Source organism: Promicromonospora xylanilytica (assembly GCF_054782895.1).
Genome location: NZ_BAAGRP010000011.1, coordinates 56,599 through 111,884, shown reverse-complemented (window position 1 = coordinate 111,884; position 55,286 = coordinate 56,599). Strand labels below are relative to the sequence as shown.

The following is a 55,286-nucleotide window of genomic DNA, read 5'->3' as shown; positions in this document are numbered from 1 at the left end:
CAGGAGATCGTGCGACCCGTCCGGATCACACCGACCCGCGCGGTCGTCCGCGTCACCGTCCCGGCCACCACACTCCTCGGCCTCGACGACGCCCCCGCCCACCTGACCGGCTACGGACCCATCCCCGCCGACACCGCACGGACCATCGCGACCGACGCGACCTGGCAGCGCCTCCTCACAGACCCGAGCACCGGAGTCCTCACGGACTACTCCACCACCACCTACGCACCCGGAAAAGTGCTCCGCGCTGCCGCCGAGACGAGAGACCAGACCTGCACCTTCCTGTGGGGCTGCGATGCCCCCGCGGAACGCTGCGACCTCGACCACATCGTCCCGTTCGATCACGACCTCGACCCGGCAGCCCTGCCACCCGATGCCCCAGGGCAGACCCGGGCAGCCAACCTGCAGCCCCTGTGCCGCCGACACCACCTGCTCAAGACCCACGCGGGCTGGAGTGTCGTGCGTGACCCCGACACCGGGATCACCACCTGGACCACGCCCACCGGACGCCGGTACGAACGGGCGCCCACCGCTCTGGACACCCACGTCGACCTCGACCAGATCGACCCCGACACCAGCCACGACCTGACCCTCCGCGCCCTGACCGGCCAACCACTGCCGAGCGGCTACCGGCCCACCGGGTCGGACACTCACCCGAACGATCCGGCAGGTCCGGACGACCCCGGTGAGCCACCGTTCTAGGGCCGACGCAGGCGGGCCATCTCGTACGCGGCGGGTCCGGACGACATGATGTGCACCATGTTCACCAGCACAGAGGCCGCGATGGACCAGCGGGTCGCGGCGTACGCGCTCATCACCGACGACCAGGGCCGCATGCTGCTGCCGCACTGGAACGAAGGCACGCGCAGCGGATGGACCATGCCGGGCGGCGGGATCGACCCGGGCGAGCACCCGGCCGACGCCGCCGTCCGCGAGGTCTTCGAGGAGACCGGCTACCGCGTGGAGCTCGACGGGCTGCTCGGTGTGGACAGTTTCGTCATCCCCGGGCCGGAGCGTGTCGTCCCGTCGGACCGCCCGGTCCACGCGCTGCGCATCGTGTACCGGGCGCACGTCACCGGTGGCGAGCTGCGCGTCGAGGAGAACGGGTCCACCGACGGCGTCGCCTGGCACACCTACCAGGAGGTCGACGCACTGGACCGGGTGCCCCTGGTGGACCTGTCCCGCCGCTGGGCGGGCCTGATCGGCTAGCGCCGGCCAGGGCGCGCTACGGGCGGGTGGCCGGCGGGAAGCCCGTCCAGCGCAGGTCCCGCGGCAGGTGGCCCATGTCGTTGAACAGCACGACCGTCGGCGGCAGCCCGTCGCGGTACTCGAGCACCGTGAGTGCGGTGTTGCCGCTGTTCAGGCCGAGCCACCGGGCGGGTGGCGCGGCCAGGGCGTGCCGCAGGAGCCATGCGACCTGGAACGCGTGGGTCACCAGCACCTCGTGGGTCTCGGTCTCCGCCGGCCGTGCGAACCGGTCCACCAGCGCTGCGGCGAGCCGTTCGCCCGGCGCCCGCTCGGCGTCGTCGTAGCCGTCGAAGAACCCGGCCCACGCCGAGGGGAGGTCCGCTGCCGCCGGTACGTGCGGCACATGGTCGACCAGCTCGTCGGCCTCCGCGACGGGTACGCCCGGCAGGTGCTCACCGATCACGTGCGCGCTGGCCGCCGCACGGGGCAGCGGCGAGTGCCAGACGGCGTCGACCGGCAGCCCGCTGAGCCGCTCGCCCAGCAGGCTCGCCTGCCGGCGTCCGACGTCGGTCAGCTCGCCGAACGCGTCCGCCTCGCCGTGCCGTGCCAGGTACAGGTGTCTGGTCGCCATCCGAAGAACCTACTGGGCGCGGGAAGCGGCTACGCGTCGCGCCGGAGGCCGAGGGTCGAGAGGAGATCTTCGTGCAGCTCCATCCAGACCACGTGGCACGACCCTATGCCGGTGCCCGCCACCCACTCGCCCCGGCCGGAGCGCGCGTGCCCGAGCGCCGTGGAGAACCGGGTGTCGTACCCCTCGAACCGCGCGAGCGCGGCGCTCAGCTCCGCGACCAGCGGGGCCAGCTCACCGTCCAGCGCCTGGAGCTCCCCCAGAACCTGCGCGTCCCACGTCGCGTCGGTATGGGTGTTCGGGGTGAGGCGGTCGTCGTCCGCAGGGCGCAGCTGCCAGTCCGTGCAGGCCTGCAGCAGGCGTGCGTTGAGCGGCCGGAACGACTCGTGGACCCGCTCGACGACGGGCCGGGCGCCCGTGTCGTCCAGCTCGGCGGCCAACCGCCGGTCGTCCTCGGCACGCCCCCGGTCGGTCAGGGACCAGCCGGCGGTCCCGGCGAACTCCGCGTACGTGACCCAGCCGTACGCCTCGTCGTCGAGCAGGATCTCGCGGGTGTCCGCCACGTCGAGGCCGAACCGCGCGGCGACCGCCTCGTCGTCGGCCATCCCCTGGATCCGGACGGAGTGGAGCACGAGCAGCTCGGGCTGCGACGATCGGCCGAGGGCCGGGTTATGCGTCATGATTCGCACGGTGCATCGTTCGATGACCGGTGTCAACGCAGGTAGATACGCTCAGGGAGGAAGTCATGGCGAACAGCTCCGACGTCTCGCGCGCCACCGGCACACCGGGGAGCCCGGGGCGCGCGTCCGGGCCGGCCCGCGTGGTGCACGGCCCCGACGACTTCGCCAGGGTGCTACCCGGTGACGTGCTCGTGTGCCGGTTCACGGAGCCGGCGTGGACGGCGTTGTTCGGCGTCGTGGCCGCCGTCGTCACCGAGACCGGCGGCGTGCTGTCGCATGCCGCGATCGTGGCACGGGAGCACGGGATCCCCGCGGTGCTCGCGGTGCGCGGGGCCATGACGACGCTGCGCGACGGCGAGCCGCTGACCGTCGACGGCGACGCCGGAATGGTCAGTACCCAGCGGACCCGCTGACGCCCGCCGGACCGGCGCCGCCTCCTATCCTGGGACGCACCACTACCGGAAGGCACGACATGAGCTTCAGCCACCCCACCGGCACGCGTGGCGCCCGGCAGCCCGGCCGCATGTTCCGCTGGATGAACCGGCTGATCATGGGGCGTGCTCGCCGCACCGGCGCCAGGACCATGGGGATGAACCTCCTGGTACTGACCACCGTCGGGCGCAAGAGCGGGCAGCCCCGCGAGACGCCGCTCGCGTGGTTCGCCGGCCCGGACGGCGGCTGGCTGGTCGTCGCCTCCGCCGGTGGTGCGGCGGCGAACCCCGCCTGGTACCTCAACCTCGCCGCCCACCCGGACCGGGTCACCGTCGAGCAGGGTGGGCGCAAGATCGCCGTGACGGCCGAAGAGCTGCACGGCACCGAACGCGAGCAGGCCTGGCAGCGGATCACCGCCGAGGCGGAGAACTTCAGCAGGTACGAGCAGACGACCGACCGGACGCTCCCCGTCATCCGGCTGATGCCTCGCTGAGCGCTGCGCCGGCCCACCCGGGAGCCCGGGTGAGTGTCGGTGCCCGTGGGTAGTGTCGTGGGCATGACGCACGCCGCGACCACCTCCCCCGCCACCACAGCTCTCCGGACCGCGGACTGGCGGCGGCGCGTCTTCGCGCTGTACGCCGGCGTCCGTGTCCGTGCGGCCGAGGACCCGGCCGGTGCCCACGCCTACTGGGTCGCGACCCGTGACGAGCTCTTCGCGACCCACCCGGCGTCGCCGATCCTGCCCGAGGACAAGCCCGGCTTCACCGGCCTTGCCGTCGCCCCGTACGACCCCGCCTGGCGCTTCACCGCCCCCGTCGCACCCGCGGAGCCGGGACCCGACGGCGCGCCGCGCCGCCTCGACGTCCCCACCGGCACCGACGGTGTCGTGCCGTTCGAGCTGCTCGGCGCGGTGGTCCTGCCCGGCCTCGGCTCGCTCGACGTCTGGCGTCTCGCCTCCTACGGCGGCGGCTTGTTCGTGCCGATCAAGGACGCGCTCGCCGGTACCCCCGGCGGCACGTACGGCGGCGGTCGCTACCTCCTGGACACCATCAAGGGCTCCTGGCTGGGCCACGCGGGCAGCACCGACGGCCACGCGGGCGGGTACGACGACGGCGTCGGCGAGCTGGTGCTCGACCTCAACTTCGCGTACAACCCGTCGTGCGCCTACGACCCCGCGTGGACGTGCCCGCTCGCCCAGCCGGGCAACACGCTCGACGCCGAGGTGCCGGTGGGAGAGCACACGCCGGCGAAGGGGGCATAGCCCGGTGACCTCACGTTCCGACCAGGGTTCGAGCCGCCCCGTCGTCGGGCACGCCGACGAGCCGCACACCGAGGGCCTCGCCGAACGGCTGAACTGGCTGCGCGCGGGAGTCCTCGGCGCCAACGACGGCATCGTGTCCGTCGCCGCCGTCGCCGTCGGCGTGGCGGCCGCGACCACGCGGACCGGCCCCATCCTCACCGCCGGCCTCGCCGCCCTGGTGGGTGGCGCGATCTCGATGGCGCTCGGCGAGTACGTGTCGGTCTCCAGCCAGTCCGACAGCCAGAAGGCGCTCATCGCCAAGGAGCGGGCCGAGCTCGCCGAGATGCCCGAGGAGGAGCTCGCCGAGCTGGCAGAGCTCTACGAGGCCAAGGGCCTCTCCCCCGGCACCGCGCGCCAGGTCGCCGTCGAGCTCACCGAGCACGACGCCCTCTCCGCGCACCTGGACGCGGAGCTCGGTATCGACGAGGACGAGGTGGTCAGCCCCTGGAACGCGGCGGTCGCGTCCGCGGTGGCGTTCACCCTCGGCGCCGTGCTGCCGCTCGCGGCGGTGCTCCTGATCCCCGAGCCCTGGCGGGTCGCGGTCACCTTCGTCGTCGTGCTGGCGGCGCTCGCCGGGACCGGCTGGACCGCCGCCTGGATCGGTGGCGCACCACGCGTGCGGGCGACGGCCCGGGTGGTGGTCGGCGGAGCCCTCGCGCTGGGTGCGACCTTCGCCGTCGGCTCCCTGCTCGGCACGACGGCGATGGGGTGAGTACCGTTAGCGCCCGATGAACACCATCGACATCACACCGCCCCCTGCCGACGCACCCTCGTCGGCCTATGGCGTGCACTCCGAGGTCGGCCGTCTGCGCAAGGTCCTGGTCTGCGCGCCGGGCCTGGCGCACCAGCGACTCACCCCGTCCAACTCGGCCGACCTGCTGTTCGACGACGTCCTGTGGGTCGAGCGCGCCCAGCAGGACCACGCCGACTTCGTGGCCGAGCTACGCAGCCGCGACGTCGACGTCGTCGAGCTGCACGCCCTGCTCGCGGAGACGCTCCGCGTGGCCGGCGCCCGCGACTGGCTGCTGGACCGCAAGATCGTCCCGGAGATCGTGGGCAACGGGCTGGTCGACGCGACGCGCGAGTACCTCGAGTCCCTGCCGGAGCACGAGCTGGCCCGGTACCTGATCGGCGGCCTCGCGGTCGCCGACGTGCCGGAGCTGCCGCCCGGGTTCCGCGCCCTGGCGGACATGAGCCCCGACGCGCGCGAGTACCTCATGCCGCCGCTGCCGAACACACTCTTCACGCGGGACACCACCTGCTGGATCTACGGCGGCCTCACCCTGAACCCGCTGTACTGGCAGGCGCGCCGCGACGAGACGCTGCTGATGAAGGCGGTGTACGCGTTCCACCCGGACTTCGTGGGCAGCCGCGTGTGGTGGGGCGACCCCGAGGCCAGCCACGGCGAGGCCACGTTCGAGGGCGGCGACATCATGCCGATCGGCAACGGCACCGTGCTGATGGGCATGAGCGAGCGCACCTCCCGCCAGGCGATCACACAGGTGGCGGCGTCCCTGTTCGAGCAGGGCGCGGCCGAGCAGATCGTGGTGGCGGGCATGCCCCGGCTGCGGGCTGCCATGCACCTGGACACGATCATGACGTTCGTCGACGTCGACACCGTCACGGTCTACCCCCGCATCGTGGACCGGGTGCACCCGTTCGTGCTCCGCCCGGACTCCGGCCCGCTCGGCGTCTCCGTGACCGACGCCGGCGGGTCGTCCTTCCTCGACGTGGTGGGGCAGGCCTCCGGTCTGGGCGAGCTGCGCGTCATCGAGACCGGCGGCGACGTCTACGAGTCGGAGCGCCAGCAGTGGGACAGCGGCAACAACTCGGTCGCCGTCGAGCCGGGCGTGGTGTTCACCTACGACCGCAACACCACGACGAACGACCTGCTGCGCAAGGCCGGTGTCGACGTGATCGAGATCGCCGGCGGCGAGCTGGGCCGCGGCCGAGGCGGCGGGCACTGCATGACGTGCCCGATCATCCGCGAGCCCGTCAGCTGGTAGGCCCGCTCAGGTTCGTACGACGGCTACCCTGCATCCCGGACAAAACCCCTGAAAGGAGTCCGGATGTCGGTCGGTGGCGGGACGGTTCGCGAGCGCTTGCGGAGGCTGGTCGAGCATCACCGGTTCCAGCAGGTGGTGCTCGGCCTCATCATCGCCAACGCCGTGATCCTGGGGCTGGAGACGTCGATCGTCTCGGGGCCACCGGACGAGGTGCTGCAGGCCCTCGACGACGCGCTGCTCTGGCTCTTCGTCACCGAGATCACCCTGCGCCTGGTCGCGCACGGGCCGCGGTTCTTCCGTGACCCCTGGAGCGTGTTCGACCTGCTCGTCGTCGCGATCGCCCTGATCCCCGCGACCGGGCCGATGTCCGTGCTGCGCGCCCTGCGGATCCTGCGGGTGCTGCGCCTGGCCGACTCGGTGCCGTCGATGAAGCGCGTCGTCAACGGCCTGGTCGCCGCCGTCCCGGGGATGGGCTCGGTGGGGGCGCTGCTGGTGCTGGTCATGTACGTGTCCGTGGTGATCGCCACCAACCTGTACGGGACGATCGCCGAGGAGCACTTCGGCGACCTCGGGACCACGGCGTTCACCCTCTTCCAGGTCATGACCGGCGAGGCGTGGCCGGACATCGCCGCCGACGTCATGCAGGAGGAGCCCACCGCCTGGATCTTCTTCGTCGTGTTCATCCTGGTGGTCTCGTTCGCCGTGCTGAACCTCTTCATCGCGGTGGTCGTGAGCGGCATGGAGAGCATCGAGGACCTCGCCGAGCACGAGGAGCGGTCCGACGCCGAGGTCATGGACGAGCTGCGCGCCATCCGTGCCCAGCTCGCCACGCTGCAGGCGGAGCTCGCCGCGTCCCGGACCGACCCAGCGGCCCCACCACCGGCGCCGGAGCCGGCCGCGGTCCCCTGAGCGCTCGCGTGCGGCCAGCTCGCCGCGACACGCCGTGCAGGCGCGCCACGCCGGCAACTTGATGCATCCTTGGGTTGCAGTTCCGGAAAAGCCATAGACGCTACCAAGTCTCCGTTGTACCTTTCTTCACACACGGACACGCGCCGTGGCGGCTGGTGGTGTGTCCGCACCCCCAGCCGAAGCCAGATCCGAACAAGACGGAAGGACGAGATCCACGATGGTTCGCACCAGCGTCGCACTCCAGGCGTCAAGCCCGTGCCATGTCAGTGCCGCCACCGCTTCGTTCTTCCCGACCACCGCGCAGCACCTGCGAGACGGCCGCGAGGCCATACGAGGCGCCATACGCCGCTGATCCGGTTCTGCCGGACCAGCGAACGTGAGCCGCCTCGGGACATCTGTTCCCGGGCGGCTCTTGTCGTCTCGGACCCGTACAGCACGACGAAGAACCAAGAAGGACAAGCTCACCGGAAGGAGCAGGCCCGTGGCCGACGTCCTCGTCCTCAATGCCGGCTACGAGCCGCTGCACCGGGTATCGGTCCGGCATGCCATCCACATGCTCGTGCGCGAGGTCGCGGTCGTCGAGGAGGCGGTCGACGGCCGCTCCTTCGGGCCGTTTCCGTTACCGCGCGTGCTGCGGCTGGTCCGATACGTCACGATGCGGTGGCTCTACAAGTCGGGCGGTGCGCCCGCGTGCACCAAGCAGGGCGTCAAGCGGCGTGACGGCTTGTGCGCGTACTGCGGCGGCCCCGCCGAGACCGTGGACCACATCCTGCCGCGTTCCCGCGGGGGCCCGTCGACGTGGATGAACCTCGTGGCGGCCTGCTACCCGTGCAACTCGCACAAGGCGGACCGCACGCCCGCGGAGGCCGGCATGGTGCTCCACGTGACGCCGCACGTCCCACGCGCCGAGTACGCTCGCGCCATCCGGCACCGGGCGGCGCGAGCGGCCTAGGCGCGGGGCTACAGCGCGCCCGCCAGCAGCTCCAGGGTCTGCGTGCGGCCGGGGGTCGCGTCCATCGGCTCTCCCTCGCGCGAGCCGGCGACCGGCACGAGCATGACCTCCTCGACGCCGTGCCGCTCGGCCAGCCCACGCACCTCCGCGGCCACCTCGGCGCCGTCGCCGATCAGCCAGCGGGCGCGCATCGCCTCGATGGACTGGGCGAGCGCGCCGTCGGCCGGCACGGCCGCCGTGGCGCGCACCGCCTCCTCGACCGTCTCGAGCGGGCCCAGCCTCTGGCCGGAACGCAGCCTGGCCATCTGCCGCAGCTGCGGCAGGGCTCGTTCGTACGCCTCGTCCGACGTCGGCGCGACCGACGCGTTGACCGTGATGAACGTACGCGGCTCCGGATGCTCCTCGGACGGCCGGTAGCCGTCGCGGTACAGGGCGAGGATCTGGTCCATGCCCTGGCCGGAGAAGTGGTTGGCGAACACGTAGGGCAGGCCCAGCTCCGCGGCGAGACGTGCCGAGTAGTCGCTGGAACCGAGCAGCCAGACGGTCGGGACGCCCGCCGCGGCGGGCGTGGCCCGCACGTCGTAGATGTCACCGGAGGTGAGACGCAGGCGGGCGCCGTCGGGCCCCATGAGGCTGAGGATGTCGGTGACGTGCTGCGGGAACCGGTCCACGTCCGCCGTCGGACCCGTGGCCCGCAGCAGCGACGTGATCACCGGGTCGCTCCCCGGCGCGCGGCCGATACCGAGGTCGATGCGGCCCGGGGCGACGGCCTCCAGCGCCGCGAACTGCTCCGCCACCACGAGCGGGGCGTGGTTCGGCAGCATCACGCCACCCGAACCGACCCGGATGCGCGAGGTCCGCGCTGCCGCGGCGGCGATCATGACCGGCGGGGACGAGGCGGCGACGGCCGCCATGTTGTGGTGCTCCGCGAACCAGTAGCGCTCGAAGCCGAGGCGGTCGGCGAGCGCCGCCAGCTCGAGCGAGGCCGCCAGGGCCTGGGCGCTGGTCTGGCCCGAACGGACGGGCACGAGGTCAAGGACGGACAAGCGTGGCGTGGTGTTCATCGCCTCTGACAACCGTCCTGAGGTCCGGCGTGTTCCGGGCCGGCCGCTCCTGGGTCAGCCCTGTATCACTCCCCGGAGTGCCCCGGTATCTCGTGAGGTCATGGCGCCCACCCCTGTTGGCCTGACATGATCGCGAGGTGTCTGTTGATGTGCGCGCCGCGACCGACGACGACGTCGATGCCGTGGTCGACCTTTTCCGTCAGTACCTCAGGTTCTACGACCAGGAGGTGCCTGACGCCGAAGCGCGCGCCTTTCTGACCGCCCGCCGCTCGGCCGATGACAGCGTGCTGCTGGTCGCGGTGCTGGACCCGGACGGCAGCGAGCCCGAGGCGTCGGCCGCCGGTGTGGTCGGCTTCGCGCAGAGCTACCCCACCTGGTCGTCCGTGAGCCTGAGCCAGTCGTGGGTGCTGAACGACCTGTTCGTCTCACCCGCCGCGCGCGGGACCGGCGCGGGGCGCGCCCTGGTGCAGGACACGTGCCGGCGCGCCAAGGAGGCCGGCGCGATCCGCGTGTCCCTGGCCACCGCGTGGGACAACGTCGCGGCACAGGGGCTGTACGAGTCCGAGGGCTTCGTGCGCGAGGAGCACTTCCACCGCTACGCCTACGTGACGGGCGCCTGAGCCACCTCTCCCCGACTGAGCGGGAAGGTGCGTTCGGCCTGCTCAGACCGCTGGGCGCGCCGTCGACGCCGGTGTCGGCGGCCCACGCTAGGGTTTCCTCCGGCCGGGGACGAACCCGGTCGGACGACCCATGCCTGACACGTCGGGGAGACCCGGGAACTGGAGCGCACACCACCATGATGGGAGGCAACCACGCCGCGACGGGAGCCGCGGCCTGGGTAGCAGTCACCGCGTCGACGCCGATCGCCTTCGGCTGGTACCCGGGGGTGACGGACACGGGCGTGATCGCGGGCGCCCTCGTCTGTGCCGGGGCCGCGCTGCTGCCCGACGCCGACCATCATTCCGGCACCATCGCGAACTCGCTGTCGCCCGTCTCGGACGTGGTGGTCAAGGGGATCGAGGCCGTGTCGGGCGGGCACCGCAAGGGCACGCACTCGATCCTCGGCATCGCGGTGTTCACGGCGATCGCCTGGGCGCTCAGCCTGCTGAGCATCGACACCGGCAACGAACAGCTCGGGACCATCCTCATCGGTCCGGGCATCATGTGCGTGCTGCTCGTGGCGTTCGCGCTCAAGGCGCTCAAGATCACGCGGGACACGAAGGTGCTGCCGTGGACCACGTCCATCACCCTCGCGGTGCTCATCGCGATCTTCGCGCCCGAGGAGTGGTACTGGATGCCGTTCAGCGTGGCGCTCGGCTGCACCGTGCACATCATCGGCGACATGATCACGACCGCCGGCGTGCCCCTGCTGTGGCCGCTGAAGTTCCGCTCCCCGTACTGGATGCGCAACAAGCGCGGCATCGAGCTCGACATGTTCTGGCGGTCGGGCGGGAACATCGCCATCCCGATCCTCGGCAACGCCGGCTCGGTGCGCGAGTGGATCTTCCTGGTGCCCGTCTCCCTCTACGCGATCGTCGGCATCCTGTGGGCGCTGCTGAACGAGATGGGTTACGACACCATGGCGGTCTGGAACCAGATCGTGGCGCTCTTCCCCGCCTGACCCTCCAGCCCGGTTGAGTGCGGGATCTTCGCCCCTGCCCGGGCAGATTCGGGGCGAAGATCCCGCACTCAACGGCTCCGGTGGGTCAGAGGCCGCCGGCCACCGCGGCGCCCGCCGCGAGCCAGGCCCTGCGGGTGTCCGTGCGGAGGGCGCCGTAGCGCAGGTGGCCGTCGACCATCGCGGGGTCGAACGGGACGGTGACCACCTCGCGGGCCAGCGACCGGTACCCGTCGGCCACCTTCTCCAGCTCGCTCGCCGGCTCCTTCTGGTCGGCCTGGCTCACCACCACCACTGCCTGCTGCGCCAGGTAGGCGGACCGTCCGTCGCGGGTCGCGAGCGCCTCCAGCAGCAGGGCGCCGGCCTCGGCGTGGTCGTCGCGCGTGGTGGTGGCCACCACGAGCTGGTCGGTGAGATCGATCATTCGCTGCCACATCGGGTCGGACTCGTCGTTGCCGGAGTCGATGAGGATCATCCGGTAGTACTTCGAGAGCACGGAGTGGATGGCGTCCACGTCCTGCGGCTCGATCCGCTGCTCGTTCGCCATGGCTATGGGCTTGGACCGGAGCACGTCGAAGCGGTCGCGCGTCTGGTGGTGCACGTACCGCGCGAGGTCGGCGGCCTGTGCCGACGGCCCGAGGAGGCGGTCGGTCTGCGGCAGCAGGTCCAGCAGCGTGGACTCGTGCGGTCCCTGCTCGGTGCGCCAGCCCAGCGTGCCGCGGGTCTGGTTGTTGTCCCACGTCACCACACCCGCTCCGCCGAACTGCGCGAAGACGGCGGCGAGCAGCACGGTCGACGGCGTCTTGCCCGCGCCGCCCTTGCCGTTCACCACCGAGATGGTGCGCGGCCCGGGCCAGTGCTGGCTGACGGCGCGCTCGTCGGCGCGCTCGGCCCGCTCCGACTCGCTCGGGCCCACCCGGATGCCGATGCGGGTGAGCATCCCGCGCACGCCCCGCGTGGCCGGGTCCTCGTCCTGCTGGTGCGTGAGGAACGACTCGCGCACCTCGCGCCGGGAGCGCGGCGCGTCGCCGTCGGTCACCGGCGTCGGCTCCGACGGCGGCTCGGACAGGCTGCCGCCCATGCTCCCGGCGGCCGGCACCGCGTCCACCGGCCCGGGCATGGGGCTCAGCACGCTGCCGGTCGTGCTGCCGGTGCCGCCGGTCGTGGCTCCCGGCGTGCTGTCCGGCGTGCTGTCCCCCGTGGCGGCCTCACGGACCCAGTCCGCCACGCCGGAACCGTTCCCGGCGTCCGCGCCACCGCCGTCGGGCGCGAACGAGGTCGACGCGGGCGGCGGCGTGGTGCGCGGCGGCTCCGGCGTCCGCTGGACGCGGCGCACCGTGTCCTCCTGGTCGGTCTCGGCCGTCTCGGCCGTACCCGAGACCCGCGTGGCGTCGGGGTCGGCGGGCAGGCCCACGGCGGGTGCCCCCTCGAACACGGGGCCCGGCGTCGGGTCCTGCGACACCTGCGGCGTCGGGGACGACGGCGGTGCCTGCGGAGTCGGGGACGACGGCGGCGCGAGCTCGTCCTCCTCCGGCACCACCGTGCCGTCCGGGTGCACGATGAGGTTCCAGAGCCCCTCCGGACCGGTCGCGGACGCCCGGACGGGCCGGCCGACCTTCGCGGCGTTCTCCGTCACCCGGCGCAGCACCTCCACCCGCGCCTCTTCCAGGCTGCCGGTGGTGATCGGGTGGAACGTCCCGTCGATCGTCACCTCACCGGAGCCGTCCTCCCGGACGATCGCGTCGATCCGGGGCCAGCGGGGCACGGTGTCAGAGCTCATGCGTTTCCTCCGAAGTTCCTGGGTAGGCGGCTCGCGTGGTTCGCCCCCGATGCAAGGGTCGGACATGTTCGTCCGCCTGGCCACCCCAACGGGGCATTCACCCCACCTGGTAGGTTCTCGCGCAAACAGGTGTCGAAACCGGGACCACTACCGAGGAGCCTCCGCGTGTCTGACGAGCCCACCCGCCGAATTCCCCCGGCGGATGACCCTACGCAGATCCAGCGGCCACCCGCTCGTCCTGGCCACCCGGTCGCGCAGCCCGAAGCCCCGTCATCGTATGCCGCGACCCAGCGGATGGACATGGCCCGCGGCGGACAGGCTCCTGGCCAGGCCGGACAGGGCGCATGGCCCGCCCAGGCCGGCGGCGACCACACGCAGGTCATGCCGCCGTCGGGGATGCCGGCGTCGGGAGCACCCCAGGGAGCAGCCGGCTACGGCGACCAGACCCAGGTGATCCCGCCGTCGGGGATGCCCCAGGGAGCCGACCAGGGACGTGACTACCGCGCCGCGACCCCGCCGCCCGCTCGGCCCTACCGTCCGTACGAGACCGTGCAGCCCACCCAGGCGGCGCAGCCCACGCAGGCCTATGCGCCCGGCGCCTTTCCGGGCGAGCCGGGCCCGAGCCAGGCCGGCTACGGCCAGCAGCCGGGCCAGGGTCCGTTCCCCGGACGGGCGCCGCAGGCCTATGACCAGGGTTACGACCCGCACGCGCCCCAGCCGACTCCCCCTGCGCCTCGGCGGGACAGGGACCGGGACCAGGGCGACGGCGGCGGTTCGATGGCGGGCGCCGTCCTCGCATGGATCCCGCGGATCCTGCTCGCGCTGAGCGTCTACCAGCTCGTCCGCCTGATCCCCGGGTTCGACGTCATGCCGGACACGTCGCAGTTCCCGCTGTTCCGCGGGATCGGCGACGGGGTGCTGGGCATGCTCAACCTCAACCCCGAGTGGTCCGACCAGGCCGCCAACCTGACGATCCCGGTGCTCGGGATCGCGCTCGCCGGGCTGTTCAACACGATCCGGTCCCTGAACACGTCGCTGGCCATCTGGCCGTACGGGCTCACGATCGTGGCGTGGATCGTGGTCTTCGCGGTCGGCGGCATCGTCGGCTACGCGAAGGACGCGACCGCCGGCGTCCAGGAGAACGTCCAGCAGTCCGTGGACGACGGCATCGAGGACGCCAAGGAGGACGCCAGGAAGTCCGTCGAGGACCAGGTCCAGCAGGGCGTGGAGGATGCCACGCAGAACGCGACCGAGAACCTCGAGGACGCCCTGCCGGGCGGGAACGGTTAGCAGGTCACAGGTAGGGGACATCGCTGAGCGGCAGGGCGGGACGCTGATAGATTTCATCTGGTCCAGCCGGTAGTCCCGGTGCGCTGCTGAGGAGTCCTTCGCTTGTCCGACCAGACCATCCGTACGACGGCCGCACGGATCGGGCCGCCGCCTACCGCGGCGACCGAGATCGTCCAGCCCTCCGGGGCCACCCCGGGGCAGGCCGCACGGCAAGCGGCCGCGGGCGGCGCCACCGCGCAGCGGATCCCGGCCACGGGCGAGACCCTCGGCCCGTACCAGCTGCACGGCTCCCTCGGGCACGGCGGGTTCGCCCACGTGTACCGCGCCGTCGGGCAGGGCGGTGAGGTCGCGCTCAAGGTGCTGACCAACGCGGAGCACGACTCGCTGGACCGCTTCGTCGGCGAGGCCGCGCTGCTGGAGCGCCTGGCGGGTCGCGGGTTCCCGCAACTCATCACGGCCGACCTGCGGTCCGCCACGCCGTGGTTCGCCATGGAGCTCGTGCCGGGGCCCACCCTGGCCCAGCGGGTGGCCGCAGAGGGGCCGATGCCACCCCACGAGGTGCTGCGCGTGGCCGACGACGTGCTGGACGCCCTCGCGGTGCTCCAGGAGGAGCGCTTCCTGCACCGGGACGTGAAGCCCGCGAACATCATCGCGGCGCCCGACCGGTACGTGCTCATCGACCTCGGCATCGCCAAGGGGCACGGCACCAGCACCTCGACCCACGCCGCCGGCACCATCTCGTACATGGCGCCCGAGCTGTTCGTGCGCAAGCCGCACGCGCGCTCCGACGTGTACAGCCTCGGCCTGCTGCTGATCTTCCTCGCCACGGGCGAGCTGCCGAACGACCTCAACTTCGCGGGACGGGACCTGACGGCGGCCGACGTCGGGCCGGTCGACCAGCGGCTGCTGCCGCTCGTCCTGGCGATGACCAGGCACCGGCCGGAGGACCGCCCGCCGCTGCACAACCTCATCGGCACCGTGGCGCAGCTCGCGTCCGACAGCGCCCGGATCGACCCGACGCTGCTCGCCGCCGCCGACGTCACCACCGTCGAGCGCGGCCTCGTCACCGAGGTGCTGACCGCGGGCGGGGCGGCGGCCGCCGTCGTCGCGCCCACCAGCGTGCTGGCGAGCAACCCGGTGCGGCAGGGCGAACCGATCACCAACCTGGTCTACGACCAGCAGCTCATGGGCCGTCTGCACCAGGTGCACGGCGACGGGTTCGACGGCGCGGCGGAGGAGGTCATCTCCGTGTACCTGTCGGCCGTGGGGCCGCAGCGGGCCGGGGGCCGCGCGCCCGCCGAGATCAAGGACTACCTGTGGGCCGCGATGCGCTGGGCCCCCGCCTTCACGCCAGAGGGCTACGCGGACAACTACGACGGCTGGGTCGCCTACCGGCAGCGTCACGGCCTCGCCCTCCCCGGCGTCCCGACGTCGACGACGCCCCGGCGGCAGACCAGCGGCCCGGCCACGCGCCGAGCGCCGGTCACGAACCAGCAGGCCACGCAGGTGGCACCCGCGTACCGTCCCGGACCGGTGCCGGCCGCCCGTCCGGCGCCCGCCCCGGCCCCCGCGGAGCGGCCCACCGCGACGCAGCCGGTGGCCCCGGTGCAGCCGACGCAGCCTCCGGTGCAGCCGGCCCCGCCCACGCCGCGCCGCGAGGACCAGGACGCCCGAGGTGCCCGGGACAACAAGCGCAAGGACTCCGGCGGCGGCCTCGGGGCGATCGCGACGATCCTCGGCTGGGTGCCGCGCATCCTGCTCGCCCTCGCGGTCTACCAGCTGGTGCGCCTCGTCCCCGGCTTCGACGCGATGCCAAGCGCGGCCGGGCTGCCGCTGTTCGCGGGTCTCGGTGACCTCGCGGTGGTGATGCTGAACCTCGACTCGGCATGGGCGCCCCGCATGGCGGAGCTGTCCATCCCGCTGCTCGGCATCGTGACGTCCGCCGTCGTCAACCTCTTCCGAGCGGTGCGCACGCGCCGCGGCGGGCGGACGTGGCCGTTCTGGCTGGTCGTCGTCGTGTGGGTGATCGTGATCGCGGTGCAGGGTGTGGTCAGCTACGCGCAGCAGGCCACCCAGGACGCGCGCGAGTCCTTCGAGCAGCAGCGCGAGCAGCTCCAGGACGGCATCGAGCAGGGCGTCCAGGAGACCACGGAGGACGTGCGGGACTCGGTCTGGGAGTCGGTCGAGAACGCTCTGCCCTGGAACTGACGGGCCGGGGCTGCGGCCGGCAGTGAACCGCGTCGGATATTCAGGTGCGCGTCGTCGGGTGCGGGTGGCATGCTCGTCGCACGGTCACCGGGCCAGCCCCTGAGGCACTCGATGACCGGCCAGCAACCACAGGGAAGGAGGCGGTCATGGACGACGTCGTTCGCGCGGCTGCCTCAGCGGCAGCAGACGCCACTGTCACCAGGAGCACCCGGGGCTGACCCGGCCGTGCTCCGGCATCAAGGAGCACTGTCTTGCCTTCCCGTTTTCCCGAAGCACCGAAGCATTCCCTCGTGCGCGCCGAGCGCAGGTCCTCGCGGGCCGGCCGCGAGGACCTGGAGGGTCCGCACCCGAGCACCCTCCGGGCGGACCCGGCCGGCACCGAGTACGACACCGACCTCGCCCAGCCCGGGCCCGGTCAGCGCTGGTCCACCTGGCGGTCCGTCGCCAAGGGCCAGCGCGGACCCGAACCCCGGCCCGACTGGCTGGTCACCCGTGACGCCGCTCTCGACACCGAGCTCGGCATCCTCAAGACCGGAAAGGAGGCGGACGCCTTCCTGCTGGAGCGTGCCGTCCCGCACGCCGGCGGGGCCGAGCGCTGCCTCCTGGTGGCGAAGCGCTACCGCAGCCTGGAGCACGGCCAGTTCCACCGCGGCACCGAGTACACCGAGGGCCGCCGGCTGCGCCGCACGCGCGACCAGCGTGCCATGGAGGACCGCAAGTCCTCCTGGGGCCGCGCGGTGTCGGCCACCCAGTGGGCCGACGCCGAGTTCGTGGCCCTGCGTGACCTGTGGTCGGCGGGCGCCCCGGTGCCGTACCCGGTGCAGATCGACGGCACAGAGGTGCTCATGGAGTTCGTGGGTACCGAGACGACCGACGAGGACGGCCGCACCCAGGCCGTCGCGGCACCCCGGCTCACCAGGGAACGCCCCTCGGACGACCGGCTGGAGTCGTACTGGGAGCAGCTCACGCACGGCATGACCGTGCTGGCCCGGCTCGGGTTCGCGCACGGCGACCTGTCGCCGTACAACATCCTGGCCGACGGCGACCGGCTGGTCATCATCGACCTGCCGCAGGTCGTGGACCTCGCGTCCAACCCGTTCGCGAGCGACGTGCTGCTGCGGGACTGCCGCACGGTGTGCGCCTGGTTCACGGCCCGTGGCCTGGACGTCGACGCGGACACCCTGTTCGCCGACCTGCTGGCGCAGGCCTTCTGACGGGACCGGCCCGGTCAGTCCGCCGGGGTGACCGGGCCGCAGGTCCAGGAGGAGAATACCAGGTCGGTCTGCACGCGTCCCACCTCGCCGCGCGCCGTGAGGTCGAGGACCAGGCGCTGCAGCTCGTCGGTGTCGGCGCAGGCCACGTTGATCAGGAAGTCGTCGGGACCGGAGACGTGGTGCACGGCTCGCGCCTGCGGGAGCCGCCGTACCCACTCGACGAACGGCCCCAGCAGGGGGCGGGAGTGCGTGGTGAGCCGCACCCTCAGCATGGCCTGCAGCCCACGCCCGACGGCCGCCGGATCGATCTCGGCGAGGTACCCGCGGATCACCCCGGCGTTCTGCAGCCGCTGGGTGCGGGCCAGGCAGGTCGACGGCGCCACGCCGACCCGCTGCGCGAGCACCTTGTTGGAGAGCCGGCCGTCCTTCTGCAGCTCGTCGATGAGCGCGCGGTCGACCGAATCGAGGATCACGTTCTGGGCCATGCTCCGAATTATTAGCACGTCAGGCCCTCATCGACGGTGGAGAGTGCCGATAGTCCCCCATGACCATGCATTCAGGGAGCACGCACTCCTGGGACACGCGCGCCGTGCACGCCGGCAAGGACGACCTGGCCGCCCTGGGACTCCACACCCCGCCGATCGACCTGTCCACCACGTACCCGTCGCACGACGTCGTCGGCGAGGCCGCGCGCCTGGACGACTTCGCCGCCGGCAACGACGACGGCGGCCCGCCCGTCTACGGCCGCGTCGCCAACCCGACGGTGCGCCGCTTCGAGCAGGCCCTGGCCGAGCTCGAGGGCGCCGAGACCGCCGTCGCGTTCGCGAGCGGCATGGCCGCGCTGTCCGCCTGCCTGCTGGCCCAGGTCGCGGCGGGCAAGCCGGAGATCATCGGGGTGCGGCCCCTGTACGGCACCACCGACCACCTGCTCGGCTCGGGCCTGCTGGGCACCTCGGTGACGTGGGTGTCGCCGGAGGAGGCCGCGTCCGCCGTCACGGACAGGACCGGGCTGGTCGTCGTCGAGAGCCCGGCGAACCCCACCCTCACCGAGGTGGACCTGCGAGCGCTGGCCGACGCCTGCGCCCCGGTGCCCGTGCTGGTGGACAACACCTTCGCCACACCCGTGCTGCAGCGTCCGTTGACCCTCGGGGCGAGCATGGTGCTGCACAGCGCCACGAAGTACCTGGGCGGGCACGGCGACGTGATGGGCGGCGTCGTCGCGTGCTCCGAGGAGCTCGCCCGGCCGCTGCGGCAGATCCGGTTCGTCACCGGCGGCATGCTGCACCCGATCGCGGGCTACGAGCTGCTGCGCGGGCTGGCGACGCTCCCGGTGCGCGTCCGGGCGGCGTCGGCCACTGCGGCCGAGCTGGCACGCCGGCTCGCCGAGCACCCCGGTGTGACCACGGTGCACTACCCGCGGCTCGGCGGGGCGATGGTCTCGTTCGAGACGTCGGCCGATCCGGTGGCCCTGGTCTCCGCCGTGCGGCTGATGACCCCGGCGGTGAGCCTGGGCAGCGTGGACAGCCTCATCCAGCACCCCGCCTCGCTGACCCACCGGATCATGGACGAGGTGTCCCGCAAGGACGCGGGCATCTCGCCGGACCTGGTGCGCCTGTCGGTGGGCCTGGAGGACGTGGAAGACCTCTGGAGAGACCTGGCCCAGGCCCTCTCCCACGCCCGTCGTTGAGTGCTGGACATTCGCCCTCTCGACTGCGCTGGGTGGGCGAACGTCCAGCACTCAACGGGGAGTCGGCCTACCGTGAGGGGATGTCCAGCACTCCGTATGACCAGGACGACCTGCTCGCCTTCCTCGTCGACTACGGCGTCGCGCTCGGCTCGGGCGACCTGGAGACCGTGACGAACAGCCTCGCCTACCCGTCGGTGGTGGTGGAGGCCGAACGGTCCCTCGTCGTGCCCGACGCCGAGGCGGCCCGCGACGCCCTCGGCTCCATGCTGACCGCCTACCGGGAGCAGGGGCTGGTCGCCGCCGTGCCCGACGTGCGCGCCGTCGAGCAGGTCGGTGACGCCCTGCTGTGGGTCGACGTGCGCTGGAGCTACAAGGACGAGAACGCGTCGGAGGAGACGGCGGAGCGGGTGCGCTACCTGCTGAGGCGTGGGCGGGACACGTTCGAGCTGTGCGTGGTCGTCCCGGTCGAGGAGTAACCCGGGCGGCGGTCAGGCCGACGTGACGGCACGCCGTACGTGCCAGCGGATCAGGCGTCCGCTCGTGGCGTCCGTCGGCGCCAGCCGGTCGAAGCCCGCGCGCTCGAACATGCCGACCGTGCCCACGAACGCGGCACTCACGGGGACCCTGCGGCCGGGCTCCGGCTCGACGGGAAACGCGTCGAGCGCCGTGGCCCCGTGGGCCGCCGCGTAGCCCACCCCGGCGTCGAGCAGCGCCTGGGCGACGCCCTGCCTGCGAAAGCCCGGGCGCACCGTCACGCACATGAACACCCAGGTGCTGGGCCAGGACTCCGGCTCCCCCACCGGCAGCACCCTGGACCGCTGCAGCGAGCGGGCGGCCGACCGGCGCGAGAAACCGAGCCAGCCCGCCACCTCCGCCTCCGCGCCGAGGTAGGCGAGCATCCCGGGCGCCGGCTCCTGCTCGGTCAGCTCGCGCAGACGGGCGGCGCGCGTGGTGACGTCCTCCTTGGCGGGCGCACGCCAGTGCATGCACCAGCACGCCTGCTCGCGCCCGTTCGGGTTGAGGACGCGCGCGATGTCACCGAACCGCTCGGCGGTCGCGGGGAGCACGGTGATCTGGGCCATGTCGTGAAACTACTCCGGCTCACCGACACCGGCGGCGCGGCGACGCGCTTGGCACACTTTTATTCGCGGCCGCGACTGACGGTTGCAACACCGCCCGCGAACGGATCGGGCCGTCCGCTTGCCGGCGCGAACCTCCCTGTGGGATAACATAAGTATCCACTTATAGAAGGAGACGTCATGACCAGCACGATCGATCCCGTCACCACGGCCGGCCTCATGACCCGCGAGGTCCGCGACGGTGCCCGCGACGGCGCGCCGACCAAGATCGCCGTCGCGCGCCGCACCTACGCCGCCGACCGCGCCGACCTGTGGGACGCGCTCACGTCCGCCGAACGCCTCCCCCGGTGGTTCCTCCCGGTCAGCGGAGACCTCTCGGTGGGCGGGCACTATCAGTTCGAGGGCAACGCGGGCGGCGTCGTCGAGCGCTGCGCCGCGCCCGACGACTTCGCCGTCACCTGGGAGTTCGGCGGCAACGTCTCCTGGCTCGCCGTCTCGCTCACCCCGGCCGACGGCGGCACCACCCTCGAGCTGGTGCACGAGTCCCCCGTGGACCCGGACTTCGCGGCGCAGTACGGCCCGGGCGCCGTCGGCGTCGGCTGGGACCTCGCGCTCGTCGGGCTGGGCCTGCACCTCGCCACCGGCTCCGACAACGACGCCGCCGAGTTCCAGGAGTGGACCCTCTCCCCCGTCGGCATCGAGTTCGTCCGGCTGGCGAGCACCGGCTGGGCCGACGCCGCCATCGCCTCGGGCGACGACGCCGCCCAGGCGCGCGCCGCCGCCGAGCGCACGCTGGCGTTCTACACCGTCCCGCCGGAGTCCTGAGTGCCCGCCGCTCGGGCGGACGGCCGCGCGGAGGACGGGGTCGGCGCGCCCGACTCCGCGCCGGCAGGGGTGTTCGAGGCCCTCGGCGACCCGGTACGGCGCCGGCTGCTGGAACTCCTGGTCCCGGGCGAGCAGCCGGCCGGAGCCCTCGTCACCGCGCTGCAGGCCCGGGTGCGCCTCACCCAGCCGGCCGTCTCGCAGCACCTCAAGGTGCTGCGCGAGGCCGGCCTGGTGAGGGTGCGCGCCGAGGGCACGCGCCGCCTCTACGCCGTGGACGACGCCGGGACGGCTGCGGCGCGCGCCTGGCTCGCCCGTTTCGAGGACACGTTCGCCCAGCCGCTCGACGCCCTGGCGACCGAGCTGGTCCGGGGACGCAGGGAGCGCCGTCGGGCAGCGCCGCAGGCTGAACCTGCGCCGCGCGTGGTCGGCAGGACGTCAGGAGGTCGGTAACCCGAGCTGCCGACCTCCTGACGTTCTGCCGACCAGCCGTACACCTGCCGGCCGGCCAGCCCGCCTCAGTAGCGCTTCGGGAGCTTCAGGTGGCGTTCCGCCATGATCGTGCGCAGCAGGTCGGGGCGGTCGGTGATGAGCCCGTCCACACCGAGGTCCATCAGCGACTCGATGGTGGCGCGGTCGTCGATGGTCCACGGGATCACGGCCAGACCGGCGTCGTGCGCGGCGTCGACGAGCTCCTGCGTCGTGAAGGGCACGTAGCCCGGATCGTCCACGCCGCCGCCCTGGGGGTCGCCGTGCACGGGCGAGACGGCGTCGGCGCCGAACGAGGCGGAGGCGGCGACGAACTTCTCCTGGATCGAGCCGGGGAAGTCGTCGATGTCCAGCCCGCCGAGCCACGGCGACGCACCGTCCTGGCCCACCTGCAGGAACTGCTGGCCGTTCGTCAGCGCCACGAGCGGGAAGCGGGGCTCCACCTCGCTCATCCGCATCAGGGAGCCCCAGTCGAAGCTCTGGATCGTCACCTGGTCCACGAGCCCGGCCGCGCGGACCTCGCGGGCCACGACCTGCACGAACTGCTCGCGGGGCGCCGTCTGCTCGGGGGCACCGGCCTCGACCTTGGTCTCGATGTTGAGGGTGACCTGGCGCGCGCGGTGGCGGTTGACCAGGCTCAGCACCTCGGACAGCAGCGGCATGCGCTCGCCCGGGTGCAGCTCCTGCCCGGGGAACTGGGGCTGGCGCAGCGAGCCGCAGTCGATGGTGCGCACCTGCGCGAGCGTGAGGTCCTTGATGTACGTCTCGTCGGGGACGTACGGGAACTCGGGGTCACCCGGGAACGCGGGCTCCGTGTCGACGCACTTGGCCGGGTTCGGGTCGCGGTCGTGGGTCACCACGGCGTAGCCGTCCTGCGTGATCTGCACGTCGAGCTCGAGCGTGCTGACACCGAGCGCGAGCGCGTTGTCGAAGGCCGGCAGGGTGTTCTCGACGGTGAGCGCGACGCCGCCGCGGTGGGCCTGGAGGTCGAACGCCCGGTGGTGCCCCTCGGGCAGGGCCGACGCCGGCGCGGCGCCCAGGGCCAGCGTGCCCGCGAGGGCCGCGGCGAGTGCTGTCGTGGTGGTCTTCATGCGCCCGAGCCTGGCCATATGCGGTGGCCGCGGCGTGGCGCCACGCCGTCCCTCGGGCGACGCCGACGTGAACGGGCGGCGATCAGCGCACGGTGCAAAGCGTCACGAACCGCCCTGCGGGGGTACGGTTCTCGGGTGGCTCATCTGGACTGGGAGATCAAGGCAAGCCTGCTGATGTACGTGATGGGGGCGCCGGGCGGCCGCATCGTGCAGGACGACGCCGTGGGCGGCAGCGGCGCCTCGTTCCACTTCCCGCTCGACCCGGAACGCGGCCCCGCCCCCTCCCCCGACGCCACGCTGTTCGCGTTCACGGGATCCGTGGTCTTCATCGGGCACTTCGGCTCGTTCGTCGGCGAGATCGCCGACATCGAGGTCACCGCACCCTCCGACGGCGGCCCCGACTGGAGCATGTCCATCCGGGACCGCGAGTCGGACGTACGCACGGTCGCCTTTCGCCTGGCCGGACCTCCCGAGCGGTCCGACGACGGCGCGCGGCTCACCTGGCGCCAGGTCGAGCTCACGGACGACGGCGCGAAGCTCTGGGGTGGCAACTACCCGGTGGGCACGCCGTTCGAGCCGGTGGCGATCGACCTGTCCTGACGGGTTGGTCGCGCTACGGTTCGGTGATGCTGCCGCTCGGACTGTCCATGCTGTGGGAACCGGTGGTCCCGGAGGCCGCACTCAGGGAACGTTTCGGGTTCGACGACCTCGCCGCCGCCCACGGGTGGGTCGCCAAGGCGCTCGACGCGGCCTGGGCCATCACCGTCGACGCGTGCCCACGCATGGTGATCAGCGACCAGAACGCGATCGTCTGGGCACGGAGCGACCGCGGCGACCTGGTGGTCAAGTGGTCGCGGGCCCGTGAGCGCTTCGAGAGCCTCGACGCCTCCACCCGGCTGCTGCGCGGGCTCGCCGACCGCGGCATCCCGGTGGCCGCGCCGCTCGCGACGACGGCCGGGCTCGACCGCGTTCTCCTGGACGGCCCGTCGGGCGAGCTGTCCGTCACGGTGCTGCCGGAGCTGTCGGGAGACTGGCTGGACGTGACCGACCGCGCGGCGGTGCGATCGGCCGGGGCCTGCCTGGCGGAGCTGCACCTGGCGCTGGGATCGCTCGGGGCCGACGGCGCGTTCGAGGCCGGCCCGCGCGAGCCGGCACCGGCAGGCGACTCGACGGCACCGGAGGCCGGGAGGCTCAGGCAGACGATCAGCGACTGGCTCACGACTCGCGACCACCGGCTCGCGCCAGAGGCGTCCCGTCGGCTCCGCGACCTGCTGTCCGAGGCCCCGGAGCTCGACGACGAACCTCAGCTGGTGCACAACGACTTCCGGGCCGCCAACATCCTGACCCGGGACTCGACGGTCGTCGGGGTGCTCGACCTCGACGAGGTGCGGGTGGAGCACCGGGTCCACGACCTGGCCAAGGCCGGCGTGTACCTCGGCACCCGGTTCACGGACTGGCGCCCGACGTCGGGTGGCGTGCGCCAGGCGCTGCGCGCCGGGTACGAGTCCGTACGGCCGCTCAGCCCCGCCGAGGCGCGGTGGTTCGAGATCCTCGTGGTGTGGCAGGGCCTCCACGCCATCCCCGGCAAGGACGACCCCGCCGGGTGGGCGTCAGCCGTGTAGCTCCACGGCGTCTCGTACCGCCTGCGCCGTCCCGGCCGGCAGCGCGAACCACCGTGCACGACGCCATTGTGCCTGGTCAGCACCTCCAGGATCGGTACTCAGGCCGTGGGCGGGGTGCCGTCCACCGCACTCATCCGCTCCACCAGCTCGGCCGGGAGCTCCAGCGCCATGGCGGCGACGGCGGCGTCGAGCTGGTGCACCTTGCTGCCGCCCAGCATGGGCCGGATCCCGCGTGCCGCGAGCCAGGCGAGCACCACCTGGCCGCGCGTCGCGCCGACCTCGGCCGCGACGTCGTCCAGGACGGCGAGCCGCCGGGCGGTGCCCGGGTGGTCGAACACCTCGGGGACGGGCTTGGCCGGGTTGTCGTACGCCCCGGCCAGGAGCGGCGTGTAGGCCCAGACCTCCAGGTCGTCGACGGCGGCGAGGTCGAGCAGCTCGTCGTCCAGCCAGCCGAAGCGGTGGTTCCCCGTGAGCGCGCCCGGCCGGGGCTGGAGATAGCTGTAGGCATGCTGCACCGCGCTGAACGGCTCCTCGCCCTGCCCGACGGCGTGCCGGCGGGCCCGCTCGACGCGCCACGCCGGGTGGTTGGAGAGGCCGATGCGCCGGGCGACGCCGTCGGAGACGAGGGCCGCGCAGGCGTCGGCGGTCTGCTCGACCGCGACCGAGCGGTCCTCCATGTGCCCCCAGGCGAGGTCGACGTGGTCGGTGCCGAGGCGGCGCAGGCTGCCGGTGATCTGTTCGTGGATCGCGGCGGGCGACAGGCCGGTGCGGGAGGCGGGCCAGTCGGCGGCGTCGCGCGGCTCGGCGCCGAACTTGGTGGCGAGCAGGATGCGGTCGCGGACGCCGGGGCGCGCGGCGAACCAGCGGCCGAGCAGCTCCTCGCTCTGCCCGCCGTACCCGGACTCGCTCGCCCAGAAGGCGTAGCAGTCGGCGGTGTCGATCCACCGGCCGCCCGCGTCGACGAACCGGTCGAGCACGGCGAACGACGTGGCCTCGTCCACCGCGGTGCCGAACATCATGGCGCCGAGCACGAGGCGTTCGGCGGGCGGGGTGGCGTGGGTGGTGACGGGTTGTGGGGTGGTCTGCGATGTGGTCATGGGACGAGCGAAAACCCTGGAGCGCGCTCCAGGTCAAGGGCAGGATCAGAACATGGCCACCTATTCGCCCGCGCAGGCCGCCGAGGTCTCCGGTTTCAGCATCGACACGCTGCGGTACTACGAGCGTGAGGGCATCCTGCGTCCCATCGCGCGCACGTCGGGTGGGCACCGCGCCTACACCGACGACGACCTGGGCTGGCTGGACCTCGTGCACTGCCTGCGCGACACCGGCATGCCGATCGCCGACCTCAAGCGGTACGCGGAGCTGTCGCTCGACGAGGCGACGCTGGCCGCGCGGGTCGCGCTGCTCGAGGAGCACGACCGCCGGGTGCAGGAGTCGATCGACGGGCTGCGTCAACAGCAGGAGAAGCTGCGGGAGAAGATCGCCTGGTACCGGGAGCAGGGCGTATGAGCACAGCAGTTGCTGCCAGGACTGAGCCGCTCTGGGAGCAACTGCTGTGCTCAACGGCGCGCGGGTTCGCGGGCGACAGCAGTAACGTTCAAGTTCAGGTAGAGGTCCAGGTTCAAGTCCTGGTTGAAGGTTGAGCGACCCGCCACGACGTGACCTGGGACTTTTCTGGGGCCGGCACGAGCCCGCTGGTAGGTTTCCGCTATGACGTCACCAGCGCCAGGCGTCGGCGAGGTCGCGCCTGCGGCCGTCGGCCCCGGTCCGGTCCCGTTGCCCGATCCTGAGCCCCCAGCCGAGGCGGCCCCAGCCCTCGTACCGGACGCGGAGCCCGAGGCGTCCGCGACCCCGGAGCCCGAGGCGGCAACGATCTCGGAGCCTGAGGCGGCGTCAGCTCCAGAGCCCGGAGAAGTGCCGGTCCCGGGACCCCCGGCCCCCGAGGCGAACTCCCCGGTCCCAGACACCCCCGAGCCCGAGCCAGCCCCCGCACCCGCTCCCCCCGCCGCCGCGCTCCCCGTCCGCCGCATCCGGCGGATCCCCGCCAGCGGCGAGCGCCTCGGCCGGTTCACGCTCGCGGAGTCGCTGGGGCACGGCGGTTTCGCGCACGTCTACCGGGCGCTGGACGACGACGGCGTCGAGGTCGCCCTCAAGGTTCTGACGGGTCTGCCCGAGGACGCCCGCGAGCGCTTCACCCAGGAGGCCGATCTCCTGGAGCGTCTGGGCGGCCGTGGCTTCCCGCGTTTCGTGGAGGCCGGCCTGGACGCGGACCAGCCGTGGTTCGCGATGGAGCTCGTGCCCGGCACCACGCTGCGCGACCGGGTGCGTGAGGAGGGGCCGCTGTCGGGGCCGGAGGCGCTGCGCCTGGCGCAGCAGCTGGTCGACGCGCTGCTCGTGCTGCAGGAGGAGCGCTGCCTGCACCGCGACCTCAAGCCGGCGAACATCATGGTCGACGGCGACCGGGCGGTGCTCATCGACCTGGGCATCGCGAAGGTCTTCGACGCCGCGACGTCGACGCAGCCGGCCGGGACGGTCTCCTACATGGCGCCGGAGCTGTTCGGGCGCCGGGTGCACCCGCGCTCCGACGTGTACAGCCTGGGTCTGCTGCTCGTGTACGCGAGCACGGGCGCTCTGCCGCTGGACCTGAACTTCCTGGGCCGGGACCTGACGGCCACCGATCTCGTGGACGAGCTGCCGGCCGGCCGCGCGGCCGGTGACGAGGCTCCGCCCGAGCCGCCCGCGATCGACCGGCACGTCGAGTCGCTTGTCCTCGCCATGACCCGCTACCAGCCGAACCACCGGCCGCCGCTGGAGAACATCGCGAGCGTGGTGCGTGCCCGCCTGGCGAGCGCGACGCCTGACCCGACGCTGATGCTGACGTCGCAGCTCCTCAGCGACGGCGTGACGGCGGCCGAGGTGGCCGCGCTCCCCGTGACGGACGTGCTGCCCGGCCGGGGGCACACCAGGCTTTTCCCCCAGGCTCTCGACGTGTCGGACGACGCGACGCCCAACACTCGCACGCCGGAACCGTGGCACGCGCTGGTGTACGACCGGGCGTTGATGAGTGTCCTGGCCGAGGTCCACGCGGACGGTTTCGACGGCGCCGCAGAGCAGGTCGTGGCCGACCATGTCGCGGAGATCGGGGCGCACGTCGCCGACGGCCGCACGCCGGCCGAGATCAAGGACTGGATCTGGCAGGCGATGCGCTGGCAGGTCGCGTCGCCCCCTGACGGTCACGCCGACACGCTGCGGGGCTGGCGTGCGTTCCGCAGCCCGGAGCCTGCCCCGGCGCGCGAACGGGTCGCGGTCAGCGGCAGGCCGGACCCGTCGCCGCCGTCCGTGCTGCCCGCACCTGTTGCGCCTCTGTCCGCCGCGGCGACCCAGGTCGTCCGCAAGCTGACCCCGCAGCCGCAGTCGTTCGAGCCGCGCAAGAGTCCGGTCAAGCACCTCGGCCCGGCTCCCCAGCCGGCCGGGCCTGCTCCGTCGGCGCACGCCACCCGCCCGATGCCCACCGTCCGTCCTGCGCCCACCGTCCGCCCTGCGCCCACCGTGCAGGCTCCTCCCACCGCGGCACCGGCCCCGACCTCGGCCCGCAAGAGGCCCTGGCCGCTGCGCCTGTTCGGTGCCCTGCTGCGCTGGGTTCCCCGGCTGCTGCTCCTGTGTGCCGTGTACGTGCTCGCCGTCCAGGACACCCAGGCGGGCGACCCGTTTCTCGCCGCGCCGGCGCTGGCCGTCGCCGCGTTCGGGACGGCCGTGCTCCTGCGTGTCGTCGGGCACCGCATGCGGATCTGGTTCTACGTGGTCGCGGCGGTGCTCGTCGGTGCGGGCTCCGCGGCGCTGTGGGCGTTCAACACCGGCCAGCTCTACCTGGGCTGATCGCGCGTGTCCTCGAGGTAGCGGTTCATCGACCTGGCGTCCGTCGAGGTGCTGGTGACCGAGGAGACGACGGTGATCTGACGCCGGCTGGCTAGGGTTTCCCCGTGGCCACCCGCAGATTCGAGCTCACCACGTCCGTCCCTGTCGGCCCGCGCGCGACGATCGACTTCCTCGTGGACCTCACCCGGCATCGCGGCCTGCACCCCTACCTGGTGTCCGCCGACGTCGTCGCGAGCGGGCTCGGCCCCGACGGCGCCTGGCAGGACTGGCACGTCGTGGAACGGCCACGGCTCGGACCGCTGCGGTACACGATCCGGTTCCCGGCCCGGGTGGTGCGCATCGCGGACGACGCCATGCGCACCGCGGTACGTGCCGCGCCCGGCTGCACGCTGGTGACGGTCACCCGGGCGACACCGGCCACGGGCGGCGCCCTGCTCACGGAGACGACGGAGGTCACCGCCCCGTGGCCCGTCACCGGGTACATGACCGGCCAAGCCCGGTCGTCCCACGAACGAACGTTCGCGGCGCTGCCCGGGGAGCTGCACCGGGGACGGTGAGCACACGAGAGGCACAATGGGGCACATCATGCGCAACAGGTACCTCACCGCTCTCGTCACGTTCGTCGTCGCCGCGCTGACGACGGCCACCTGGTGGACGCTCGGCCGGGACACGACCCGCGACGTCGATCCAGCCACCGGAGCCGTCACCGGTCCGTACGAGGCGCCGCAGGTGATCGCGTGCGTCGTCGTGCTCGTCGCCCTGGTGGTGGTCGGCGCCCTGCTGCTCCCGGCGTGGCTGGCGGTGCTCGCGGTGAGCCTGCCCTTCACCGCGGCCTGGACGGTCCAGGCCGCGTCGACCGACGACTCCGGGCTCTGGGCGGTCGGGGCGGTGCTCGTGCTGGTCGGCACGCTCGTGGGCGGCACGATCGTCACCGCGGTCACGCGCGCCCTGGTGCGCAACCGGGACTGACGCACCTACTGGAAGTCCCTCGACCGCCCCGGGACCGTCAGCGACAGCGTCGCGAGATGCTCCGCCACGAGGTTCACGGCGCCGTCGGCCGCCTCGATCCTGCCCCGCACCACCATGGCCTGCGCCGAGCGCGCGACCCGGCGGAACCGTTGCCACAGTCCCACGCTGCAGACCACGTTGAGCAGCCCCGTCTCGTCCTCCAGGGACAGGAAGGTCACTCCCCCGGCCGTGCCCGGCCGCTGCCGGTGCGTCACCACCCCGCCGACGGCGACCCGGCGCCCCGGCTCGGTCGCGATCGCCTGCGCGACGGTCAGCACGCCCGCCGCCTCCAGCCCCGGCCGCACGTGCTGCGTCGGGTACGAGTCGGGCGTGACGCCGGTGGCCCACGCGTCGGCCTGCGCCAGCTCGACCTCGCTCATCCCGGGCAGCGTGGGGGCCTCGACGCCGACGCTGACGCCGGGCAGCGTCGTCGGCCCCTCCTGCCCCAGCGCGCCCGCCGCCCACAGGCCTTCCCTGCGGTCGAGGCCGAGCGGCTCCAGCGCGCCGCCCGTGGCGAGCGCCTCGAGCTGCGCCGTGGACAGCTCGACCCGCCGCACGAGGTCCCGCAGCGACGCGAACCCCGCCGACCCCGCGGCGTCCCGCACCGCGACGATCTCCTCCGCCTTGTCCTTGCCGATGCCCCGCACGGACTCCAGCCCCATGCGCACCGCGAGCGCCGGGTCGGCCCGGACGAGCCCCGCCACGGGTGAGGCGGGCGGGCCGGGCTCCGCGGGATCCACGCGCTCGACCGACGACAGCACCCGTGACCGCGTCACCGAGGGTCGCAGGACGCGCACCCCGTGCCTGCGTGCGTCGGCGGCGAGGGACTGGGGCGAGTAGAAGCCCATGGGCTGGGCGGCGAGCAGCCCGGCGTAGAACGCGGCGGGGTGGTGCACCTTGAGCCAGGAGCTCACGTACACGAGGTGCGCGAAGGAGTAGGCGTGCGACTCGGGGAAGCCGAAGTCGGCGAACGCCTTGAGCTTCTCGAAGATCTCCTCCTGCGCCTCGGGCGGGATCTTGTTCTCGGTCATCCCCGCGTAGAGCCGTTCGCGCAGTGCCTCCATGCGTTCCTGGGACCGCTTGGACCCCATGGCACGCCGGAGCTGGTCGGACTCCTTGGGAGAGAACCCGGCCACGTCGATCGCCATCTGCATGAGCTGTTCCTGGAACAGCGGCACGCCGAGGGTGCGGCGCAGGGAGTTCTTCAGCAGCGGGTGCAGGTACGTGACCGGCTCCCGTCCGCGGGCGCGCTCGATGTACGGGTGCACCGACCCGCCTTGGATGGGGCCGGGCCGGATGAGGGCGACCTCCACGACGATGTCGTAGAACGTGCGCGGCTGCAGGCGCGGCAGCGTCGCCATCTGGGCGCGGGACTCCACCTGGAACACGCCCACGGTGTCGGCGGCGCACAGCAGGTCGTAGACGAGCTCGTCGTCCTGCGGCAGGCCGTGCAGCGTGAGGGTCTCGCCCGTGTGCTCCTCGATGAGCTCGAACGCGTACCGGATGGCGGTCAGCATGCCGAGGCCCAGCAGGTCGAACTTGACCAGCTTGGCGTCGGCGCAGTCCTCCTTGTCCCACTGCAGCACGGTGCGCCCCTCCATGCGGGCCCACTCGACGGGGACCACCTCGATCACCGGCCGGTCGCACATGACCATGCCGCCCGAGTGGATGCCCAGGTGCCGGGGCAGGCGGAGCATCCGGTCGGCGAGGTCGAGCACGTCGTCGGGGATCTCCCCCTCCTCGACGGCCGACGGCGGCGTGCGGAACGGGACGACGTCGTGGGCGTCGTCGGTGGCCGTCGTGTGCTGCGGTGCCGGGGGCTTGAGCGTGCCCCAGCGCTCGATGGACTTGGACCAGGCGTCCTGCTGCCCGACGTCGTAGCCGAGCGCGCGGGCGGAGTCGCGCACCGCCGAGCGCGGCCGGTAGGAGATGACGTTCGCGACCTGCGCCGCGTGCCTGCGCCCGAACTTCTCGTAGACGTGCTGGATCACCTCCTCGCGGCGCACCGACTCGATGTCGACGTCGATGTCCGGCGGGCCGTTGCGCGCCTCGGCGAGGAACCGCTCGAACAGCAGGCCGTACTTCACCGCATCCACGGCGGTGATCCCCAGGGCGTAGCAGACCGCGGAGTTCGCGGCGCTGCCCCGCCCTTGCGCGAGGATCCCGTGGAGACGGCAGAACTCCACGATGTCGTAGACCACGAGGAAGTACCCGGGGAACCCGAGGCGGACGATGATCTCCAGCTCGTAGTCGATCTGCTTCCAGGCCTTCCGGTTGCCCTCCCGTGGGCCGTACCGCCGTTCCGCGCCCTGGTAGGCGAGCTCGCGCAGCCAGGTCGCCTCGTCGTATCCAGGCGGCACGTCGTAGGGCGGCAGGTTCGGCGCGATGAGGTCCAGGTCGAACGCGCACTCGTCGCCCAGCGCGGCCGCCGTCGGCACGGCCTGCGGGTGCCTGCGGTGCAGGCGCGCCATCTCCGCGCCGCTGCGCAGGTGGGCGGTGGGGGCGCCGGGGAGCCAGCCGTCCAGGTCGTCGAGGCTCGACCGGGCCCGGACGGCGGCGAGCGCCCCGGCGAGGTCGGCGTCCCGGGGCTGGGCGTAGTGCGCGGCGGTGGTGGCGACCAGCGGCAGGCGGGCGTCGGCGGCCAGCAGGGCGAGCGCGTCGTGCAGGTCGGCGTCGCGCGGGTCGCCGGTGGCGGTGATCTCGACGGCGACATTCTCCCGCCCGAAGACATCAACCAACCGCCCGAGCTCCCACCGCGCGCGGTCCAACCGCCCGCCCCGCCCCTCCCCCCATCGTTGAGTGCTGGACATCTGCCCTGTCGAAACGTTCCGAGAGGACGAATGTCCAGCACTCAACGGCGCCGTCAGGGCCTGGCGGACGGCGCCCTTGCGGCAGCCCGTCAGGACCAGCCACTCGCCGGCCGACGCCTCGCCCAGGGTCTCCAGCGTGTAGCTGGCGGCGCCCTTGACCCCGGCGTCCAGGTGCGCCGTGGCGATGGCGCTCGACAGGTTGCGGTAGCCCTGCGCTCCGCGCGCGAGCACGAGCAGGTGCGTGGCGCGCGGGTCGGGGGTCCCGGTGGGCGGGTCGAGCACGGGCGCGCCGCCAGGACCTGCCGGGGCCGGCAGGTGCAGCTCCGCCCCGAACGAGGTCTTCAGCCCGACCTTCTTCGCCGCCTGGGAGAACCGCACCACCCCGTACAGCCCGTCGTGGTCGGTGATCGCGAGCGACCTCAGCCCGAGGCGGGCGCCCTCGGCAGCGAGCTCCTCGGGGTGGGAGGCCCCGTCGAGAAAGCTGAACGCGGAGTGCGCGTGCAGCTCTGCGTACGGCACACCGCCGGTCAGCACGTCGTCAGTCATAGAGCGCCTCCAGCAGCCACTGCCCCGCCGAGGACGACAGCAGCAGACCGAGCCCTGGCGCCCCCGCCCCGTCGGTCACCACCTGCACGAAGACACGCCGCCGGCCCGAGGACAGCCACCACCGCTCGGCGACGGGCCACGGCCCGGCCCAGTCGGCGACCACGGCGTCCAGGCCGGCGCCCGCGACGCCGTCGCCGGCGCCCTCACCGGGCACGACGACGCGCGCCGGGTCGCCGCTCACGCCCAGCCGGACGTCGACGACGACGGGGTGCCCCGCGGCGTCGAGCACGTGCGCGGGGACGGGTTCGGGCAGCACCACGGACGGCGCCGGCGGCGGCAGCGCGCCGGGCCAGGGCCGGTCGGGCTCCCGCTCGGGTGGGACCTGCTCACCGAAGGGGACGAGCTGGACGCGGTCCCGGGGGTCGCGCCCACCCTGGAGCCGGACGGTGAGCACGGCGTCGCCGCCGAGCAGGGCCTGCACGCGTTCGACGGCGCGGCGGGCACGCAGGTCCTCACCCGCGCCGGGCCCCCACAGGCGCGGCTGCAGGGCTCCGGCAGGTGCCACCTCCTCCGCGGCCAGGGTCAGGCCGGCGATCGGGGCGGGCGCCTCGCCCTGCCCCAGGGACGACGCCGTGAGCCAGCCCTCGAGCTGCCACCGCACCCGGTCGGTGATCCGGGCGGCCGACAGCCCGCCCAGCGTGTCGTCGGTGCGCCACAGCCGTTCCAGGGTGCGGGCCTCGCCGGTGACCGGGTCGACGGCGCGCGCCGTGATCCGCAGCCGCCCGCAGGCCAGGCCGTGGCCGCTCAGGTCGTCGTGGAGCCATTCGGCCAGCCGGCGGGCGGCGAAGGTCGCGACGTCGACCCGGTGCGCCGGAGGGTCCAGCTCCTCGGCGACGGTCAGGTCCTCCTCGAGCCGGCGCCGGGCCGGCGGCCGCACGTCCTGCCCTCTGGCGAGACGCTGCGCCCAGACGCCGAGGTCGCCGAAGCGCGCGGCGACGGCGGGGTCGGGCAGGGCGGCGAGGTCCGCCAGCGTGCGGATGCCGAGACGGCGCCACAGGTCGACCAGCTCGGTCAGGGCACGGTCCCCCGGCCGGGCGTGCACGAGCACGGCCGCCGGGCGGTCCGCGAGGTAGTCGCGCGATCGGCCGGGCGGCACGACGGCGTCGTCGCGCGCCGCGAGCACCGCCGCCAGGAAGCCGTCGGCGACCCCTACCTGACACTCGTGCCCCGTGCGGACGGCGACCTGCTCGGTCAGCTCACGGGCCAGGTCCTGCTCGGAGCCGTGGTACCGGGCGGCGCCGCCCGACGGCAGCAGGAGCAGGCCCGGGCGGGCGATCTCCAGCCCGGAGACCACGGTCTCCGCCGCCACGGCCACCGGCTCGAACTCGCGGGCGTCACGCGCGTCATCGGCGGGCCAGAGCTGCAGGTCGGGGCAGCGCCCCTGGGCCTCGCGACGGCGCATGCCGCGGCGCACCCCTGAGCTGCGGGCCGGCGCGGACACCGCGACGATCCGGCCGCCGGGGCCGCCCGTGACGGCCGCCGGGGTCTCGGGCCCCAGGCCGGCGACGACGAGCGCCGCGACGACCGGCCAGTCGGGCACCCAGAGGCAGGCGGTGCGGGTGGCCCCGTCGACGGGGGCAGTACGCGCGGTCATCCCACGAGCCCCAACCGCGACCGGCTCCCGGAACCCTGTCGCTGGACGTCGCCGTCCAGCGGCGCTGCCTCCCTGGCGCGCTCTTCCCCGGCAGCCTCCGCACCGCTGCCCGCCCGGTACACCGGAAGCTCCACGGCCACGTACAGCGGCCGCGCCGCGCTCCCCCGCCCGGTGCGCCGCACCCGCAGGGTGCGACGTCGCAGCCAGCCAGCCCCGTGATCGATCCCCGCCCAGGCTCCCTCGGTCGCCTCGAGCACCACCTGAGCCCCGCCCCACCCGTGTTGAGTGCTGGCCTTTCGCCCTGCTGACAGCCGTTGGAGGGGCGAAGAGCCAGCACTCAGCGCGGGGGTGGGCAGGGCGGCCACCAGGACGGTTCCTCGTTCGCGGGCGCGCGCCGTCAGCCGACGGCGGTCCTGGTCCAGCAGCGCCACCTCCGGCCCGACCACCACCACGTCCATCCCGTCGATCAGCGCGGCGAGCACGGCCGGCGCGTCCACGCCCGACCCTGTCGGCAACGGCACCACCAGGGTGCGCGTCAGGTCGCAGCCGGCGTCGGCGGCGGCAGCCATCCCGGCGGCCGGGTACCCGACCAGCACGGTCCAGGCACCGTCACGGGAGGCCTCGGCGAGCAGGGTGAGCAGGAGAGATGTCGAACCCCGGACCACGACGGTGGTGCCGGTACGCAGGCCACCGTCGGGCAGGAGGCCCGCGAGACGCGGGTGGACGGGCAGGACGCGTGTGTTCTCTCCAGGACCGCCCGTCCGGCTGCCCGACGACGGGGCGGGGCTGTTCGTGGGGGTGCTCGCGGGGGTGCTCGCGAGGCTGCCGGGCAGCGCCAGGACCTGCGCCCGAGACTGTTCACGAGAACCGTCGTGGGACGACTCACCGGACTGGTGCGGCCGGGGATCGCTGGGCCGGCGGGACTCATGAGAGTCGCGGGGATCGTGGAACCGGCGGGACTCGCGGGACGGCGTCGTGGCCTGCTTCCGCACACCGGTACGCACCTCGGCGGACCGCAGTGCCTCGAGCGCCCGTGCGTGCCGGGTGTCCGCGGGGACTGCGCCACTGAGGGTTGTGCTGTCCAGGGCCTCGCCGTCGAGGACGTCGAGGCCGACGGTGTCGACGTCGGCGACGGCCCCGGAGGACACAGTTACAACGGTCATGGCCCTCCAGCGATGGTGTCTGCCGGTGGTGACCGGATCGGTCGAGCACCCCGTCGAACGCATGTTCGATAGAACACCAGTACACCTCTCCAGGGCGCACGTGTCAAACCATCTGTCTCGCAACACTGCGCCGCCCGGCCCACCCGCCACCGCCGCACGGCGCCGACCTGGGAGAGCGCCATCGAGGTCCTGCCGAGGGCCGTCCACGGCCACTCCGGCGCGACAGCCGAGCACTAGCCCGGGAGGTGCCGGTGCACCAGTCCGGGAGGTACCCGCTGGGCTGAAAACCGTTCGCACGTGGCGCGCACATGCGGGCCGGGCCGAACAGTTCAGCCGACCTGGCCCGCCCGTTCCTGGTGCCCCGACTTCGGTCCCCTGCACCGGCGCATTACTGACTTCGGTCCCTTGCTCTGAGATCGGTCGTTTAATTGACCGATCTCAGAGCAAGGGACCGAAGTCGCGAGCTCCGCACAGCAACCGACCGAACTCACAGATCCGCCTCGCCACTCGCGCCCGGAACTCACACTCCGGCACAGACCTCAGAACCCCAACCCTCTCGGCCCTCCGCGCTCGGCATCCACATCGATGCCCAGCACCTCGCGGCCGACCGCCAGCAATCGACCGCCAGCAACCGAGCCAGCACCCGAGCTCAGCACCCAGGCTCAGCAACGAGCTCAGCACCCGTTCCTGGTGCCCCGACTTCGGTCCCCTGCACCGGCGCATTACTGACTTCGGTCCCTTGCTCTGAGATCGGTCGTTTAATTGACCGATCTCAGAGCAAGGGACCGAAGTCGCGAGCTCCGCACAGTAACCGACCGAACTCGCAGATCCGCCGCCACCTCGACACCAGCGCCCTGCACCTCGCACCAGCACCCAGCTCCCAGTGCGCGTCACGCACCCAGCTCCCAGTGCGCGTCACGCACCCAGCACCCAGCACCCAGCGAGAGCTCACGCCTCCGGCACGTACAGCGACAGCGTGTGCGCGACCAACGCCGGCTTCTCGGAGCCCTCGATCTCGACGGTGACCTCGCACGCGAGGCGCACGCCCCTCGACGTCGGCTCGGCGGAGAGGATCTCGGTGCGGGCCCGCACACGCGATCCCGAGGGCACCGGGGCCAGGAACCGCAACCGGTCCAGGCCGTAGTTCATCACCATGGCCGCGCCGTCGACCGAGACGAGCGGGGACGCGAGGTAGGACAGCAGCGACAGGGTGAGGTACCCGTGCGCGATCGTGGAGCCGAAGGGCCCGGCGGCAGCCCGCTCGGCGTCGAGGTGGATCCACTGGTGGTCCTCGGTGGCGTCGGCGAACGCGGCGATGCGTTCCTGCGTGATCTCGAACCACTCGCCGGTCGCCGTCCGGCCCACGGCCTCGGCGAGAGCACCCGGCGAGCCCACCACGACCACGTCGCCGGCCCCGGTGTCCGCACCTGCACTCATGCCTTCGGCCCGCCCGCCACGTACAGCACCTGACCCGACACGAACCCGGACTGCTCCGCGCAGAAGAACGACACAGCGTTCGCGATGTCCTCGGGCTGGCCCACCCGCCCCACGGGCACGTCCTTCGCGGCCACGCCGAGGTAGTCGGCCAGCGGCATGTCGATGCGCTCGGCGGTCTCGCGGATCATGTCGGTCTCGATCACCCCTGGCGCGACGGCGTTCGCCGTGACGCCGAACTTGCCGAGCTCGATCGCGAGGGTCTTGGTGAAGCCCTGCATGCCCGCCTTGGCGGCCGAGTAGTTGACCTGGCCCCGGTTGCCGAGGGCCGACGTCGAGGAGAGGTTCACGATGCGCCCGAACTTGGCCTCCACCATGTGCGCCTGCACGGCACGAGTCATGAGGAACGCGCCCCGCAGGTGCACGCCCAGCACGGCGTCCCACTCGTCCACGGACATGCGGAACAGCAGGTTGTCGCGCAGGATGCCGGCGTTGTTCACCAGCACGGTGGGCGCACCCAGCTCGGCGGTGACCCGCGCGACGGCGTCCGCCACCGACTGCTCGTCGGCGACGTCGACGCCCACGGCGAGCGCGCGGCCGCCGTCGGCCACGATGGCTTCCGCCGTGGCCTTGGCCTGGTCCTCCAGGAGGTCGAGCACGGCGACGGCGTAGCCGTCCTCGGCGAGCCGCCGGGCGGTGGCGGCGCCGATGCCGCGGGCCGCTCCGGTGACGATGGCGGTACGGGTCATCAGGGATTTCCTTTCGTTGCGAATGAAACAGTCAGAACATCACGAGCTGCCGCAGCGCCGCGCCGGAGGCGAGGCGGTCGAGCGCGGCAGGCAGGTCGTCCAGGGTGATGCGGTCGGAGACGAGCCGGTCCAGGGGCAGTCGTCCGGCCCGCCACAGCTCGACGTAGCGCGGGACGTCACGGCTGGGCACCGCCGACCCGAGGTAGGAGCCCACGACGGTGCGGGCCTCCGCGGTGAGGCTGAGCGGCGAGATGCTCGCCCGGGCGTCGGGATGCGGCAGCCCCACCGTGACGGTGGTGCCGCCGGGCGCGGTGAGGGCGTACGCGGTCTCGAAGGCCCGGGCCGAGCCGGCAGCCTCGATCACGACGGGCGCCCGCAGCCCTCGCTCGACGGCCTCCTGCGGTCCGACGGCGGTCGTCGCACCCAGCTCGCGCGCCAGCTCCAGCTTGGCGGGCACGGCGTCGACGCCCACCACCTCGTGCCCGAGCGCGACGGCCACCAGGAGCGCCGCCATGCCGACCCCGCCCAGCCCTACGACGGCCACGCGGTCGCCCTGCGCGGGCCGCCCCGCGTTGACGACGGCGCCGCCCCCGGTCAGGACGGCGCAGCCGAGCAGGGCTGCGACGGCGGGCGGGACGTCGTCGTCCACGGGCACCACCGAGGTCTCGGACACCACGGCGTGGCTCGCGAACGCACTCACCCCGAGGTGGTGGTGGACCTCCTGGGCCTCCCCGGAGGGAGCGACCCTCGACAGACGCCGCCCCCCGCCGACGAGCGTGCCCGCCCCGTTGGCCGCCGACCCCACCGAACAGGGCAGGCGCCCGTCGGTGGCGCACTGCGCACACCGGCCGCAGCGCGGCAGGAACGTCATCACCACGCGCTGCCCGACGGCGAGACGCGCACCGGGGCCGGCGGCCTCGACGCGGCCCGCCGCCTCGTGGCCGAGCAGCATGGGGACCGGCCGCACCCGGTTGCCGTCGACGACCGACAGGTCGGAGTGGCACAGCCCCGCTGCCTCGATCCGCACCAGGACCTCGCCCGCCTCCGGCGGACCGAGCTCCAGCGCACCCACCGTGACCGGCCGGGACCGGGCATAGGGCGGCGGCGCGTCGCAGCGCTCCAGCACCGCACCGGTGATCCGCACGGCTACTCCCTCCCGGCTCCGGCCGAGCCCTTGGCGCGCATCAGAGCCTCTCCAGCACCATCGCCATGCCCTGGCCTCCGCCCACGCACATCGTCTCCAGACCGTACCGGCCCCCGGTGTCGGCGAGCGCGTTGATCAGGGTGGACGTGATGCGCGCCCCGGTCATCCCGAACGGGTGGCCGACGGCGATCGCACCGCCGTTGACGTTCAGCCTCTCCTCGTCCACGCCGAGCTCACGCGCCGACGGGATCACCTGGGCCGCGAACGCCTCGTTGATCTCCACGAGATCCATGTCGTCGACGGTGAGACCGGCGCGCCGCAGCGCCTGCCGACTGGCATCGACGGGGCCGAGCCCCATGATCTCCGGGGACAGCCCGCTGACCCCGGTGGACACGATGCGGGCCAGCGGCTGCAGGCCCAGCTCCTCCACGACCCGGCCGGAGACGATCACGAGCGCCGCGGCGCCGTCGTTCAGCGGGCAGGCGTTTCCGGCGGTGACCGTACCGTCGGGGCGGAACACCGGTTCGAGCGTGGCGAGGGTCTCGGTGGTGGTGCCGGGGCGCGGACCGTCGTCGGCGGACACGACCGTGCCGTCCGGGAGGGTGACCGGCGTGATGTCCCTGGCCCAGAAGCCGGCCGCGATCGCGGCCTGTGCGCGCTGCTGGCTGCGGGCGGCGAACTCGTCCTGGTCCCCGCGGGTGATGTGCCGCAGGGCGGCCACGTTCTCCGCGGTCTGGCCCATGCTGATGTACGCGTCGGGCAGCGCGCCCTCCAGGCGCGGGTCGGTCCACACCCCGGTCCCGGCGCCGGCGCGCCTCTCGGTGCGGGCCAGGGCGCCGGCGAACAAGGGGTTGGTCAGGTCGACGCCGGGGATGTCGTCGCTCGACCCGGTCGCGAACGAGCTCACCGACTCGACGCCCGCCGAGACGAAGACGTCGCCCTCGCCCGCCTTGATGGCGTGGAACGCCATGCGCGTGGTCTGCAGGCTGGAGCTGCAGTAGCGCGTGACGGTCGCGCCGGGAACGGTGTCCCAGCCGCACAGCACCGCGACGACACGGGCCATGTTCATGCCCTGCTTGCCGCCGGGCAGGCCGCACCCGAGCAGCAGGTCGTCGATCCGGCCCGGGTCGAGGCCCGGCACCTGATCGACGGCGGCCGCGACCATCCACGCGGCGAGGTCGTCGGGACGGACGTCCTTGAGCGACCCCTTGTGCGCGCGCCCGATGGGCGATCGGGCCGTCGCGACGATGTAGGCCTCGGTCATGTCTTCCTCCTTGAAGAACGGGCGTGCGAGCTCAGACGAACGCGGCGTGGCCGGTGATGGCGCGGCCCACGATGAGCTGGTTCATGTCCTTGGTGCCCTCGAACGTGTAGACGGCCTCGGCGTCGGCGAAGAAGCGGGCCACGCCGTGATCGAGCGTGATCCCGTTGCCGCCGCAGGCCTCCCGGCACAGCGCGACCGTCTCCCGCATGCGTGTGGTGACGAACGCCTTGGCCATCGCGGCGTGAGCGTCGGTCTGGGTCCCCTTGTCCTGGAGCTGGGCCACGCGCACGCACAGGGCGAAGCCGGCGGTCACGTTGGCGTACGCGGTGGCGAGCTTGTCCTGGATCAGCTGGTAGCTGGCGATCGGGTTGCCGAACTGCTCGCGCTGCTTCGTGTACGCCACGGCGGCCTCGTACGCGCCGACCATGGTGCCCAGCGCCTGCCAGGAGACGCCGTCGCGGGTGATCCGCAGCACCTTGGCCAGGTCGCGGAAGCTGTTGATGTGCGCCAGGCGGTCGGCCTCGTGCACCTCGACGCCGTCGAGCACGATGTCCGCGTTCTGCACGATGCGCAGCGACTGCTTGCGCTCGATCTTGGTGGCCGTGAAGCCCGGGGTGCCCTTGCGCACCAGGAAGCCCTTGACCTGGTCGTCGGCCGTGTCCTTGGCCCAGATGACGACGACGTCGGCGAACGTGGCGTTGCCGATCCAGCGCTTGGCGCCGTCCAGCACCCAGGTGTCGCCGGTGCGGGTGGCGGTGGTGCGCAGACCCTTGGCGGTGTCGGACCCGGCCAGCGGCTCGGTCAGGCCGAACGCTCCGATGACGTCGCCGCTCGCCATGGGCGGGAGCCACGTCGCGCGCTGCTCGGCGGAGCCACCGACGCCGATCGACGTCATCGCCAGGCCGCCCGAGACACCGATGAAGGTGCAGAAGGAGGAGTCGACGCGCGCCGTCTCCATGCCGACCCAGCCGCGGAACACGGCGGAGGTCTCCTCGCCCTGCGTCTCGGCCCAGCCGGACCCGATGGTGCCGAGCTGCGCGTAGGGCTTGAACAGGTGGACGGGGCACTCGGCGCGCTCCCAGTAGTCGTCCGCGATGGGGCGCACCTCGCGCTCCATGAACTCGCGGACGGCCAGGGCCTTCTTCTGCTCGGCCGGGGTGAGCAGGTCCTGGAACGCGTAGAAGTCGGCCTCCAGCAGGTCCGTCCGGGGCGACTCGGGCGTGAGCGTCATCGGTCCTCCGATCATCGTCGATCTGGTTGGTCGGTACGGGTCGATCCGGTACTGGCCGGGTCAGCACCGACCGACCAGTCGGTGTCCAGTATGCATCGATCTCGATTATGTTGCACCCCTCCCTCTGTGCCGGGCTACGCTGCGGTCATGGGCTATCGGTACCCCTTCCCGCTGCGCTGGAACGACAACGACCAGTACGGGCACATGAACAACACCGTCTACTACGAGGCGATGGACACGGCGGTGAACCTGTGGCTCATGCGGCACACCGGCATGGACCCGGCGGGCGACGTGATCGGGCTCGCCCGCGCCTCCTCCTGCGAGTTCCTCGCGCCCGTGTCGTTCCCGGACGAGATCGAGGTCGACGTCGCCGTCGGACGCCTCGGGCGGACGTCGCTCACGTGGGACCTGGCGATCCTCCGCGCGGGCGCGCCCGACCGCGGCGAGCCGTACGCGACGGGCAGCTTCACGCACGTGTTCGTCGACCAGACGGCCCGCCGCCCGGTCCCGGTCCCCGACGGGGTGCGCGCGGCGGTCGAGCAGCACCTGGGCCTGCCGGACATCACCGGGTAGCCGCCATCAGGGCGACGGCGCCGCGTACCGCGCCGTCAGCTCGCGCTTGAGGACCTTGCCGCTCGGCCCGATCGGCAGGTCCGGGGAGACGTGCACCACGCGCGGGTACTTGTAGGCCGCCACGTGCTCCTTCAGGTAGGCGACGACGGCGTCCGGGTCGACGTCGGCACCGTAGGACGGCACGACGGCGGCATGCACCTCCTGGCCGCGCCTCTCGTCGGGCACCCCGAACACCGCGGCCATCGCGACCCCGGGGTAGCGCGCCAGCACGGCCTCGACCTCCGTGGGATACACGTTGTAGCCGTTGCGGATGATCATGTCCTTCTTGCGGTCCACGATCGTGACGATGCCGTCGGCATCGACGGTCCCGAGGTCGCCCGTGCGGAACCAGCCGTCCACGACGGCGGCCGCCGAGGCGTCCGGACGGCCCAGGTAGCCCTTCATCAGGTTGTGCCCGCGCACCACGATCTCGCCGAGCTCGCCCGACGGCGCGTGCAGCAGCTCCACCCGGTCCTCGACCTCCGCGACGGCCACCGCGACGTCGACCCCCCACATGGAACGGCCCACCGTGCCCGGCCTGATGGGCTCTGCCGTGATGTTGAACGTGCACGACGGCGACGTCTCGGTCAGCCCGTACCCCTCGTGCACCTGGGCGCCGTACGCCTCCTCGAACGCCTCGAGCAGCGCCACCGGCAGGGCCGCCCCGCCGGACACCGCGTACCGCAGCGGTGGCCGCGCCGCCGACCGCCGGGCCGCCTCGACCATGCCGGCGAAGTTGGTGGGCACCGCCGTGAACACCGTGGCGCCGTGGGCCACCAGCAGCTCGAGGGCCTCGTCAGGGTCGAACTTCGGCAGGAGGATGATGGACGCCGCCCGCCGGAAGGCCATGTTGAGCACCGCCATCTGGCCGAACGAGTGGAAGAACGGCAGGCCGCCGTACACGACGTCGTCGGGCCGCAGGTCGAACGAGTCGATCAGGGAGCAGTGCACCTGCTCGACCATCGCCAGGTGCGACCCCACCGCACCCTTGGGGGTACCGGTGGTGCCGCTCGTGTACAGGATGGTGGCGGCGGCCAGCGGGTCGGTGCCCACGTGCCGCTCGATCGGGGTGGCCGCGGCAGCCTCCTCCTCCAACCGGGCCACCTCCGTACCCTGCGCGGCGAGCTGCTGCTCGACAGCGTCCGGCACCAGCACCGTGACCAGCGGGACCCCGGCCTTCGCGGCCGCCGGCGCGGCCTCCGCCAGCATCGGGGCGGCGACCACGACGACGTCGGCCCCCGAGTCCGTGAGGACGAACCCGATCTCCTCGCTGCGGAACAGGAGGTGCACGGGGACCACGACGGCGCCGAGCGCGAGCGTGGCGTAGTAGACGCGTGCGAAGTCGGGGACGTTCGGCACGATCATCGCCACGCGCGAGCCCGGTCCGATGCCGCGGGCCGCGAGCGCCCCCGCGTAGGCACGGGTCTGGTCCCAGAGGTCGCCGTAGGTGGTGGCCTGTCCCATGAAGTGGAGCGCGGTGCGGTCGGGGAACCGGCCGGCGGTCTCGGCGAGGATGCTCGCGATCGAGAGGGTGCCGTAGCCGGGGCCGTCGACGGCGGGGTCGGGTGCGTGCGTCATGTCGGGTCTCCTTCCAGAGGGGTGGGTGCTGGGGTCGGGGGTGTCAGGTACGGCGCCCGGCGGCGCAGCTCCGCGCGGCCGAGGGAGGCGAGGTGCACCTCGTCGGGTCCGTCGGCGAGGCGCAGGGTGCGCACGCCGGCGGACAGCTCGGCCAGCGGATGGTCGCCGGAGACGCCGGCGGCGCCGAAGACCTGGACGGCGCGGTCCAGGATCTGCCCGACGGCGCGGGGTACGGCGATCTTGATGGCCTGGATCTCGGTCATGGCGGCCTTGTTGCCGACGGTGTCCATGAGCCAGGCGGTCTTGAGCACGAGCAGGCGCAGGGACTCGATCTCGATACGGGAGGTGGCGAGCCACTCGCGGACGACACCCTGGTCGGCGAGCGGGCCGCCGAACGCGACCCGCTCGGCGGCGCGTTCGCGCACGAGGTCCATGGCGCGTTCGGCGGTGCCGAGCGCGCGCATGCAGTGGTGGATGCGGCCGGGTCCGAGGCGGGCCTGGGCCATGGCGAAGCCCTCGCCCGCGCCGCCCAGCAGGTTCGTGGCCGGCACGCGGACGTCGTCGAAGACGATCTCGGCGTGGCCGCCGTGGTCGCGGTCGTCGTAGCCGAGGACGGTCAGGCCGCGCAGGACCCGTACGCCGGGAGTGTCGCGGGGCACGAGCACCATGGACTGCTGCCGGTGGCGGGGCGCCGCTGTGCCTGTCTCGCCCGGGTCGGTCTTGCCCATGACGATCAGCAGGCCGCAGTCTGGGTTCATGGCGCCGGTGGCGAACCACTTGCGGCCGGTGATGACGTACTCGTCGCCGTCGCGCACGATCCGGGTGGCGATGTTCGTGGCGTCCGACGACGCGACGGCGGGCTCGGTCATGCAGAACGCGGACCGCTGCGTGCCGTCCAGCAGCGGGTCGAGCCACCGCTCGCGCTGCTCGGGTGTGGCGAAGTGCGCGAGCAGCTCCATGTTGCCGGTGTCGGGGGCGGCGCAGTTCAGGGCGACGGGCGCGAGCTTCGGGCTGTACCCGGTGAGCTCGGCGACCGGCGCGTACTGCAGGTTGGTGAGGCCGCCGCCGCGCTCGGCGGCCGGGCCGCCCGGGGGCAGGGACAGGTTCCACAGGCCGCGTTCGCGGGCCGTGGCCCGCAGGTGGCGCACGACGGGCCGGAACGACCAGTCACCGGGGGTGGCGGCGAGCTGCTCGGCGAGCACGGGTTCGGCGGGCAGCACCTCGCTCGTCACGAAGTCCCGGACCTGGTCGGTGATCTGCCGGGTGGTCGGGTCGGGTGCGAAGTCCATCAGGCTCCTCCTGCTGTCGTGGTGCCGGTGGGCGGGGCGTCGGCGAGGCGGTCCAGGCCTTCGGCGGCCAACGGCTGGACCAGCTCTCCGATCCGGTCGAACCCGGCGCCGACGGTCTGCCCGCCGGTGAACCGGTAGTGGATGCCCTCGAGGATGACCGCGAGCTTGTAGCAGGCGAACGCGCGGTACCAGGAGAGGTCGGGCACGGCGATCCCGGCGCGGGCGGCGTAGGCGTCGATGACCTCGTCGAAGTCCGGGTAGCCGGCGCCGGGCACGATCGCCCCCGGCACGACGTCGACCCCCGCGGTCGTGGTCGTCTCCCGGATGTGCCAGTACATGCCGAGCATGCCGAGGTCCACGAGCGGGTCGCCGAGCGTGGCCATCTCCCAGTCCAGCACCGCGGCGATGCGCGGATCCCCGGGCGGGCCGGTCACCAGCACGTTGTCGAGTCGGTAGTCGCCGTGCACGATCCCGGTGCGGGCGCCGTCGTCGGGCACCGCCGCCCCCAGCCGCTCCTGGAGCGTGTCCAGGAGCGGCTGGGGCCGCGACCGGGAGGCGTCGTACTGGCGCCGCCAGGTCGTCAGCTGGCGGGCCAGATAGCCGGCGGGGCGGCCGAAGTCGGCCAGCCCCACCGAGGTGGGGTCGGTGGCGTGCAGGTCCGCGAGGACCTCGGCCAGCTCGACCCCGAGCCGGCCCAGCCCCTCAGAGGTCCAGGCCGCGTTGTGCGCCGGACGGGCCAGGACCGTGCCCGCCACGTGCTCCATGACGAAGAACACGGTGCCCGTGACCTCGCCCCGTCCGGTGTCGTCCACCACGGCGACGGTTCGCGGCACCGGGATCGTGCCCGCCAGGGCGGTGATGACCCGGTGCTCTCGCCGCATGTCGTGCGCGCTGGACAGCACGTGCCCCAGAGGCGGACGGCGCACCACCAGCGGCAGCGCGGCGCCGTCCACCCGGTAGGTGAGGTTGCTGCGCCCGCCGGTGATGAGGCTCGCCGTCAGGTCGGGTCCGGCCAGGTCCGGGTGCTCCCGGGCCAGCCACGTGGCCAGGCCTGCGACATCCAGGCCGGGCAGCTCGTGCGTCATGGTTCCCCTCTCGTGCGCCGAGGTTCTCGGACGCGGTGTTTCAGGTGCCCCCTGCTCCGGGGGTCATTCGGCCGCCGGGACGCCCTCGTTCTCCAGCGGGACCTGCTCCGGCTCGACGGGGGTGGCGCCGGCCCCGGACACCTCGTAGGCGTCGTCGGTGAAGTCCTGCACGCCGTCGGCCACCACGGCGATCCGGACGGTGCGGTGCCCGAAGTGGTCGTCCGCCGAGTAGGTCGGCGGCGCGATGCCGTTGCCCTTCAGGTCACCGGACTCCACCGCGGCCACGATCGACTCCCTCGTCGGGTTCTCCCCCGCCGCGGCCAGCGCCTCGACGAACTGATAGCCCACACTCATGCCGTACGTGGTGTTGCCCGTGTACGGCGCGCCGTCGTTGTACTCCTCGTTGATCTGCGAGAAGAGCTCGTACCACTGGGACGACGGGCTGTTGGGCAGGTAGTTCACCGAGACCAGGCCCTCCAGCGCCGGTGCGCCCTCCGCGCCGAGGTACTCCACCAGCGTCGGGTGGTCGGCACCCGAGGACGAGACGTGCCACGTCGGGAACCACTCCATCTGCGCGGCCGTGCCGACGGCGAGCGCCGTGAAGCCGTTGATGGTGCCGAGCACGTTGTGCGTGCAGCCGGCCTCCTTCATCGCGCCGAGCTGCGCGGTGACGTCCTGGTCGGCGGTGGAGTAGGTCTGCTCGGTCGCGACCTCGCCGTCGCCCAGCACCAGCTCGACACCGGCCAGGATGCCCTCGCCGAAGTCGTCGTCCTGCCCCAGCACGCAGACGACGGCGTCCGGGTCGGTGTCCAGCGCGTGCTGCGCCAGCGCCGCTCCCTCGGTCACGTAGTCGGCGTTGAAGCCGAACGTGTTCGGGTACTCGTCCGGCTGGTTCCAGGTCAGGGAGCCCGAGGCGACGAACAGGTCCGGCACGCCGTTCTGGTCCAGGTAGTCGAGCACGCTGGAGTGCGTGGGCGTGCCCAGGCCGTTGACGATCGCGAAGACCTCGTCCTCCTGGACCAGCTCGCGCACCACCGTCTGGGTGTTGGCGGGGTTGTAGCCGTCGTCCTTGACGATGTACTCGATCTCGCGGCCGTGGACGCCGCCCTGTTCGTTGACGTACTCGAAGTACGCCGCGGTGGCCGCCGAGATCGACGCGAAGCCTGCCGCGGCCGGACCTGTGAGCGGCTGGTGGGTGCCGATGACGACCTTCTCGTCGGTGACACCCGGCACGTCGGCCGCCGCCGGGGTGGAGCAGGCGGACAGCGCCGTCGCCGCGGTCAGGCCGAGGGTGGCCGCCAGGCTCGTGGATCGTGCCGTCGAACGTGTGGTGCGCATTCCGATCACCTCTCTGTGTTCTGGGAAGGCGTGTTCTGGGAAGGCTGCGTGTTCCGGGAGAGCTGCGAGGTGCGGAGGAACCTCTTGGTCGTGCGGAGCCGGGCCAGCCCGCCCGGCCAGAGCACGGTGACGACGATGACGACGACGCCGAACAGGACGATCTCGAGGTTTCCCTGCAGGCGATGTCCGAGGTCGGCGGGCAGCCCGCCCGTGACCTGGTCGACCACCCACGGCAGGAGGGTCACGAGCACCGCACCGATGGCGGCGCCGCCGAGCGAGCCGAGCCCGCCCACCACCGCCGCCACCACGAGCAGGAGCGAGAACCCGAGGCCGTACGCCCCCGGGCTGACCTGCTGCGTGACGATCGCGAGCACTACGCCGCCCAGGCCGGCGGCGAGCGAGCTGATGACGAACGCCCCGGTCTTGACCCGGCCTGGGTCGACGCCAGCGAGCCGGGACGCGGTCTCGTCGTCGTGCACCGCGCGCATGCGCAGGCCCGTGCGTCCCGAGCGCACGGCGACCAGGGGGGTGACCGCGCAGGCGGTCACGACGATCGCGAGCCAGGCGTGCCACTGCTCCACCGCGATGAGGGCGGACAGCGCCTCGGGGACGGGGACGAACGGAGCGCTGACGCCCTGCTCGCCCGACAGCCCGGGAAGGGCGCTCGCCGCCGACGGCAGCGCGATGACCAGGGCGAGCGTCAGGCCCGCCAGGTACGGGCCGCGCAGCCGGGCCGCCGCGAGCCCGAGGAGCAGGCCGAGCATGCCGGAGACCACGAGCGCTCCCGCCACCCCGGTGAGCAGGGGCAGCAGCCAGCCCACCGTCCCGTCGGCGGCCGGGGTGCCGTCGAGCGTGTCCGCCACCCAGGTGGCGGTCAGGGCGTACCCGTACCCGCCGGCGGCCATCAGCACGGCGTGCCCGAGCGAGAGCTGTCCGGTGAGCCCGACCAGGAGGGTGAGGCCCGCGACGGCCGCGAACGCCCCGGCGGAGGTGGCGAGCTGGTAGTTGCGGTAGGGGTCGAGCAGGAACGTGGCACCGAGGGCCAGCAGGGTGAGCAGCCCGGCGCACAGCAGGAGCTTCATGCGGCGCGTGCCTCCTTCGCGGCGAAGAGTCCGTGCGGTCGCACGAGCAGCACCACCGTCAGCAGGGCGAGCACCGCGAGGGGCGCAGCGGCGGCGGACGCGTATCCCGTCACGAGGCCGGCGAGCACGCCCACCACCAGTCCGGCGGCCAGCGCCCCGACGGGTGAGTCGAGCCCGCCGATGACGGCGGCGGCGAACGCGTTGACGAAGAGCACGTCGGCGGCGTGCGGGTCCAGGCCCAGTCCCGTGGGCACCAGCAGGAGGGCCGCGAGCGCCGCGGTGGCGATCGAGAGCATCCAGCCGAGCGTGACCATGCGGGGCACGCGGACGCCCAGCAGGCGGGAGGTCTCGGGGGCGAAGGCGGCGGCGCGCAGCTGGAGGCCGATCGAGGTGCGGTTGAACAGGAGGGCGAGACCTCCCATGACGACGGCTGCCACGACCAGCACGAACAGGTCGTAGGGGCTGAGCACGTTGACGCCGGCGACCTCGAAGGGCCGCTGCGAGAACGGCGCGTGCACGGGCCGGTGGTCGGGCCCGAAGGCGATGGCGAGCCCGGCCTGGAGCACCATGACCAGGCCGATGGCCACGATGATGCCGGGCAGGGGGTTGCCCTGCGGCACCAGGCGCATGAGCCATCGTTCGACGACGGCGCCGAGCAGCGCCCCGGCGACCAGCGCCACGGCCAGGCCCAGCCAGTAGGAGCCGGTGGCGGAGGTGACCGCGAAGGCGACGTACACGGGCACGATCGCCATGGCCGCCTGCGCGAAGTTCACGGCCCGCGCGGCCCGGTAGACGATCACGAGGGACAGGGCGAAGAGCGCGAGGACGGCGCCGCGCGCCAGCCCGGTCGACAGGAGGAAGACGAGTCGTTCCACGGTGGGATCCATCTCGGTCATGTCGCCACCTCAGAAGCCGAGGTAGGCGTGGCGGAGGGCGGGGTCGGCGGCCAGCTCGGCCGCCGGGCGGTCGGCGACGACCTCCCCGAGGGACAGGACGACGCCGCGGTCGGCGACCGACAGCGCGCCGGTGACGTTCTGCTCGGCCAGGAGCACGGTCAGCCCGGTGGCCGCCGCCTGGTCCCGCAGCACGCCGAGCAGCTGGGTGACCACGAGCGGCGCCAGCCCGAGGGAGGGTTCGTCGAGCAGCAGCACGTCGGGATCGGACACGAGGGCACGGGCGAGGGCGAGCATCTGCCGTTCGCCGCCGGACAGGGTGTGGCCGGCGGCGTCGCGGCGTCGGGCCAGCGGTTCGAACAGCTCGTACATCCGCCCGACGGCGGCGTCGCGGGCCGGTCCCGGGTGCCTGCGCCCCCTCTTCCGCAGAGCGCCGAGCCGGAGGTTCTCCGCGACGGTCAGCTCGACCACCACGCTGCGTCCCTCCGGTACCAGAGCCAGGCCGCGTCGCACCCGGTCCTCGGTGCTCAGGGTGGTCAGGTCCGCTCCGTCGAGCAGGACGCGCCCGCCTCTCGCCGGTACCAGGCCGACCAGGGAGCGCAGCAGCGTCGTCTTGCCCGCGCCGTTGGCCCCGAGCAGCGCGACGACGGCGCCGTCGGGCACGTCGAGCTCCAGGCCGTCCAGGACGGGGGCGCCGTCGCCGTAGCCGACGGTGAGGCGGTCGATCGTCAGGGTGCTCATGAGCCCTGCTCCCGTCCGGTCTCCGCCGGTCCCGCCACGGGCACTCCCAGGTAGGCCTCCTCGACGGCGGGGTCGCTGCGCACCTCGTCGGGGGTGCCGCACGCGATGACGTGCCCGAAGTCGAGCACCACCACGCGGTCGGCCACGTCCATCACGAAGTCGACGTGGTGCTCCACGAGCAGCACGGCGCACCCGCCGTCGGACACGGTGCGCACGGTCCGTGCGAGCCGGTCGATGTCAGCGGCCCCGAGCCCGCCGGCGGGCTCGTCCAGGAGCAGGAGTCGCGGCCGCGTGACCAGGGCGCGGGCCAGCGCCACGCGCTTGCGCTCCGGATACGGCAGCGTCCCGGCGGGCACGGCGGCGACGGCGGTCAGGCCGAGCCCGGCGAGCACCTCGTGGGCCGCCGCCAGGCCGAGCGGTGCGCCGCCGTCCGCGCGGTGGGAGCGCCTGCTCGTGAGGGGCACGAGCAGGTTCTCCAGCACGCTGAGCCGGTCGAACAGCCCCAGCCCCTGGAGGGTCCGGGAGACGCCGGCCCCGAGCAGTCCGGTGGCCGACGGCGGCGCGGGCGCACCACCCACCCGGATCTCGCCCCGGCGGGTGCGCACGAGGCCGCACACCGCGTTGAAGACGGTGGTCTTGCCGGCGCCGTTGGGCCCGATCAGGGCGACGGTCTCGCCGTCGGCGACGGTGAAGGACACGTCGTCCAGGGCGGTGAGACCGCCGAACGCCACGGTCAGCCCCGAGACCTCCAGCCGGGGCGGGCGCTCTGCTGTGCTGCTCGACGTCGATGTCATCGGCACCTCTTCGTGTCGTGATGATGTGTGTGGACGTGCGTGTCCGGAATCCCTGGCGAACCGGGGTGAAACCGACCGGCCGGTATGTCACCGGCCCGAGTCACCCGCCGGGTCTTCCCCGCGCGGGCCTACCTGTGCGGTATCCCGCTCGTCATGCCCCCGTCCACCACGATCTCCTGGCCGGTGATCCATGCCGACGCCTCGCTCGCGAGGAACAGGACGGTCCCCGCGAGGTCGTCGGGCACACCCGGCCGGCCGAGCGGGATCACCAGCGCGTCGGGATCGATCTTGACGCTCATCTCGGTCAGGACCAGGCCGGGATGCACCGAGTTCACCCGGATCCCGTCCTTGCCGAGCTCGACGGCGAGCGACTTGGTCAGCCCGCGCACCGCGAACTTGGAGGCGGTGTACCCGTGCAGGCTCCAGCTCCCGCGCAGCCCCTCGACCGAGGAGATGTTGATGATCGAGCCGCGCCCGGCAGCCTTCATCGCGGGCACCACGGCCCGGCAGCCCAGGAACACCCCGGTCGCGTTGACGGCCATCACGGCGTTCCACTTGGCGAGCGTGAAGTGCTCGATCGGCGCGGCGTTGGCGATGCCGGCGTTGTTGACCAGCACGTCCACGCCGCCGAGCTCGCCCGTCACCTGGCCGACCACCCGGTCCCAGGCCTCCTCGTCGGTCACGTCCAGGTGCTCGAACCGCACCCGCTCCCCCAGCCCGTCGGCCAGCGCCCGCCCTTCGGCGTCCAGGACGTCGGTGACCACCACGTTCGCGCCGGCGTCGTGCAGGATGCGCACGTACGCCTCGCCGATGCCGCGAGCGCCGCCCGTCACCAGGGCCACCCGGCCGGTCAGGTCGTGCAGTGCGGCGGCGCTCGGCCCGGTCATGCGGCCACCTCCCCGACCACCGCGTCGTCGGCCACGCGGACCACGAGCCGGCCCGTGGTCGCGCCGCCGGCCAGCCGCGCCACCGCGGCGGGCGCCTGGTCGAACCCGACCACGTCGCTCAGCACCGGGCGCACCGCGCCGGAGGCGGCCAGCCTGTCGAGCTCGGCGTGGGCGGCGTCCACGAGGTCGGGCCGGCGCTGCTGGTACAGGGCCCAGTGCAGGCCGAGCACGCCGTAGTTCTTCACGAGCGCGAGGTCGGCCCGGACCTTCGGCGTCTGCCCGCTCGCGAACCCGACCACGACGATCCGGCCCTCGAACGCGACGCAGCGGGTCGAGCGCTCGAACGAGTCGCCGCCCACCGGGTCGAACACCACGTCGACGCCGGGTCTGCGCAGGGCGGCGACCCAGTCGTCGTCGCGCAGGAACACCTCGCCGGCGCCCGCGGCGCGTGCGGCGGCCACCTTCGCCTCGCTGCCGACCACCCCGACCACGCGCGCCCCGGCCGCCCTGCCGAGCTGGCACGCTGCCGTGCCGACGCCACCCGCTGCGGCATGCACCAGCAGCGTCTGGCCGGCCCGCAGCCCGCCCCGCTGGTGCAGCCCGAACCACGCCGTCTGGTAGGCGATCGTCAGCGCGGCGGCCTGCGCGTCGTCCAGGGCCGACGGCGCGGGGTGCACCGCCTCGACCGGCACCGTCGCGTACTGCGCCAGCACCCCGATCTTCGAGCCGACGACGCGGTCGCCGACCCGTACCCGCTCGCCCTCGGGCACGCCGTCACCCAGCGCGACGACGTCGCCGCACAGCTCGATCCCCGGCACGAACGGCAGCTCCGGGCGCACCTGGTACTCGCCGCGGGCCAGCAGCACGTCGGGGAAGTTCACCGCCACCGCCCGCACCCGCAGCAGCACCTCGCCCGGGCCGGGCTCGGGCACCGGTACGTCGTGCAGCTCCATCACCCGCTCCGGCTCCCCGTGGGAGACCACGCGCCACGCCTTCATCGCCGTGGGTACGCTCACGTGTCAGTCCTTTCCTGCTGCTCTGATGCTGCGCAGGAACAGCTCCGTGAGCTGCCCCGCCACCTGGCTCGCCGTCAGCGGCCCCGCGGGCGAGTACCACTGGGACAGGTAGTGCACGTCCGAGAAGAAGTGCGCGATGAGCATCGCCGTCGGCACGTCGTCGCGGAACACCCCCTCCTTCATGCCGCGCCGGAGCAGCGCCTCGAACTCCTCGTGGTACTCGCGGCGGCGGCGCTTGACCTCGGCCTGACGGTCCGGCATGAGCATGTGCTGGCTGCGCGTGAAGACCGTGCCCTCGGGCAGGAACTCGATGGACGTGGAGACCACGTCCTCGCAGACGGCCCGCAGCACCTGCTCGACGTCGTCGCCCCGTTCGGCGCCGGTCGCGACGATCTCCTCGAGGCGCGCCTTCTGCAGCGACAGCAACCGGTCGTAGATCGCGAACAGCAGGTCGTCCTTGGAGGCGAAGTAGTGGTACATCGCCCCCTTGGTGACGCCGGCCGCCGCGACGATCTCCTGGACGCTGGTGGTCGCGTACCCCCGCGTGGAGAAGAGCTCGAGAGCCGCTCGAAGAACCTGGTCCTGGACGTTCGTGGTGCGCATGGGCTCATCCTTCACCGCCTGCGCCACGTTCACCGCCCGGCTCACAGGGAGGTCCGCACGCTCGCGCCGCCGTCGACCAGCAGCGTCTGGCCGGTGACCCAGGCCGCGTCGTCGGACAGGAGGAACGCGGCGGGGCCCGCGACGTCGTCCGGCATGCCGAGACGCCGCAGCGGATAGCCCTCTGCCGCCTCCTCCTCACGACCCTCGTACAGGGCGCGCGCCAGCCGCGTCCTGATCACCGCGGGCGCGAGGGCGTTGACCCGGGTCGACGGGGCGAGCTCGTCGGCGAGCTGGACGGTCAGGTTGACCAGGGCCGCCTTGGAGACGCCGTAGAAGCCGATGTTCGGCGCCGACGCCGTGCCCGCCGTCGACGCCATGTTCACGACCGACCGCAGGCCGCCCGCCTCGGTGGCGGCCGCGTTCCGCGTCCACTCCAGCGCGGCGATCACGTTCACCTCGAGGATCTTGCGGGCCACGCCCGCCTCGAGCTGGGCGAGCCGCCCCCACGCCGGGTTGATCCCGGCGTTGTTCACGAGGTGGTCCAGGCGTCCGAAGCGGTCGGCCACCCGCCTGAGGGCGTCCGCGCGGTGGGCGGCGTCGTCCGCCTTGCCCGGCACACCCAGGGCGCGGTCCGGGCCGAGCCCGGCCACCGCCTCCTCGAGGGTGTCGGCGGAGCGTCCGGTGATCACCACGCAACCGCCCTCCGCGACGATGCGGTGGGCGATCGCGAGACCGATCCCCCTGCTCCCGCCCGTGACGAGGGCGACCCTGCCCTCGAACCTGCCGGCGACGTCGTCGTCTGCCATGTGTCTCCCATACCGTCCGGTCGGTTTGGGCGTGACCGTAGCATGTCGCGACCCGGCGTGGCCAGAGCCCCGGCAATCGCCAGGGTGACACCGCCGCCACCGGCTGCTTGAATCGAGGTTGCGCACCAATGTCCTTTATGCATCATTCTGCATCTTGTTGCACCGCACGCTCCGCAGCGGTTGGATGGTCGCCATGACAACGACGTCGATCGCGACGGTCGGCCTGGAGGCCGCGCCGAGCCGCCTCTCCGCCCGGCTGGCCACGCGCCCCGAGGCACGGCGGGTGCTGGACCTGGCGCGCGACACCTTCATCGAGGGCTACCGCATCGACATGGGCCCCCTGGCCGCGCAGCTCGGCGTCGACCGGACGTCGGTGTTCCGCTGGGTCGGCAACCGGGACGCGCTGCTCAGCGAGGTGCTGTGGTCGCTCGCCGTGCCCACGCTCGTGCAGGCGGAGCGCGCGACGGAGCACCTGACGGGCGCCGAACGGCTCGCGGGCCTGCTGACCACGTTCGCGCACGACCTCATCGTCGCCGACTACTTCCGCGCGTTCCTGCGCAGGGAGCCGGCCCGTGCGCTGCGGCTGCTCACCACCACCGACAGCCCCATCCAGCGGCGGTACGTCGCCACCGTCGAGTGGCTGGTGGTCCGCGACCTGGGTGACGAGCCGTTCGGCGGCACCATCACGCCCGAGGAGCTGGCCTACCTGCTGGTGCGCGTGTCGGAGTCGCTCACGTACGCGGACCTGATCACCGGCGACGAGCCCAGCCCGGAGCGGGCGCGGACGGCGTTCCGGCACCTGCTCCGGGTGGGCTGAGCGAGGGCGCTGGCACCAGCCCCGGCGATTCGGCAGAGTGGGGTCATGGACTTCACTCGCCCCTACCCGCCGGACCCGTACACCCTGCTGCCCGCACCCGCGACGTTCTCGCTGACGAGCAGCAACCTGACCGACGGCGAGCGCATGCCCGACGCGCACGCCGCACACGACCAGAACATCTCCCCCGCCCTGACGTGGAGCGGCTTCCCCGAGGGCACCAAGTCCTTCGTCGTGACGTGCTACGACCCCGACGCGCCGACACCGATGGGCTACCACCACTGGACGGTCGTCGACCTGCCTGCCTCCGTCACGTCCCTCGACACGGGAGCGGGCACCCCTGACGGCTCGGGTCTGCCCGCCAGGGCGTTCCACACGCACAGCGACGGCCACACGCCGGGCTTCGAGGGCGCGGGCCCGCCGCCGGGCGACCACCCGCACCGGTACATCTTCGCCGTGCACGCCCTGGACGCCGAACCCGGCGAGCTGGGCCTCGGCCCGGACAACACCAACGCGCAGGTGGCGTTCAACGTGTACTTCCACCTGCTGGGGCGGGCCACGCTCACGGCCACGTACAGCCGATGAGCGAGCACGCCACGCTGCCCACGCTGGGCGACCTCGCCTGGGCGCCCGCGCTCGAGCACCCCGAGCTGCTCGCGGAGCCGGTGCTCGCTGCGCTGACCGCCTGGGCCGGCGCCGACCCGCGGGTCGCGAGCCTGGTCGCCGTCACCGAGATCGACCCCGAGCACGCCGAGACGGCCACGCTCAACGAGCTGCACGGCCTGCCGCCGGAGGCGTCGGCCAACTGCG

The 55,286-nt window shown here is 73.0% G+C and carries 55 protein-coding genes and 1 pseudogene (2 of these 56 only partly in view); 28 read left to right on the top strand and 28 right to left on the bottom strand.

From position 1 onward, the window contains the following. Positions 1-702, top strand: partial view of an HNH endonuclease signature motif containing protein gene (locus ACYVK7_RS12790; RefSeq protein WP_460888094.1) — the 3' portion only. Its footprint begins 1,107 nt before the window's first position; the window shows 702 of its 1,809 coding nt (coding positions 1,108-1,809); its start codon lies off the left edge, out of view; it ends in the stop codon at positions 700-702. Positions 703-783: 81 nt separating this feature from the next. Continuing rightward, positions 784-1,209 carry an NUDIX hydrolase gene (locus tag ACYVK7_RS12785; protein ID WP_460888242.1) on the top strand — a complete coding sequence of 142 codons (426 nt, stop codon included), beginning with the start codon at positions 784-786 and terminating at the stop codon, positions 1,207-1,209. A gap of 16 nt (positions 1,210-1,225) precedes the next feature. Here the strand turns inward: ACYVK7_RS12785 and ACYVK7_RS12780 are convergent, their stop codons facing one another. Then, on the bottom strand, positions 1,226-1,819 hold the full coding sequence (locus ACYVK7_RS12780; protein ID WP_460888093.1) for a histidine phosphatase family protein: 594 nt from the start codon (positions 1,817-1,819) through the stop codon (positions 1,226-1,228). 29 nt (positions 1,820-1,848) lie between these two features. Next, positions 1,849-2,496 (bottom strand): transcriptional regulator, encoded by a 648-nt coding sequence (locus ACYVK7_RS12775; protein WP_460888092.1) that lies wholly within the window; start codon positions 2,494-2,496, stop codon positions 1,849-1,851. Between the two features lie 65 nt (positions 2,497-2,561). On the opposite strand from ACYVK7_RS12775, the gene ACYVK7_RS12770 reads away from it, so the two are divergent. The 7 genes from ACYVK7_RS12770 to ACYVK7_RS12740 all read left to right on the top strand — a co-directional run bounded on the left by ACYVK7_RS12770 (position 2,562) and on the right by ACYVK7_RS12740 (position 8,095). Continuing rightward, positions 2,562-2,909, top strand: coding sequence for a PEP-utilizing enzyme (locus ACYVK7_RS12770; RefSeq protein ID WP_460888091.1), 348 nt, complete (start codon positions 2,562-2,564; stop codon positions 2,907-2,909). 59 nt (positions 2,910-2,968) lie between these two features. After that, positions 2,969-3,421, top strand: a complete 453-nt coding sequence (locus tag ACYVK7_RS12765) for a nitroreductase/quinone reductase family protein (RefSeq protein ID WP_460888090.1) — start codon at positions 2,969-2,971, stop codon at positions 3,419-3,421. Positions 3,422-3,484: 63 nt separating this feature from the next. Further along, positions 3,485-4,189: a DUF1684 domain-containing protein gene (locus ACYVK7_RS12760; protein ID WP_460888089.1), complete on the top strand. Its 705-nt coding sequence runs from the start codon at positions 3,485-3,487 to the stop codon at positions 4,187-4,189. Positions 4,190-4,193: 4 nt separating this feature from the next. Beyond that, positions 4,194-4,940 (top strand): VIT1/CCC1 transporter family protein, encoded by a 747-nt coding sequence (locus ACYVK7_RS12755; protein ID WP_460888088.1) that lies wholly within the window; start codon positions 4,194-4,196, stop codon positions 4,938-4,940. 16 nt (positions 4,941-4,956) lie between these two features. Then, entirely contained in the window at positions 4,957-6,234 is a 1,278-nt protein-coding gene (locus ACYVK7_RS12750; RefSeq protein ID WP_460888087.1) for an arginine deiminase, read from the top strand. 63 nt (positions 6,235-6,297) lie between these two features. Continuing rightward, entirely contained in the window at positions 6,298-7,143 is an 846-nt protein-coding gene (locus ACYVK7_RS12745; protein ID WP_460888086.1) for an ion transporter, read from the top strand. Between the two features lie 481 nt (positions 7,144-7,624). Beyond that, positions 7,625-8,095 (top strand): HNH endonuclease, encoded by a 471-nt coding sequence (locus ACYVK7_RS12740; protein WP_357475089.1) that lies wholly within the window; start codon positions 7,625-7,627, stop codon positions 8,093-8,095. Between the two features lie 8 nt (positions 8,096-8,103). Here ACYVK7_RS12740 and ACYVK7_RS12735 read toward each other — a convergent pair whose 3' ends face one another. Beyond that, positions 8,104-9,159: an LLM class flavin-dependent oxidoreductase gene (locus ACYVK7_RS12735; RefSeq protein WP_460888085.1), complete on the bottom strand. Its 1,056-nt coding sequence runs from the start codon at positions 9,157-9,159 to the stop codon at positions 8,104-8,106. A 137-nt stretch (positions 9,160-9,296) separates the two neighbouring features. On the opposite strand from ACYVK7_RS12735, the gene ACYVK7_RS12730 reads away from it, so the two are divergent. Next, on the top strand, positions 9,297-9,779 hold the full coding sequence (locus ACYVK7_RS12730) for a GNAT family N-acetyltransferase (protein ID WP_460888084.1): 483 nt from the start codon (positions 9,297-9,299) through the stop codon (positions 9,777-9,779). Between the two features lie 179 nt (positions 9,780-9,958). Further along, entirely contained in the window at positions 9,959-10,780 is an 822-nt protein-coding gene (locus ACYVK7_RS12725; protein WP_460888083.1) for a metal-dependent hydrolase, read from the top strand. A gap of 85 nt (positions 10,781-10,865) precedes the next feature. Here ACYVK7_RS12725 and ACYVK7_RS12720 read toward each other — a convergent pair whose 3' ends face one another. Further along, on the bottom strand, positions 10,866-12,557 hold the full coding sequence (locus tag ACYVK7_RS12720; protein ID WP_460888082.1) for a MinD/ParA family ATP-binding protein: 1,692 nt from the start codon (positions 12,555-12,557) through the stop codon (positions 10,866-10,868). Positions 12,558-12,857: 300 nt separating this feature from the next. On the opposite strand from ACYVK7_RS12720, the gene ACYVK7_RS12715 reads away from it, so the two are divergent. The 3 genes from ACYVK7_RS12715 (at position 12,858) to ACYVK7_RS12705 (ending at position 17,269) form a co-directional block, all read left to right on the top strand. After that, positions 12,858-13,847 carry a hypothetical protein gene (locus ACYVK7_RS12715; protein ID WP_460888081.1) on the top strand — a complete coding sequence of 330 codons (990 nt, stop codon included), beginning with the start codon at positions 12,858-12,860 and terminating at the stop codon, positions 13,845-13,847. A gap of 102 nt (positions 13,848-13,949) precedes the next feature. After that, a complete protein-coding gene (locus ACYVK7_RS12710; RefSeq protein WP_460888080.1) occupies positions 13,950-16,055 on the top strand; it encodes a serine/threonine-protein kinase in 2,106 nt (701 codons plus the stop codon). Positions 16,056-16,306: 251 nt separating this feature from the next. Beyond that, positions 16,307-17,269 carry a serine protein kinase RIO gene (locus ACYVK7_RS12705; protein WP_460888079.1) on the top strand — a complete coding sequence of 321 codons (963 nt, stop codon included), beginning with the start codon at positions 16,307-16,309 and terminating at the stop codon, positions 17,267-17,269. A gap of 14 nt (positions 17,270-17,283) precedes the next feature. Here the strand turns inward: ACYVK7_RS12705 and ACYVK7_RS12700 are convergent, their stop codons facing one another. Next, the gene (locus ACYVK7_RS12700) at positions 17,284-17,754 is read right to left on the bottom strand and encodes an Lrp/AsnC family transcriptional regulator (protein WP_460888078.1); all 471 of its coding nucleotides are present in this window, start codon (positions 17,752-17,754) and stop codon (positions 17,284-17,286) included. A 59-nt stretch (positions 17,755-17,813) separates the two neighbouring features. Here ACYVK7_RS12700 and ACYVK7_RS12695 point away from each other — a divergent pair, with 59 nt between their 5' ends. Further along, positions 17,814-18,956 carry a trans-sulfuration enzyme family protein gene (locus tag ACYVK7_RS12695; RefSeq protein ID WP_460888077.1) on the top strand — a complete coding sequence of 381 codons (1,143 nt, stop codon included), beginning with the start codon at positions 17,814-17,816 and terminating at the stop codon, positions 18,954-18,956. Positions 18,957-19,036: 80 nt separating this feature from the next. Continuing rightward, positions 19,037-19,432 carry a hypothetical protein gene (locus tag ACYVK7_RS12690; RefSeq protein ID WP_460888076.1) on the top strand — a complete coding sequence of 132 codons (396 nt, stop codon included), beginning with the start codon at positions 19,037-19,039 and terminating at the stop codon, positions 19,430-19,432. Between the two features lie 12 nt (positions 19,433-19,444). On the opposite strand, the gene ACYVK7_RS12685 is transcribed toward ACYVK7_RS12690, so the two are convergent. Next, on the bottom strand, positions 19,445-20,038 hold the full coding sequence (locus ACYVK7_RS12685; RefSeq protein ID WP_460888075.1) for a GNAT family N-acetyltransferase: 594 nt from the start codon (positions 20,036-20,038) through the stop codon (positions 19,445-19,447). 177 nt (positions 20,039-20,215) lie between these two features. On the opposite strand from ACYVK7_RS12685, the gene ACYVK7_RS12680 reads away from it, so the two are divergent. Then, on the top strand, positions 20,216-20,860 hold the full coding sequence (locus tag ACYVK7_RS12680) for an SRPBCC family protein (RefSeq protein WP_460888074.1): 645 nt from the start codon (positions 20,216-20,218) through the stop codon (positions 20,858-20,860). Beyond that, complete coding sequence (locus ACYVK7_RS12675) at positions 20,861-21,310, top strand: ArsR/SmtB family transcription factor (RefSeq protein WP_460888073.1); 450 nt, start codon at positions 20,861-20,863, stop codon at positions 21,308-21,310. Between the two features lie 65 nt (positions 21,311-21,375). On the opposite strand, the gene ACYVK7_RS12670 is transcribed toward ACYVK7_RS12675, so the two are convergent. Beyond that, positions 21,376-22,437: a glycerophosphodiester phosphodiesterase family protein gene (locus ACYVK7_RS12670; protein WP_460888072.1), complete on the bottom strand. Its 1,062-nt coding sequence runs from the start codon at positions 22,435-22,437 to the stop codon at positions 21,376-21,378. A 135-nt stretch (positions 22,438-22,572) separates the two neighbouring features. On the opposite strand from ACYVK7_RS12670, the gene ACYVK7_RS12665 reads away from it, so the two are divergent. Beyond that, positions 22,573-23,037: an HtaA domain-containing protein gene (locus ACYVK7_RS12665; RefSeq protein WP_460888071.1), complete on the top strand. Its 465-nt coding sequence runs from the start codon at positions 22,573-22,575 to the stop codon at positions 23,035-23,037. Positions 23,038-23,063: 26 nt separating this feature from the next. Beyond that, positions 23,064-24,059 carry a phosphotransferase gene (locus ACYVK7_RS12660; protein WP_460888070.1) on the top strand — a complete coding sequence of 332 codons (996 nt, stop codon included), beginning with the start codon at positions 23,064-23,066 and terminating at the stop codon, positions 24,057-24,059. A 98-nt stretch (positions 24,060-24,157) separates the two neighbouring features. Here the strand turns inward: ACYVK7_RS12660 and ACYVK7_RS12655 are convergent, their stop codons facing one another. Continuing rightward, positions 24,158-25,156 carry an aldo/keto reductase gene (locus tag ACYVK7_RS12655; protein ID WP_460888069.1) on the bottom strand — a complete coding sequence of 333 codons (999 nt, stop codon included), beginning with the start codon at positions 25,154-25,156 and terminating at the stop codon, positions 24,158-24,160. 52 nt (positions 25,157-25,208) lie between these two features. Between ACYVK7_RS12655 and ACYVK7_RS12650 the strand changes: the two genes are divergently transcribed. The 4 genes from ACYVK7_RS12650 (at position 25,209) to ACYVK7_RS12635 (ending at position 28,904) form a co-directional block, all read left to right on the top strand. Then, positions 25,209-25,568, top strand: a complete 360-nt coding sequence (locus ACYVK7_RS12650) for a MerR family transcriptional regulator (protein WP_460888068.1) — start codon at positions 25,209-25,211, stop codon at positions 25,566-25,568. A gap of 201 nt (positions 25,569-25,769) precedes the next feature. After that, positions 25,770-27,935: a serine/threonine-protein kinase gene (locus ACYVK7_RS12645; RefSeq protein ID WP_460888067.1), complete on the top strand. Its 2,166-nt coding sequence runs from the start codon at positions 25,770-25,772 to the stop codon at positions 27,933-27,935. A 104-nt stretch (positions 27,936-28,039) separates the two neighbouring features. After that, the gene (locus tag ACYVK7_RS12640) at positions 28,040-28,492 is read left to right on the top strand and encodes a hypothetical protein (RefSeq protein ID WP_460888066.1); all 453 of its coding nucleotides are present in this window, start codon (positions 28,040-28,042) and stop codon (positions 28,490-28,492) included. A 28-nt stretch (positions 28,493-28,520) separates the two neighbouring features. After that, entirely contained in the window at positions 28,521-28,904 is a 384-nt protein-coding gene (locus ACYVK7_RS12635) for a hypothetical protein (protein WP_460888065.1), read from the top strand. 5 nt (positions 28,905-28,909) lie between these two features. On the opposite strand, the gene ACYVK7_RS12630 is transcribed toward ACYVK7_RS12635, so the two are convergent. From ACYVK7_RS12630 to ACYVK7_RS12595, 8 genes are all read right to left on the bottom strand, one after another. Next, positions 28,910-32,299: an error-prone DNA polymerase gene (locus ACYVK7_RS12630; protein WP_460888064.1), complete on the bottom strand. Its 3,390-nt coding sequence runs from the start codon at positions 32,297-32,299 to the stop codon at positions 28,910-28,912. Then, a complete protein-coding gene (locus ACYVK7_RS12625) occupies positions 32,292-33,953 on the bottom strand; it encodes a DNA polymerase Y family protein (protein ID WP_460888063.1) in 1,662 nt (553 codons plus the stop codon). The genes ACYVK7_RS12630 and ACYVK7_RS12625 overlap by 8 nt, the downstream gene beginning before the upstream one ends. Continuing rightward, positions 33,950-35,116 carry a hypothetical protein gene (locus ACYVK7_RS12620; protein WP_460888062.1) on the bottom strand — a complete coding sequence of 389 codons (1,167 nt, stop codon included), beginning with the start codon at positions 35,114-35,116 and terminating at the stop codon, positions 33,950-33,952. Before ACYVK7_RS12620 ends, ACYVK7_RS12625 begins: the two co-directional genes overlap by 4 nt. A gap of 948 nt (positions 35,117-36,064) precedes the next feature. Next, positions 36,065-36,553, bottom strand: coding sequence for a MaoC family dehydratase (locus ACYVK7_RS12615; RefSeq protein ID WP_460888061.1), 489 nt, complete (start codon positions 36,551-36,553; stop codon positions 36,065-36,067). Continuing rightward, positions 36,550-37,299: a 3-oxoacyl-ACP reductase FabG gene (gene fabG / locus ACYVK7_RS12610; protein WP_460888060.1), complete on the bottom strand. Its 750-nt coding sequence runs from the start codon at positions 37,297-37,299 to the stop codon at positions 36,550-36,552. The genes ACYVK7_RS12615 and fabG overlap by 4 nt, the downstream gene beginning before the upstream one ends. 31 nt (positions 37,300-37,330) lie before the next feature. Next, complete coding sequence (locus tag ACYVK7_RS12605) at positions 37,331-38,443, bottom strand: zinc-binding dehydrogenase (RefSeq protein WP_460888059.1); 1,113 nt, start codon at positions 38,441-38,443, stop codon at positions 37,331-37,333. A 40-nt stretch (positions 38,444-38,483) separates the two neighbouring features. Beyond that, complete coding sequence (locus ACYVK7_RS12600; RefSeq protein ID WP_460888058.1) at positions 38,484-39,707, bottom strand: acetyl-CoA C-acetyltransferase; 1,224 nt, start codon at positions 39,705-39,707, stop codon at positions 38,484-38,486. Between the two features lie 31 nt (positions 39,708-39,738). Then, positions 39,739-40,938 carry an acyl-CoA dehydrogenase family protein gene (locus ACYVK7_RS12595; protein ID WP_460888057.1) on the bottom strand — a complete coding sequence of 400 codons (1,200 nt, stop codon included), beginning with the start codon at positions 40,936-40,938 and terminating at the stop codon, positions 39,739-39,741. A gap of 147 nt (positions 40,939-41,085) precedes the next feature. Between ACYVK7_RS12595 and ACYVK7_RS12590 the strand changes: the two genes are divergently transcribed. Beyond that, entirely contained in the window at positions 41,086-41,511 is a 426-nt protein-coding gene (locus ACYVK7_RS12590; protein ID WP_460888056.1) for an acyl-CoA thioesterase, read from the top strand. 6 nt (positions 41,512-41,517) lie between these two features. Here ACYVK7_RS12590 and ACYVK7_RS12585 read toward each other — a convergent pair whose 3' ends face one another. From ACYVK7_RS12585 to ACYVK7_RS12530, 12 genes and pseudogenes are all read right to left on the bottom strand, one after another. Continuing rightward, the gene (locus ACYVK7_RS12585) at positions 41,518-43,128 is read right to left on the bottom strand and encodes an AMP-binding protein (protein ID WP_460888055.1); all 1,611 of its coding nucleotides are present in this window, start codon (positions 43,126-43,128) and stop codon (positions 41,518-41,520) included. After that, entirely contained in the window at positions 43,125-44,417 is a 1,293-nt protein-coding gene (locus ACYVK7_RS12580; protein ID WP_460888054.1) for an acyl-CoA dehydrogenase family protein, read from the bottom strand. Before ACYVK7_RS12580 ends, ACYVK7_RS12585 begins: the two co-directional genes overlap by 4 nt. Continuing rightward, complete coding sequence (locus ACYVK7_RS12575) at positions 44,417-45,502, bottom strand: phosphotransferase family protein (protein ID WP_460888053.1); 1,086 nt, start codon at positions 45,500-45,502, stop codon at positions 44,417-44,419. The genes ACYVK7_RS12580 and ACYVK7_RS12575 overlap by 1 nt, the downstream gene beginning before the upstream one ends. Before the next feature lie 63 nt (positions 45,503-45,565). Beyond that, positions 45,566-46,840, bottom strand: coding sequence for an ABC transporter substrate-binding protein (locus ACYVK7_RS12570; protein WP_460888052.1), 1,275 nt, complete (start codon positions 46,838-46,840; stop codon positions 45,566-45,568). 5 nt (positions 46,841-46,845) lie between these two features. Then, positions 46,846-47,922, bottom strand: a complete 1,077-nt coding sequence (locus tag ACYVK7_RS12565) for a branched-chain amino acid ABC transporter permease (protein ID WP_460888051.1) — start codon at positions 47,920-47,922, stop codon at positions 46,846-46,848. Beyond that, complete coding sequence (locus ACYVK7_RS12560) at positions 47,919-48,818, bottom strand: branched-chain amino acid ABC transporter permease (protein ID WP_460888050.1); 900 nt, start codon at positions 48,816-48,818, stop codon at positions 47,919-47,921. The genes ACYVK7_RS12565 and ACYVK7_RS12560 overlap by 4 nt, the downstream gene beginning before the upstream one ends. A 231-nt stretch (positions 48,819-49,049) precedes the next feature. Then, positions 49,050-49,556, bottom strand: a pseudogene (locus ACYVK7_RS12555) (ABC transporter ATP-binding protein); the annotation flags it as partial. Next, the gene (locus ACYVK7_RS12550; RefSeq protein WP_460888049.1) at positions 49,553-50,350 is read right to left on the bottom strand and encodes an ABC transporter ATP-binding protein; all 798 of its coding nucleotides are present in this window, start codon (positions 50,348-50,350) and stop codon (positions 49,553-49,555) included. The pseudogene ACYVK7_RS12555 and the gene ACYVK7_RS12550, both read right to left, overlap by 4 nt. Positions 50,351-50,478: 128 nt before the next feature. Then, complete coding sequence (locus ACYVK7_RS12545; protein ID WP_460888048.1) at positions 50,479-51,237, bottom strand: SDR family NAD(P)-dependent oxidoreductase; 759 nt, start codon at positions 51,235-51,237, stop codon at positions 50,479-50,481. Beyond that, positions 51,234-52,253 (bottom strand): NADPH:quinone oxidoreductase family protein, encoded by a 1,020-nt coding sequence (locus ACYVK7_RS12540; protein WP_460888047.1) that lies wholly within the window; start codon positions 52,251-52,253, stop codon positions 51,234-51,236. The genes ACYVK7_RS12545 and ACYVK7_RS12540 overlap by 4 nt, the downstream gene beginning before the upstream one ends. Positions 52,254-52,256: 3 nt before the next feature. Continuing rightward, positions 52,257-52,856 carry a TetR/AcrR family transcriptional regulator gene (locus ACYVK7_RS12535; protein WP_460888046.1) on the bottom strand — a complete coding sequence of 200 codons (600 nt, stop codon included), beginning with the start codon at positions 52,854-52,856 and terminating at the stop codon, positions 52,257-52,259. Positions 52,857-52,897: 41 nt separating this feature from the next. Next, complete coding sequence (locus ACYVK7_RS12530) at positions 52,898-53,662, bottom strand: SDR family oxidoreductase (protein ID WP_460888045.1); 765 nt, start codon at positions 53,660-53,662, stop codon at positions 52,898-52,900. A gap of 193 nt (positions 53,663-53,855) precedes the next feature. Between ACYVK7_RS12530 and ACYVK7_RS12525 the strand changes: the two genes are divergently transcribed. The 3 genes in view from ACYVK7_RS12525 to ACYVK7_RS12515 are tightly spaced (at most 45 nt apart) and all read left to right on the top strand, a layout consistent with a single transcriptional unit that may run on beyond the window. Further along, positions 53,856-54,479, top strand: a complete 624-nt coding sequence (locus ACYVK7_RS12525) for a QsdR family transcriptional regulator (protein ID WP_460888044.1) — start codon at positions 53,856-53,858, stop codon at positions 54,477-54,479. A gap of 45 nt (positions 54,480-54,524) precedes the next feature. Continuing rightward, a complete protein-coding gene (locus ACYVK7_RS12520) occupies positions 54,525-55,061 on the top strand; it encodes a YbhB/YbcL family Raf kinase inhibitor-like protein (RefSeq protein ID WP_460888043.1) in 537 nt (178 codons plus the stop codon). Continuing rightward, a protein-coding gene (locus tag ACYVK7_RS12515) for a YbaK/EbsC family protein (protein ID WP_460888042.1) crosses the window boundary here: on the top strand, positions 55,058-55,286 show its beginning. 350 nt of this gene lie beyond the right edge of the window; the window shows 229 of its 579 coding nt (coding positions 1-229); its start codon is at positions 55,058-55,060; the stop codon falls past the right edge of the window. The genes ACYVK7_RS12520 and ACYVK7_RS12515 overlap by 4 nt, the downstream gene beginning before the upstream one ends.

Bases quoted from the DNA above. Each gene is read 5' to 3' on its own strand.
- ACYVK7_RS12785 (WP_460888242.1), top strand. From the start codon at position 784: ATGGACCAGCGGGTCGCGGCGTACGCGCTCATCACCGACGACCAGGGC.
- ACYVK7_RS12780 (WP_460888093.1), bottom strand. From the start codon at position 1,819: ATGGCGACCAGACACCTGTACCTGGCACGGCACGGCGAGGCGGACGCG.
- ACYVK7_RS12775 (WP_460888092.1), bottom strand. From the start codon at position 2,496: ATGACGCATAACCCGGCCCTCGGCCGATCGTCGCAGCCCGAGCTGCTC.
- ACYVK7_RS12770 (WP_460888091.1), top strand. From the start codon at position 2,562: ATGGCGAACAGCTCCGACGTCTCGCGCGCCACCGGCACACCGGGGAGC.
- ACYVK7_RS12765 (WP_460888090.1), top strand. From the start codon at position 2,969: ATGAGCTTCAGCCACCCCACCGGCACGCGTGGCGCCCGGCAGCCCGGC.
- ACYVK7_RS12760 (WP_460888089.1), top strand. From the start codon at position 3,485: ATGACGCACGCCGCGACCACCTCCCCCGCCACCACAGCTCTCCGGACC.
- ACYVK7_RS12750 (WP_460888087.1), top strand. From the start codon at position 4,957: ATGAACACCATCGACATCACACCGCCCCCTGCCGACGCACCCTCGTCG.
- ACYVK7_RS12745 (WP_460888086.1), top strand. From the start codon at position 6,298: ATGTCGGTCGGTGGCGGGACGGTTCGCGAGCGCTTGCGGAGGCTGGTC.
- ACYVK7_RS12735 (WP_460888085.1), bottom strand. From the start codon at position 9,159: ATGAACACCACGCCACGCTTGTCCGTCCTTGACCTCGTGCCCGTCCGT.
- ACYVK7_RS12725 (WP_460888083.1), top strand. From the start codon at position 9,959: ATGGGAGGCAACCACGCCGCGACGGGAGCCGCGGCCTGGGTAGCAGTC.
- ACYVK7_RS12720 (WP_460888082.1), bottom strand. From the start codon at position 12,557: ATGAGCTCTGACACCGTGCCCCGCTGGCCCCGGATCGACGCGATCGTC.
- ACYVK7_RS12715 (WP_460888081.1), top strand. From the start codon at position 12,858: ATGGCCCGCGGCGGACAGGCTCCTGGCCAGGCCGGACAGGGCGCATGG.
- ACYVK7_RS12700 (WP_460888078.1), bottom strand. From the start codon at position 17,754: ATGGCCCAGAACGTGATCCTCGATTCGGTCGACCGCGCGCTCATCGAC.
- ACYVK7_RS12695 (WP_460888077.1), top strand. From the start codon at position 17,814: ATGACCATGCATTCAGGGAGCACGCACTCCTGGGACACGCGCGCCGTG.
- ACYVK7_RS12690 (WP_460888076.1), top strand. From the start codon at position 19,037: ATGTCCAGCACTCCGTATGACCAGGACGACCTGCTCGCCTTCCTCGTC.
- ACYVK7_RS12685 (WP_460888075.1), bottom strand. From the start codon at position 20,038: ATGGCCCAGATCACCGTGCTCCCCGCGACCGCCGAGCGGTTCGGTGAC.
- ACYVK7_RS12680 (WP_460888074.1), top strand. From the start codon at position 20,216: ATGACCAGCACGATCGATCCCGTCACCACGGCCGGCCTCATGACCCGC.
- ACYVK7_RS12670 (WP_460888072.1), bottom strand. From the start codon at position 22,437: ATGAAGACCACCACGACAGCACTCGCCGCGGCCCTCGCGGGCACGCTG.
- ACYVK7_RS12660 (WP_460888070.1), top strand. From the start codon at position 23,064: ATGCTGCCGCTCGGACTGTCCATGCTGTGGGAACCGGTGGTCCCGGAG.
- ACYVK7_RS12655 (WP_460888069.1), bottom strand. From the start codon at position 25,156: ATGACCACATCGCAGACCACCCCACAACCCGTCACCACCCACGCCACC.
- ACYVK7_RS12650 (WP_460888068.1), top strand. From the start codon at position 25,209: ATGGCCACCTATTCGCCCGCGCAGGCCGCCGAGGTCTCCGGTTTCAGC.
- ACYVK7_RS12645 (WP_460888067.1), top strand. From the start codon at position 25,770: ATGACGTCACCAGCGCCAGGCGTCGGCGAGGTCGCGCCTGCGGCCGTC.
- ACYVK7_RS12635 (WP_460888065.1), top strand. From the start codon at position 28,521: ATGCGCAACAGGTACCTCACCGCTCTCGTCACGTTCGTCGTCGCCGCG.
- ACYVK7_RS12630 (WP_460888064.1), bottom strand. From the start codon at position 32,299: ATGACTGACGACGTGCTGACCGGCGGTGTGCCGTACGCAGAGCTGCAC.
- ACYVK7_RS12625 (WP_460888063.1), bottom strand. From the start codon at position 33,953: ATGACCGCGCGTACTGCCCCCGTCGACGGGGCCACCCGCACCGCCTGC.
- ACYVK7_RS12620 (WP_460888062.1), bottom strand. From the start codon at position 35,116: ATGACCGTTGTAACTGTGTCCTCCGGGGCCGTCGCCGACGTCGACACC.
- ACYVK7_RS12615 (WP_460888061.1), bottom strand. From the start codon at position 36,553: ATGAGTGCAGGTGCGGACACCGGGGCCGGCGACGTGGTCGTGGTGGGC.
- fabG (WP_460888060.1), bottom strand. From the start codon at position 37,299: ATGACCCGTACCGCCATCGTCACCGGAGCGGCCCGCGGCATCGGCGCC.
- ACYVK7_RS12600 (WP_460888058.1), bottom strand. From the start codon at position 39,707: ATGACCGAGGCCTACATCGTCGCGACGGCCCGATCGCCCATCGGGCGC.
- ACYVK7_RS12595 (WP_460888057.1), bottom strand. From the start codon at position 40,938: ATGACGCTCACGCCCGAGTCGCCCCGGACGGACCTGCTGGAGGCCGAC.
- ACYVK7_RS12590 (WP_460888056.1), top strand. From the start codon at position 41,086: ATGGGCTATCGGTACCCCTTCCCGCTGCGCTGGAACGACAACGACCAG.
- ACYVK7_RS12585 (WP_460888055.1), bottom strand. From the start codon at position 43,128: ATGACGCACGCACCCGACCCCGCCGTCGACGGCCCCGGCTACGGCACC.
- ACYVK7_RS12580 (WP_460888054.1), bottom strand. From the start codon at position 44,417: ATGGACTTCGCACCCGACCCGACCACCCGGCAGATCACCGACCAGGTC.
- ACYVK7_RS12575 (WP_460888053.1), bottom strand. From the start codon at position 45,502: ATGACGCACGAGCTGCCCGGCCTGGATGTCGCAGGCCTGGCCACGTGG.
- ACYVK7_RS12570 (WP_460888052.1), bottom strand. From the start codon at position 46,840: ATGCGCACCACACGTTCGACGGCACGATCCACGAGCCTGGCGGCCACC.
- ACYVK7_RS12565 (WP_460888051.1), bottom strand. From the start codon at position 47,922: ATGAAGCTCCTGCTGTGCGCCGGGCTGCTCACCCTGCTGGCCCTCGGT.
- ACYVK7_RS12560 (WP_460888050.1), bottom strand. From the start codon at position 48,818: ATGACCGAGATGGATCCCACCGTGGAACGACTCGTCTTCCTCCTGTCG.
- ACYVK7_RS12550 (WP_460888049.1), bottom strand. From the start codon at position 50,350: ATGACATCGACGTCGAGCAGCACAGCAGAGCGCCCGCCCCGGCTGGAG.
- ACYVK7_RS12545 (WP_460888048.1), bottom strand. From the start codon at position 51,237: ATGACCGGGCCGAGCGCCGCCGCACTGCACGACCTGACCGGCCGGGTG.
- ACYVK7_RS12535 (WP_460888046.1), bottom strand. From the start codon at position 52,856: ATGCGCACCACGAACGTCCAGGACCAGGTTCTTCGAGCGGCTCTCGAG.
- ACYVK7_RS12530 (WP_460888045.1), bottom strand. From the start codon at position 53,662: ATGGCAGACGACGACGTCGCCGGCAGGTTCGAGGGCAGGGTCGCCCTC.
- ACYVK7_RS12525 (WP_460888044.1), top strand. From the start codon at position 53,856: ATGACAACGACGTCGATCGCGACGGTCGGCCTGGAGGCCGCGCCGAGC.
- ACYVK7_RS12520 (WP_460888043.1), top strand. From the start codon at position 54,525: ATGGACTTCACTCGCCCCTACCCGCCGGACCCGTACACCCTGCTGCCC.